Below are 56,079 nucleotides of genomic sequence, written 5' to 3' on the forward strand. Positions count from 1 at the left end.
GACGCCAGCAAGCACCTGGTGCTCAAATCCGTGCACCCGTCGCCGTTGTCGGCTTATCGCGGGTTCTTCGGTTGCGGGCATTTCAGCCGGGCCAATGGCTTCCTCGAGCAGCGCGGGATCGCGCCGATCGACTGGGCGGTGCCGGCACTCTGAAAGAACGCGCCGCCTTCTTCGCGGTTTTACGAGCTGGCGTTCCAGCGCCTGAAAAACGGCTCGGCCAGAAACAGCACGAACAACAAGCGCATCACCTGCAGCGCGGTCACCAGCGGTACCGACAGTTGCAGGGTCTCGGCCGTCAGGCTCATCTCGGCAATACCGCCGGGCATCATGCCCAGGGTCAGCGAACGCAGGTCCAGGTGGCTGAGCAGGCTCAGCGCCCAGGCCGCTGCTGCGGCAATCAGCATGCACAGCGCGGTGGCCAGCAGGGTGCGGCCGAGAAACGACGGCGCGCGGCGGAAGAACGCACGGTTGAAGTGGCAGGCCAGGCCGCTGCCGATCAGCCACTGGCCGATCTGGCTGGCGCCGTTGGGCAGGCCGATCTGCAGGTTTCCGGCCAGGCTGATGGTCGCTGCTACCAGCAGCGGGCCGAACAGCCAGGGGTTGGGTTGACGCAAACGCTGCCACAGCAGCGCCACCGCCACGCCCAGCGGGGCGATCAGCGCCAGCCAGCCCCAGCTCACGCTGCCGGCATGGTTCAGCGGCACGCCATCACCCAGCAGCAGCTTGAACAGCGCCGGCACGCACAGCACCACCGCCAGTACCCGCAGGCTTTGCGCGGCCGCCACCTGGCTGAGCACCGCGCCATTGCGCGCGCCCAGGTTGACCATCTCGCCCGAGCCGCCCGGCATGCTGGCGAAGAACGCCGTGGCGCGGTCCTCACCGGTGCGCCGCAGCAGCCACACGCTGATCACGCTGGAAAGCGTGGTGAACAGTGCGCCGAAGAAAATCAGCGCGAAGTGGCTGGCCACCTGCTCGATCACCGCCGGGGTGAAGTGCAGGCCGATGCCGATGCCGATGATCCACTGCCCGCACTTGCGGCCATGGGGGATTTCACTGAGCTGCCAGGGCGTGAGGCAGCGCACCAGGATGATCGCCAGCAGCGAGCCGACCATCCATGGCAAAGGCCAGCCGACCTGGCTGGCGGCAAAACCGCCGGCCAGGCCGACCAGCCCGGTGGCCCAGAACAGGGGCAACGACCGGTCAGGCATCGGCCAGGGCCCGGCGCTGCTGGGCACGTTTGCGCCAGATGCGCAGCAGCGGCAGGGCCAGCATGCACACCACCAGTACCCACACACCCATGCTGATCGGGCTCGACCAGAGGATGCCCAGCTCGCCGTTGGAGATCGACAGCGCGCGGCGCAGGTTCTGCTCCATCAGCCCGCCGAGGATGAAGCCCAGCAGGATCGGCGACAGCGGGAAGTCCAGCTTGCGCAGGATGTAGCCCATGATGCCGATGCCGACCATCAGGAACAGGTCGAAGGTGGTGGCATGCACGGCGTACACGCCGATCGCGGTGATGATGGCGATCACCGGCACCAGCGCCCAGTTCGGCACGGCGAGAATGCGGGTGAAGATGCGGATCATCGGGATGTTCAGGATCACCAGCATGATGTTGGCGATGAACAGCGAGGCGATCAGGCCCCAGACGATGTCCGGTTGCTGTTCGAACAGCAGCGGGCCTGGGGTGATGTTGTACAGGGTCAGTGCGCCGATCATCACGGCGGTGGTGCCCGAGCCGGGTACGCCGAGGGTCAGCATCGGCACCAGGGCGCCGCAGCAGGAGGCGCCGATGGCGGTTTCAGGCGCGGCCAGGCCACGGGCATCGCCCTTGCCGAACTTGCCCTTTTCGCCAGCCATGCGTTTTTCGGTCATGTAGGCCACGGCGCTGGCCAGGGTTGCACCGGCGCCTGGCAGTACGCCCATGATGAAGCCCAGCAGGCCGCAGCGGATGTTCACCGCGAACACCGAGGCCGCTTCCTTGAAGTTGAACAGCATGCGCCCGGTGGCCTTGACCGCGATATGGCCATGGTGAGTCTTTTCCAGCAGCAGGAGGATCTCGCTGATGGAGAACAGGCCCAGCACCAGCACCACGAACTGGATGCCGTCGGCCAGATGCACGCTGTCACCGGTGAAGCGGTACACGCCGCTGTTGGCGTCAATACCGACCGCCGACAGGAACAGCCCGATCAACGCGGCAATGAAGGTTTTCAGCGGCTTGTCGCCGGCCATGCCGCCGAGGGCGACGATGGCGAACACCATCAACACGAAGTATTCCGCCGGGCCGAAGGCAATCGCCCATTTTGCCAGCAGCGGGGCGAACAGCACCATGCCGCAGGTGGCGATGAAGGCGCCGATGAACGAACTCCACGCCGACAGTGACAGGGCAACGCCCGCCAGGCCCTGGCGGGCCATGGGGTAGCCGTCGAGGGTGGTCATCACGGTGGAGGCCTCACCGGGGATGTTCAGCAGGATCGAGCTGATTCGCCCGCCGTATTCGCAGCCCAGGTAGACCGCCGCCAGCAGGATCAGCGCCGACTCCGGCGGCAGGCCCAGGGCAAAGGCGATGGGGATCAGCAGGGCCACGCCGTTGATCGGGCCAAGGCCCGGCAGCAGGCCGACCACGGTGCCGATCAGGGTGCCGCACAGGGCGGTGACCAGGTTGTAGGGGCTCAGGGCGACGCCGAAGCCCTGGCCGAGGTAGCTAAAGGTATCCATGTGTCAATTCTCCAGTACGCTCAGCAGGCCAAGGGGCAGGGGCACGTCCATTACGCGGTCGAACAGCCAGTAGAGGAAGATGCTCATGCCCACCACCACGATGGCGCCGGGCAACCAGCGCCCGCCGTACAGGCGTGCCATGGGCAGGCCGACGAGGATCGCGCTGAGGATGAAGCCCAGCGCTTCGAAGGTGGCGGCGAAGACGACCAACAGGCCCACGCAGGCGGCGATCTTGATCAGGGTTTCGCGGTCCAGTTCCGGCTCATCGTCCTTGCGCACGATGGGCGTTGGGCGGATGGCCAGGTACAAAAGGCCCAGGCCCATCAGCCCGAGCATCAGCAACGGGTAGGCGCGCGGGCCCACCGGTTCATAGGAAAACGCGGCCTGGTAAGGCCAGGCCATCACCGCCAGGGCGGCGCAGACGGCCAGCAGCACGAGGGCGAAGATACGTTGCAGGATCATTGAAGAAATCCTCGGTGAGTTACGAAGCGGCGCGCTCCCTGTAGGAGCAGGCTTGCCTGCGATGGCGCCAGTCGCAGCAATGCAGTTGCCTGATCCGACGCCATCGCAGGCAAGCCTGCTCCTACAGGGGATGTGCCTGGCAGGTATTACTGAATCAACCCGAATTCCCGAGCCAGGGCCTTGTAGTCAGCCACCTGCTTTTTCACGTAGCCGTCCAGCTCTTCGCCGGTCATGGCGAACGGGAACAGCTCGCGCTGGTCACGCAGCTTGGCGAAGTCTTCCGAGGCCAGCATCTTGTCGAACGAGGCCTTCCACCAGGCGTAGTCCTCGTCGCTGACCTTCGGCCCCAGGTAGAAGCCGCGCACCACCGGCCAGACGATGTCGTAGCCCTGCTCCTTGGCGGTGGGGATGTCTTTCATCTCTGGCTCGTCCAGGCGCTTTTCCGAGAACACCGCGAGGATGCGCATGTTGCCGCTCTGGATGTGCGGCATGGAGTCGGAAATGTCGGTAGAACCGACCTGGATGTGACCGCCCAGCAGTGCGGTTGCGATTTCGCCGCCGCCTTCCAGGGCCACGTAGCGCAGGTCGCGCGGGTTGATGCCGGCGGCCTTGGCAATCAGCGCGGTCTGCATCCAGTCCTGGCTGCCGACGGTGCCGCCAGAGCCGATCACCACCTTGCTCGGGTCTTTTTTCAGCGCCGCGACCAGGTCGTCGAGGGTCTTGTAGGGCGAGTCGCTTTTCACCGCAATGGCGCCGTAGCTGGTGCCGACCGCAGCCAGCCACTTCACTGCGTTTTCGTCGAAGCGGCCGAACTTGCCCTGGGCCAGGTTCAGCAGCGAGCCGCTGGACCAGGCTACCAGGGTGCCGGCATCACCCGGGCGCTGGGCGACCACGGCGTTGTAGGCCACCGCACCCACGCCACCCGGCATGTAGGTGACGCGCATCGGCTTGCTGAGGATCTTTTCCTGCACCAGGGCGCTTTGCACCAGCTTGCAGGTCAGGTCGAAACCGCCGCCGGGCGAGGCCGGGGCGATGCATTCAGGGCGTTTGGGTTCGGCGGCCAGGGCGTTGCCGGCCAGCAGCAGGCAGCCGGTGGCGAGGGCGAGGCGGCGCAGTGAAAAGGTCATTGTCAGTCTCCGTGAGCATTGTTGTTATGGGGGCGCGCGTGGCTTACCAGAGGGCCACGCTGTAGCTGACCAACAGCCGCACTTCGTCGGCGTCGCGGGCGAAGTTGGAGCGGAAGGTGGCGTTGCGCAGTCGCACGGCGACGTTTTTCAACGGGCCGCTTTGTACCACGTACTTCAGTTCGGTGTTGCGTTCCCACTCCTTGCCCTCGCCACCGGCGGCGCGGCTGACGTTGTCGCCGTTGATGTAGCGGGTCATGAAGGTCAGGCCGGGCACGCCCAAGGCTGCGAAGTTGTAGTCGTAGCGCGCCTGCCAGGAGCGCTCGTCGGCGCCTGCGAAGTCGTTGATCTGGACGAAGTTGACCAGGTACGGGTCGGCGCCATCGACGTAAGGGAAGGCGCTGTCGCCGCTCAGTTGCTGCCAGCCGGCGCTGAGCTTGTGCCCGCCCAGGCCGTAGCTGAACATGCTGCTGAAGGTGGTGTTGTCGATGCGCCCGGCTTTTGCAGAGCCTGCCTCGTCGCTGATCGCCAGGCGCAGGTCGGCGCCGAAGGTGCCCGGGCCCCAGGGCTGGGTGGCGAGCATGCCGATGAAGTGCTGGCGGTAGATGTCATCGAGCTGGGCGAAGTGGTAGCTGCCGGTTATGCGGTCGGTGAACTTGTAGTCAAGGCCCGCCAGGCTCAGGTTGTCGGCGCTGAAACTGCCACCGAAGCGGCCGTTCTTGTTGTTCAGGGCCAGCTCTTCCCAGTTGGTGTCGTTGCGGTCCTTGGCGTGGTCCAGGCGCCCGCCGGTGAAGGTCAGGCCCTTGATTTCCTGGGAGGTGAGCAGGCCGCCTTCGAAGGTTTGCGGCAGGATGCGCCCGTCGTTGGGCTGCAGGGTCGGCAGTTCGGGGATCAGGGTGCCGATCTTCAGTTCGGTCCTGGAAATCTTCACCTTGCCGGTCAGCCCGAGCTTGGAGTACTCGTTGGCGGCCCGGCCATCGTCATGGGTGGGCAGCAGGCCGGTGTCGGTGCGGTCGGGGCTGGAGTCGAGCTTGATGCCCATCATGCCCAGCGCGTCCAGGCCAAAGCCCACGGTGCCGTCGGTGTAGCCGGACTCGAAGTTGAGCATGAAACCCTGGGCCCATTCGTCGCGCTTGGATTGCTGCGCGCTGGTGCCGTCGCGAAAGTCGCGGTTGAAGTACATGTTGCGGGTTTCGAAGGTGGCCGTGCTGTCTTCGAAGAAGGCGGCCTGGCTCAGCGGGGCGACGCCGGCAAGCGCGAGGGCGCCGGCAATGGCGGACGGGCGTGCGGACAGGGAACGGGTAGGCGCGAACGCCTGAGGCTGCGATGACAGCATCGGGATGACTCCGTTTATTGTTCTTATTCGTTGCACCTTGCTGGTGCTTTTTTCGGCGCGTGGAGCGACCGTGGTGCGATGCTAGGTAACGAACCTTTCGCTAACCTTTCAGCGCGAAAGGTTTGTTACAAGGGGCTTCACAGGCCGCCCGGCAGCGGTACACTCCGCGCCACCGCCCCACCCGAGCAGGAAGAATCCGATGCGTGTGCTGCTGGTCGAAGACCATCTGCAACTGGCCGAAAGCGTGGCCCAGGCCCTCAAGAGCCAAGGCCTGACCGTGGATGTTTTGCATGACGGCGTGGCCGCCGACCTGGCCTTGGCCAGCGAGGACTACGCCGTGGCCGTGCTTGACGTCGGCCTGCCGCGGCTGGACGGGTTCGAGGTGCTGGCGCGTTTGCGCGGGCGTGGCAAGACCCTGCCGGTGCTGATGCTGACCGCGCGCAGCGATGTGAAGGACCGGGTGCACGGGCTCAACCTCGGTGCCGACGACTACCTGGCCAAGCCGTTCGAGCTGAGCGAGCTGGAGGCGCGGGTCAAGGCGCTGCTGCGCCGCAGCGTGCTCGGCGGCGAGCGGCAGCAGCGCTGCGGGCCACTGGTTTACGACCTGGACACCCGGCGTTTCAGCCTGGGCGACGAACCGCTGACCCTGACCCAACGCGAACAAAGCGTGCTCGAGGCACTGATCGCCCGCCCGGGGCGGGTGATGAGCAAGGAGCAACTGGCCGCCCAGGTGTTCGGCCTGGATGAAGAGGCCAGCCCCGACGCCATCGAGATCTACATCCACCGCCTGCGCAAGAAGCTCGACGGCCACCCGGTAGGTATCGTCACCTTCCGCGGTCTGGGCTACCTGCTCGAGCATCGCGATGCGTGACGACGGCAGCCTGCGCGGGCGCCTGCTGGGCAACCTGGCGCTGCTGCTGGTGGTGCTGATGCTGGCCAGCGGCCTGAGCGCCTACTGGAACGGCCGCGAGGCCGCCGATACCGCCTACGACCGCACCCTGCTGGCCTCGGCGCGGACCATCGCCGCGGGCCTTTCGCAACGTGACGGGACCCTCAGCGCCGATGTGCCCTACGTGGCCCTGGACACCTTCGCCTACGACAGCGCCGGGCGCATCTACTACCAGGTGCTGGATATCAACCAGAAGCTGATTTCCGGCTACGAGCACCTGCCGCCACCGCCGCCGGGTACCCCGCGCACTGACGACTACCCGGCCCTGGCGCGGTTCTACAACGGCACCTACCTGGGCCAGGACGTGCGCGTGGTCAGCCTGCTCAAGGCAGTCAGCGAGCCGAACATGAACGGCATGGCCGAAATTCGTGTAGCCGAAACCGAAGAGGCCCGGGTGCGCATGGCCCGCAGCCTGATGGCCGATACCCTGTTGCGTTTGGGCATGCTGGCGCTCGGGGCGCTGGTGCTGGTGTGGTTTGCCGTAAGCGCTGCGTTGCGCCCGCTGGAGCGCCTGCGCAGCGCCGTGGAGGAACGCCAGCCCGACGACCTGCGGGCCTTGCCGGTGGTGCAGGTGCAGCGCGAGCTCGGGCCGCTGGTGCGTGCCCTGAACCACTTCACCGAGCGGCTGCGCGGGCAGTTCGAGCGCCAGGCGCAGTTCATCGCCGACGCCGCCCACGAGCTGCGCACACCGCTGGCGGCGCTCAAGGCGCGGGTCGAGCTGGGGCTGCGCTCGAAGGAGGCGGACGAATGGCGCCACACCCTTGAATCTGCCGCCCAGGGTACTGACCGCCTGACCCACCTGGCTAACCAGTTGCTGTCGCTGGCGCGGGTCGAGAACGGCGCCCGGGCCATCGCCGAGGGCGGCGCCCAGCGCCTGGACCTGAGCCAGTTGGCCCGCGAGCTGGGCATGGCCATGGCGCCGCTGGCCCATGCCCGGGGCGTGTCCCTGGCGCTGGAGGCCGAGGCGCCGGTGTGGCTCAAGGGTGAGCCGACCCTGCTTAACGAGCTGCTCAGCAACCTGGTGGACAACGCCCTGGCGCATACCCCCGCCGGGGGCGATGTGATCTTGCGTGTGCTGGCGCCGGCGGTGCTGGAGGTCGAGGATGATGGCCCCGGAATCCCCGAAGATGAACGCGAGCGGGTGTTCGAGCGGTTTTACCGGCGCAGCGTGCAGGGCAGTGGCCTGGGCTTGGCCATCGTTGGCGAGATCTGCCGGGCGCATCTGGCGCAGATCAGCCTGCATGATGGCGAGAAGGGCGGGTTGAAGGTACGGGTGAGTTTTATCGCGGATTAAGCCTGTATCCCTGTAGGAGACCATACAGCCCTCTAGGGCTGCGCTGTCGCGCAGAGAACTGGGCACGACCCCGCCGCTCCCACAGGTCCTTGCTAAATCAATGAGTTATGTGCAGTTCTATGAGAGCTGACTTGCCAGCGATGAGGCAGGCAGCCCTGGCACACATGTTTGTTTGCAGGCCCGGCCCTATCGTCGGCAAGCCGGCTACAGGTAAAGCGCGGGCATAGGCTCAGCGCAACATGTTGCGCGCTTCCAGCAACTCGCCGATCTCAAGCTCTGTGCCATACGGCAGCCCGAGGTGCCGATACGCCGGCAAAGCCGCCAATGGCCGGCTGCGGCCACGCTGGCTCACGCATTTGGCAATCTGCACCACATCGATGTAATCGACCTTGTCGGTGCGCCGGTCCAGGTCCTGCACCTGGCTCGGCAGCTTCACCAGTTGTTCGGGGAACTCCCACGACGACAGGATCTTGTCACCCAGCACCGGCTGGATCTGTTCGATCACGTAGTGCAGGCATACCGGGTCGGAGAGCAGCTCGTTGTGCTCTTCGGCGTAGATCAGTACCGGCAGCGCGCCGATCTGATGGACCAGCCCGCTCAGGGTGGCCTGGTCGGGCTTGAGTTCAGGGGTGTAGCGCCGGCACAGTTCATAGCTGATGCCGGCCACTTCCAGGCTGTTGGCCCAGATATCGCGTAATTTGTTTTCTACCGCCGGGGCCCGGGCATGGAAGATCTGCTCGATCACCAGGCCGATGGCCAGGTTGCAGCTGTAGTTGATGCCCAAACGGGTGATGGCGGTGTGCAGGTCGGTGACTTCCACGGCGGCGCGCAGCAGCGGGCTGTTGACCACCTTGATCAGGCGCGCCGAGAGGGCGGCGTCGCGGCCGATCACCTTGCTCAGGGCCGATACGCTGATCTCGCTGTCCTCGGCGGCCTCGCGAATGCTCAGCGCTACCTCTGGCAGGGTCGGCAGCACCAGGTCGTCGTTATCGATGGCTGCCAGCAATTGTGCTTGGACCATCTCGGCCAGCTTGTTCATGGACTTCTCTACCGCAAAGGTGGTGCAGCCCCGCTGTTGGCGGGGCGGGTTGGTCAGCGTTGGATTTCCCGGTCGCGGTCCAGTTCGTATGGCAGATCGAGCAGTGTCAGGCGCGGGCCTTCCAGGCTGCCCAGGTGCAGGTTGTCATCGGCCACGGCATCGGCGCTGAGCACTGCCAGCAGCTCGACGTTGTGGCCGGTGTTGGCGGCAATCACCACCTCGCCGACCGACGAGCCGTGGGTGGGCGAGAAGATCTCGGCTCCTGGCGCTGGCAGCTCGGCCTGTTCGAGCGCCAGGCGGTACTGGCGGCGCTTGAGCTTGCCCAGATACTGCATGCGCGCGACGATTTCCTGGCCGGTATAGCAACCCTTCTTGAAGCTCACGCCGTCGACCGCCTGCAGGTTGATCATCTGCGGGATGAACAGTTCGCGGGTGGGGCCCATGACTTGACCGATACCGGCGCGCACCTGGCCCAGCAGCCAGTCATTGAGCGTGCCTTCGGCCAGCGTGGCGGCGAGTTTTTCGCGCACGGCGTCAGCTTGCGCGGCAGGTGCCCACAGTTCGGCGCGGCCGACACTTGCGCGGATGGCGATCAGGCCTTCATGACGAACGGTCGCCCCGGCGGCATCCGGCAGTGCCAGGCCCAGGGCCTGGAGTGCGGCGTCGCCGTGCTGCAGGCCGAAGCGTACCCAGGCGGCGCTGTCGTCGCTGAGGGTGGCCTTGGAGAATACGGCGTACTTTTTGAGGTCGGCCAGTTGCGCCTCGAGCAGCTCGCCGGCCATGGCCAGCAGGTAGCCGTTGCCCTCGGGCAGTATGCGAAAGCTCGACTGCATGCGGCCCTTGACCATGCAGCGGGCACCCAGGCTCGCGTGGTCATCGCTGAGGTAGTTGATGTTGCAGGTCAGCTGGCCTTGCAGGAACTTGCCGGCATCGGAGCCGCGGACAGCGAGGACGCCCTCGTGGGTGAGCGTGCAGAAGAAAGCGGAATCGGCCATGGGTCATCGCGGTGGCTTAAAGACTGGCGGCCATCATAGAACGCCGGTAACAAAATAGGTAGGTGACTAGACCAACGCCCGGTGTCGCTTCGTTCGCTGCGCGGTATACTGCGCGACCATTCGAGGAGGGCCCCATGGTCGAACAAACTGAACTCAACCGGCTTTTCTGGCACAGCCGACGCGGCATGCTGGAACTCGACGTGCTGCTGGTGCCTTTCACCCAGGAGGTCTACCCGACCCTGAGCGAAGAGGACCGCGAGCTGTACCGTCGCCTGCTGACCTGCGAAGACCAGGACATGTTCGGCTGGTTCATGGAACGCAACGAATCGGAAGACGCCGAGCTGCAGCGCATGGTCCGCATCATCCTGGACCGTGTCCAGCCCAAGTGAGTGCTTCGAGTGCCGTTGGCAGGGTTCACGCCTGCTGCTGACGGCCTATGTCGCGAGTTGGGTGGCGGCAATCGTCACCCTGGCCGTCATCTCCATCCCTTTCTGGTTACGCCTGCTGTTGCTGGTGGTTTGCCTTGCGCACGCCTGTTGGGCCATCCCCCGTCGAATCCTGCTGACACACCCTGGTGCCATAACCGGGTTGCGCCGCGATGCGCGCGGCTGGCAGTTGTTCAGCCAGGCGCAGGGCTGGCAGCCGGTGCGCCTGTGCCGGGACAGTGTGGCGTTGCCGGGGCTGGTGGTGCTGAGGTTCGTGCGCCAGGGGCGCTGGTGGGCGCAAGGGCAGTGCGTGGCGCGGGATGCGCTGGAGCATGAGCAGCACAGGCGGCTGCGGGTGAGGTTGAAGTTCAGTCGGCGGCGCTGGGCAGAGGTAGTGCGTAGCTAGCCAGGCCGCTTCGCGAGGCAAGCCCGCTCCCACGATGGGCGTGGGAGCGGGCTTGCCCCGCGAAGCGGCCCGACACGGATATCAAAGCGGACTGAGAACGGTATCTACCGCCTCGGGCAGCATGCCCGGATAATCCAGGGTGTAGTGCAGCCCGCGGCTTTCTTTGCGCTGCATCGCCGAACGAATCATCAGCTCGGCCACTTGGGCGAGGTTGCGCAGCTCGATCAGGTCACGGCTGACTTTATAGTTGCTGTAGAACTCGTCGATCTCGTCCAGCAGCATGCGCACTCGGTGCTCGGCGCGTTGCAGGCGCTTGCTGGTGCGCACGATGCCCACGTAGTCCCACATGAAGCGGCGCAGCTCATCCCAGTTGTGCGCGATGATCACGTCCTCGTCCGAGTCGGTGACCTGGCTTGCATCCCAGCAGGGCAGGGTGCGGGGCATGCTGACCTGCTCCAGGTGAGCCTCTATGTCGGCTGCGGCGGCGCGGCCGTAGACGAAGCATTCGAGCAGCGAGTTGCTGGCCATGCGATTGGCGCCGTGCAGGCCGGTGCAGCTGGTTTCGCCGATGGCGTACAGGCCGGGCACGTCGGTATTGCCGCGGTCGTCGACCATCACCCCGCCGCAGGTGTAGTGGGCTGCCGGCACCACCGGGATGGGCTGGCGGGTGATGTCGATGCCAAAGCCCAGGCAGCGTTCGTACACCGTGGGGAAGTGGCTCTTGATGAAATCGGCCGGCTTGTGGGTGATGTCCAGGTACACGCAGTCCACGCCCAGGCGTTTCATCTCGTGGTCGATGGCGCGGGCGACGATGTCCCGCGGGGCCAGCTCTTCGCGCGGGTCGAAGCGCGGCATGAAGCGCTCGCCGTTGGGCAGGCGCAGCAGGGCGCCTTCGCCGCGCAGGGCCTCGGTGATCAGGAAGCTCTTGGCCTGCGGGTGGTACAGGCAGGTGGGGTGGAACTGGTTGAACTCAAGGTTGGCCACCCGGCAGCCGGCGCGCCAGGCCATGGCGATGCCGTCGCCGCAGGCGCCGTCGGGGTTGCTGGTATAAAGGTAGACCTTGGCTGCGCCGCCGGTCGCCAGCACGGTGAAGCGTGCGCCGAAGGTGTCGACTTCGCCGCTGTTGCGGTCCAGTACGTAGGCGCCCAGGCAGCGCTCGCCGACAAGGCCCAGACGGCGCTCGGTGATCAGGTCGACCGCCACGCGTTGTTCCAGCAGCTGGATGTTGGGGCGCTTGCGGGCTTGCCCCAGCAGGGTGGTGAAGATCGCCGCCCCTGTGGCGTCGGCGGCATGGATGATGCGCCGATGGCTGTGCCCGCCCTCGCGGGTGAGGTGGAACTCGAAGCCGCCGTCATCGACGCTGTAGTGCTCGTCACGGGTGAACGGCACGCCTTGCTCGATCAGCCATTGGATGGCTTCACGGCTGTGCTCGACGGTAAAACGCACGGCGTCTTCGTCGCACAGGCCGCCGCCGGCGTTGAGGGTATCCTCGACATGGGATTGTACGGTGTCGGTGTCGTCGAGCACCGCGGCAACACCGCCCTGAGCCCAGAAGGTCGAACCGTTGGCCAGGTCGCCCTTGCTCAGCACGGCGATGCGCAGGTTGCCGGGGAGGTTCAGTGCCAGGCTCAGGCCAGCGGCACCGCTGCCGATCACCAGGACATCATGTTGGAATTGTTGGCTCATGTCGGGGCACTAGTAATCTTTGGAAGGGGCGCGGCACAATAGTCGAGCGCAGATGGCATTGTGAAACTATCGTGAAATCGGGCCGGGGTGCCTTTATAGCAGCCATAGGTGCCTGATTTCCAATAGCGCTTGCGTGCCGCTGGCGATCTTCTTGGGAACTTTCCTACACTCGTGGAAATCCTAAGAAGGCTGCCCGCACGCCACATTTTGCCGCGGCGACGCAGGGCGGCAGCTCTATCTTGGGCTGGCACCTGTGTAACGAAACCTGATTATCGACGCAGCCGGCCGTGACCGCGCTGCGACTTTCGTGCGAGCCGACCAAGGGCCGCAGGAAACTTGCTTGGGAGGGGAGAACTTTTGCGCAAAGCCCGAGTCTATGGTTGCAAGCCTGAACGATGGCAATCGCAACGCTCCTTCGAGCTTACTGAGGAGTGTTCATGCTAACCCAGGAAGAGGATCAGCAGCTTGTCGAGCGCGTGCAGCGCGGCGACAGGCGAGCGTTCGATCTGTTGGTGCTGAAGTATCAGCACAAGATTCTCGGGTTGATCGTGCGTTTCGTACACGACACCCATGAGGCGCAGGACGTGGCGCAGGAAGCCTTCATCAAGGCTTACCGGGCGCTCGGGAATTTCCGTGGTGACAGTGCTTTTTATACCTGGCTGTACCGCATCGCCATCAACACGGCGAAGAACTATCTGGTGTCCCGTGGAAGACGGCCGCCAGACAGCGATGTGAGCTCCGAGGATGCGGAGTTTTACGACGGCGATCATGGTCTCAAGGATCTCGAGTCCCCAGAGCGCTCGTTGTTGCGGGATGAAATCGAAGGCACTGTCCATCGCACCATCCAGCAACTGCCGGAAGATTTGCGTACGGCCCTGACGCTGCGCGAGTTCGATGGTCTGAGTTACGAGGACATTGCCAGTGTCATGCAATGCCCGGTGGGTACCGTGCGCTCTCGAATCTTCCGCGCTCGGGAGGCCATAGATAAAGCCCTGCAACCTCTGTTGCAGGACACCTGAGACAGCGGCGACAGCCAAGAGAGGAACCGCCATGAGTCGTGAAGCTTTGCAGGAATCGCTGTCCGCGGTAATGGATAACGAAGCGGACGAACTGGAACTGCGTCGGGTATTGAATGCCGTCGACGATGCCGAAACCCGTGCCACCTGGTCGCGTTACCAGGTTGCACGTGCAGCCATGCACAAAGAACTGCTGCTGCCCAAGCTGGATATTGCTTCGGCAGTATCTGCGGCGCTGGCCGACGAGGCCGTGCCGGCCAAGGTCAAGCAGGGCCCGTGGCGCAGCATCGGCCGCCTGGCCGTGGCCGCTTCGGTGACCGTTGCCGTACTGGCGGGCGTACGTTTCTATAACCAGGACGAAATCACCGGTGCGGAACTTGCTGCCCAGCAGCCCGTACAGCAAGGCCTGAGCGTGCCACAGGCACAAGGTCCGGCTGTGCTGGCAGGCTACAGCGAAGGCAGCGAGCAGGCGCCCGGCCCGATGGCCAATGGTGTGCTGCAGAACCAGGCTGGTTGGGACAAACGCCTGCCGGACTACCTGCGCCAGCACGCTCAGGAATCCGCGCTCAAGGGCACTGAAACCGCATTGCCTTACGCTCGCGCCGCCAGCCTGGAAAACCGCTAGTAAGGAGGATCATGCGCGCGCTCCCTCTCCTGTCGCTGCTGCTTGGCAGCAGCCTGGCAGTGCAGGCCCTGGCCGCGAACTCCTCGCCCGAGGCGAGTGAGTGGCTGAACAAGCTGGCCCGGGCCGAACAAGCGCAGAGCTACCAGGGTTCGTTCGTTTACGAGCGCAATGGCAGCTTTTCCAGCCACGATATCTGGCATCGCGTCCAGGCCGGCAAGGTCAGCGAGCGGCTGTTGCAGCTCGACGGTGCGGCCCAGGAAATCGTGCGTGTGGATGGCAAGGTGCAATGCGTCAGCGGCGCCTTGGTCAGCGGAGTGGGCTCCCCGCCCGATTCGGCTGCGCGCGTGCTCGACCCCCTCAAGCTGATGAGCTGGTACGACCTGAGTGTCGCGGGCAAGTCCCGCGTCGCCGGGCGTGATGCGGTAATCGTCACCCTGCGCCCGCGCGATCAGCACCGCTACGCCTTCGAATTGCACCTGGATCGCCAGACCGGCCTGCCGCTGCGCTCGTTGATGCTCAACGACAAGGGGCAGCTGCTCGAGCGCTTCCAGATGACCCGCCTGGACACCGACGCCACCCTCACCGATGCCGATTTGGCCGGCAGCGCCGCGTGCAAGCCGGTCGAGCGGGTGGCGGCCACCACTGCTGAAGCCGTTGCCGGTTGGCGCTCCGACTGGCTGCCGCCGGGTTTCGAGCTGATCAACAGCAGCGTGCGCCGTGACCCCGAGCGCAAGAGCACGGTCAGCAGCCTGATGTACGACGATGGCCTGGCGCGTTTCTCGGTGTTCCTCGAGCCCGTCAGTGAAGGGGCGGGCGCCGATACCCGCGCCCAACTTGGCCCCACCGTCGCGGTTTCGCGCCACCTCACCACGCCCAAAGGCAAGGTGATGGTCACTGTGGTCGGCGAGATTCCACTGGGCACCGCCGAGCGCGTGGCGCTGTCGATGCGGGCCCAGGATGCCCAAGCCAGCCAATGACGGTGGCCTTCCTGACAGCTTCTGTTACACAGTGCTGACATGAAATTAACGCATTGTCATTTGCAATCCAGCCGCAAATTTTCTATAGGTCAGGCTTCTCGGAGTCTGGCCTTTCCTGCGTTTGCAGGGCCTTACTGCTAACTACGCTCGTTGTGACGGGAGCCGTATGTCAATACCACGCTTGAAAACCTACCTATCGATGTTCGCCGCCGTGCTGATGCTCGGCCAGGTGCTCACCGCCCAGGCCGAGGAGTCGCTGCCCGACTTCACCACCCTGGTCGAGCAGGCCTCGCCGGCCGTGGTCAACATCAGTACCAAGCAGAAGCTGCCGGACCGCCGCGTTGCCGCCGGGCAGATGCCTGACCTCGAAGGCCTGCCGCCGATGTTCCGCGAGTTCTTCGAGCGCAACATGCCGCAGCAGCCGCGTTCGCCCCGTGGTGATCGCCAGCGCGAGGCGCAGTCGCTGGGCTCGGGCTTCATCATTTCCAGCGATGGCTACGTGCTGACCAACAACCACGTGGTTGCCGATGCCGACGAGATCATCGTGCGCCTGTCCGACCGCAGCGAGCTGCAAGCCAAGCTGGTGGGCACCGACCCGCGCACCGACGTGGCCCTGCTCAAGGTCGAGGGCAAGAACCTGCCGACCGTCAAACTGGGTGATTCCGAGAAGCTCAAGGTGGGTGAATGGGTGCTGGCCATCGGTTCGCCGTTCGGCTTCGACCATTCGGTGACCAAAGGTATCGTCAGCGCCAAGGGCCGTACCCTGCCCAACGACACCTACGTGCCGTTCATCCAGACCGACGTGGCGATCAACCCGGGTAACTCCGGTGGCCCGCTGTTCAACATGAAGGGCGAAGTGGTGGGTATCAACTCGCAGATCTTCACCCGCTCCGGCGGCTTCATGGGCCTGTCCTTCGCCATTCCGATCGACGTGGCCATCGACGTCTCCAACCAGTTGAAAAAAGACGGCAAGGTCAGCCGTGGCTGGCTGGGCGTAGTCATCCAGGAGGTCAACAAGGACCTGGCCGAGTCCTTCGGCCTGGATAAACCGGCCGGTGCGCTGGTAGCCCAGGTGCTGGAGAACGGCCCGGCGGCCAAGGGTGGCCTGCAAGTGGGTGACGTGATCCTGAGCATGAACGGCCAGCCGATCGTCATGTCGGCCGACCTGCCGCATCTGGTCGGCAGCCTGAAGGACGGCGCGGTGGCCAAGCTTGAGATCATCCGCAACGGCAAGCGCCAGAACCTCGACGTGACCGTCGGCGCCCTGCCGGACGATGATGCCGACATCGGCACCGGTGGCGAAGGCAGCGCCGAGCGCAGCAGCAACCGCCTGGGCGTTTCCGTGGCTGACCTCAGCGCCGAGCAGAAGAAGTCGCTGGAGCTCAAGGGCGGCGTGGTTATCAAGGAAGTGCAGGATGGCCCGGCAGCGCTGATCGGCCTGCGCCCGGGTGATGTCATCAGCCACCTGAACAACCAGGCCATCGGCTCGGCCAAGGAATTCACCGAAATTGCCAAGGGCCTGCCGAAGAACCGTTCGGTGTCGATGCGCGTGCTGCGTCAGGGCCGTGCCAGCTTCATCACCTTCAAGTTGGCTGAATAAGCTGATAGTGAGGTAGGAAAAGGGCAGCTTCGGCTGCCCTTTTACGTAGCAGCCAATATTACAAAGCTCTACGTGGGAGCGGGCTTGCCCCGCGACGAGGCCTGATCAGGCCTCATCGCGGGGCAAGCCCGCTCCCACAAGGGATGTAGAGCAGCCGATAGAGGAATCTCCCATATCCCTGCGGCTTGAGGTACAATTCCCGGCTATTTTTCGGCGGGCGTCCGGCTCGCAGCCTTTTCGAGTGTTGACCCGTGAGTGATTTGAGTCATATCCGCAATTTCTCCATCATCGCCCACATCGACCATGGCAAGTCGACGCTGGCCGACCGTTTCATCCAGATGTGCGGTGGCCTGTCGGCGCGCGAAATGGAAGCCCAGGTCCTCGACTCCATGGACCTGGAGCGCGAGCGCGGGATCACCATCAAGGCCCACAGCGTCACCCTGCACTACAAGGCGCAGGACGGCAAAACCTACCAGCTGAACTTCATCGATACCCCCGGCCACGTCGACTTCACCTATGAAGTCTCGCGTTCGCTGGCGGCCTGCGAGGGTGCCTTGCTGGTGGTTGACGCAGGCCAGGGCGTCGAAGCCCAGTCGGTAGCCAACTGCTACACCGCCATCGAGCAGGGCCTGGAAGTCATGCCGGTGCTGAACAAGATGGACCTGCCCCAGGCCGACCCGGACCGCGTCAAGGACGAGATCGAGAAGATCATCGGCATCGACGCCACCGACGCCGTGGCCTGCAGCGCCAAGAGCGGCATGGGCGTGAACGAGGTGCTCGAGCGCCTGGTGCACACCATTCCCGCCCCTGAAGGCGAAATCGACGCGCCGTTGCAGGCGCTGATCATCGACTCCTGGTTCGACAACTACCTGGGCGTGGTCTCGCTGGTGCGTGTGCGCCATGGCCGCGTCAAGAAAGGCGACAAGATCCTGGTCAAGTCCACCGGCAAGGTGCACCTGGTCGACAGCGTCGGCGTGTTCACCCCGAAACACACGCAAACCGCCGACCTGAAAGCCGGTGAAGTGGGCTTCATCATCGCCAGCATCAAGGACATTCACGGCGCGCCGGTAGGTGACACCCTGACCCTGTCCTCGACCCCTGAAGTCGAAGTGCTGGCCGGCTTCAAGAAAATCCAGCCACAGGTCTACGCCGGCCTGTTCCCGGTCAGCTCCGACGACTTCGAAGACTTCCGCGACGCCCTGCAAAAGCTGACGCTCAACGACTCGTCGCTGCAGTACATGCCGGAAAGCTCCGATGCACTGGGCTTCGGCTTCCGTTGCGGCTTCCTCGGCATGCTGCACATGGAGATCATCCAGGAGCGCCTGGAGCGCGAATACGACCTGGACCTGATCACCACCGCACCAAGCGTGATCTACGAGCTGGAGCTGAAAACCGGCGAAACCATCGTCGTCGATAACCCGTCGAAGCTGCCGGACGTCTCGTCTGTCACTGATTTCCGCGAGCCGATCGTCACCGCCACCATCCTGGTTCCGCAGGAGCACCTGGGCAACGTCATCACCCTGTGTATCGAAAAACGCGGCGTGCAGCGCGACATGCAGTTCCTCGGCAGCCAGGTGCAAGTGCGCTATGACATGCCGATGAACGAAGTGGTGCTGGACTTCTTCGACCGCCTCAAGTCCACCAGCCGCGGCTACGCTTCGCTGGACTATCATTTCGATCGCTACCAGTCGGCCAACCTGGTGAAGCTGGACGTGCTGATCAACGGTGACAAGGTCGATGCCCTGGCACTGATCGTGCACCGTGACAACGCCGCCTACAAAGGCCGCGCGTTGACCGAGAAGATGAAGGAACTGATCCCTCGCCAGATGTTCGACGTGGCGATCCAGGCTGCCATCGGCGGCCAGATCATCGCGCGTACAACCGTCAAGGCGCTCAGAAAGAACGTACTGGCCAAATGCTACGGCGGCGACGTGAGCCGTAAGAAAAAGCTGCTCGAGAAGCAGAAGGCCGGTAAGAAACGCATGAAACAGGTGGGTAACGTGGAGATTCCACAGGAAGCCTTCCTCGCCGTGCTCAGGTTGGATAGCTAGGTCCTATGTCGCTAAATTTCCCGCTGTTGCTCGTCATTGCCGTAGCCGTCTGTGGCCTGTTGGGCCTGATCGACCTGCTGTTCCTGGCCCCGCGCCGGCGGGCGGCGATCGCCACCTACCAAGGCAGCGTCACCCAGCCAGAAATGGCCGTGGTGGAGCGGCTGAACAAGGAACCGTTGCTGGTGGAGTATGGCAAGTCGTTCTTCCCGGTACTGTTCATCGTGCTGGTGCTGCGTTCGTTCCTGGTCGAGCCGTTCCAGATCCCTTCGGGGTCGATGAAGCCGACCCTCGAAGTGGGCGACTTCATCCTGGTGAACAAGTTCTCCTACGGCATTCGCCTGCCGGTGATCGACAAGAAGGTCATCGAAGTGGGTGACCCGCAGCGCGGCGATGTGATGGTGTTCCGCTACCCAAGCGACCCGAACGTCAACTACATCAAGCGTGTGGTCGGCCTGCCGGGCGACCAGATCAGCTACACCAACGACAAGCGCCTGTTCGTCAACGGCCAGCCGGTCGCTGAACAGCTGGTCGGCAGCGAGCCGGGTACCTTGGGCAGCGCTCAGCTGTACAAGGAGAAACTGGGCGAGGCCGAGCACCTGATCCGCAAGGAAATGACCCGTTATCGCATGCCGCCGGACCAGCAATGGACCGTGCCGGCCGGGCATTACTTCATGATGGGCGACAACCGCGACAACTCCAACGACAGCCGCTACTGGGACGACCCCAACATCCCGAAAGAACTGCACGGCATGGTTCCGGACCGGAACATCGTCGGCAAGGCCTTCGCCGTGTGGATGAGCTGGCCGGAACCAAAGCTGAGCCACTTGCCGAACCTTTCGCGGGTCGGCCTGATCCACTGAGCATCGACGGCGCTGTCTGCGGACAGCGCCGATTGCATTTCTGACATAGGCTTGTGTTCTCAAGGACAGAGATCTCGCCGTTTGCGCGACGAGCACAGCCAAACCGTCTTTCAGGAAGTTGATTTGAATAACCCGTTGAACACCGCTGGAGTGGCCCGATGAGCGCCTCTCTCGACCGCCTGGAGCGCAAGCTCGGCTACACCTTCAAGAACCAGGACCTGATGCTGCTGGCCCTGACTCACCGCAGTTATGCCGGGCGCAACAACGAGCGCCTGGAATTCCTCGGTGACGCCATTCTCAACTTCGTGGTCGGCGAAGCGCTGTTCGAGCGCTTCCCGCAGGCCCGCGAAGGCCAGCTGTCGCGCCTGCGCGCACGCCTGGTCAAGGGCGAGACCCTGGCCCGCCTGGCCCGTGGCTTCGATTTGGGTGAGTACCTGCGCCTGGGTTCGGGCGAGCTCAAGAGCGGCGGTTTTCGCCGTGAGTCGATTCTCGCCGACGCCCTCGAGGGCCTGATTGGCGCGATCTACCAGGACGCCGACATGCAGACCGCCCGCGAGCGGATCCTGGCCTGGCTGACTGACGAGTTCGACGGCCTGACCCTGGTGGACACCAACAAGGACCCGAAAACCCGCCTGCAGGAGTTCCTGCAGTCCCGCGCCTGCGAACTGCCACGCTACGAAGTGGTGGACATCCAGGGCGAACCGCACTGCCGGACCTTCTTCGTCGAATGCGAAGTGGTGCTGCTGAACAACAAGAGCCGTGGCCAGGGCGTGAGCCGGCGTATCGCCGAGCAGGTCGCAGCTGCCGCTGCATTGATCGCCCTGGGCGTGGAGAATGGCAATGACTGAGAACACTTCGACCCGCTGCGGCTATGTAGCCATCGTCGGTCGCCCGAACGTGGGCAAGTCGACGCTGCTCAACCACATTCTCGGGCAAAAGCTCGCGATCACCTCGCGCAAGCCGCAGACCACCCGCCACAACATGCTCGGCATCAAGACCGAGGGCGACGTGCAGGCGATCTACGTCGACACCCCCGGCATGCACAAGGCCAACGACAAGGCCCTGAACCGCTACATGAACCGCAACGCCTCGGCGGCGCTCAAAGACGTCGATGTGGTGATCTTCGTGGTCGATCGCACCAAGTGGACCGACGAGGACCAACTGGTGCTGGAGCGCGTGCAGTACGTCACCGGCCCGCTGATCATCGCGGTCAACAAAACCGACCGCATGGAAGAGAAGGCCGAGTTGATCCCGCACCTGCAGTGGCTGCAGGTGCAACTGCCCAACGCCGAAGTGATGCCGATTTCCGCGCAGCAGGGGCATAACCTCGACGCGCTGGAAGCGCAGATCGCCAAGCATCTGCCGGAAAACGACCACTTCTTCCCCGAAGACCAGATCACCGACCGCAGCAGCCGCTTCCTGGCCGCAGAACTGGTGCGCGAGAAGATCATGCGCCAGCTGGGTGCGGAGCTGCCGTACCAGATCACCGTGGAAATCGAGGAGTTCAAGCAGCAGGGCCATGTGCTGCACATCCATGCGTTGATCCTGGTGGAACGCGACGGCCAGAAGAAGATCATCATTGGCGACAAGGGCGAGCGCATCAAGCGCATCGGCTCCGAGGCGCGCAAGGACATGGAAGTGCTGTTCGACTCCAAGGTCATGCTCAACCTGTGGGTCAAGGTCAAGGGCGGCTGGTCCGACGACGAACGTGCCCTGCGTTCGCTGGGTTACGGCGACCTGTAACAAGTCCCGAGCAATCGGCGAACCCTGTGGGAGCGGGCTTGCCCGCGAATGCGATGGTGAATTCACCGCCGCTTTCGCGGGCCAACCCGCTCCCACAGGCACATCTGGCCCCTAGAGACCGACATGGACCAACCCACCCCGCAACCCGCCTACGTGCTGCACAGCCGCGCCTACAAGGAAACCAGCGCGCTGGTGGACTTCCTCACCCCTCAGGGGCGAGTGCGCGCGGTGCTGCGCCGGGCCCGCGGCAAGGGTGGCAGCCTGGTGCGCCCGTTCGTGCCGCTGGAGGTGGAGCTGCGCGGGCGCGGCGAGCTGAAGAATGTCGGGCGCCTGGACAGCAGCGGCATCGCTGCCTGGCTGCATGGCGATGCGCTGTTCAGCGGGTTGTACCTCAACGAACTGCTGATGCGCCTGCTGCCCGCCGAAGCACCACACCCGGCACTGTTCGAACACTACACCCTCACGCTGCAGGCCCTGGCCGCCGGCCGGCCGCTGGAGCCTTTGCTGCGCTCGTTCGAATGGCGCCTGCTGGACGAGTTGGGCTACGCCTTCGCCCTGGATCACGACGCCAATGGCCTGCCGGTGGTCGAGGAGGGGCTTTACCGCTTGCAGGTGGACGCGGGCCTCGAGCGCGTCGAGCTGTTCCAGCCCGGCCTGTTCAAGGGCACCGAGTTGCTGGCCCTGGCCCAAGCCGAGTGGCAGGCGCCCGGCGCCTTGCTGGCTGCCAAGCGCCTGATGCGCCAGGCCCTGGCCGTGCACCTGGGGCCCAAGCCGCTGGTCAGCCGGGAACTGTTTCGCAAGCGTTGATCAGCACGTATGCTGTCGGCCTCAACCCTCAGGAGTGCCCCTTCGTGACTCACAGCAACCGCATGCTTCTTGGCGTCAACATCGACCACGTGGCGACCCTTCGCCAGGCCCGGGGCACGCGTTACCCAGACCCGGTCAAGGCCGCGCTGGACGCCGAGGAAGCGGGTGCCGACGGCATCACCGTGCACCTGCGCGAAGACCGCCGGCATATCCAGGAGCGTGACGTGGTGGTGCTCAAGGACGTGCTGCAGACCCGCATGAACTTCGAGATGGGCGTCACCGAAGAAATGATGGCGTTCGCCGAGAAGATCCGCCCGGCGCACATCTGCCTGGTGCCGGAAACCCGCCAGGAGCTGACCACCGAAGGTGGCCTGGATGTGGCCGGCCAGGAGGCACGCATCAAGGCCGCAGTGGAGCGCCTGGCGCGCACCGGCGCCGAGGTGTCGCTGTTCATCGACGCCGACGAGCGGCAGATCGAAGCCTCGCGCCGTGTCGGAGCCCCGGCCATCGAACTGCACACCGGCCGCTACGCCGATGCCGAAACGCCAACCGACGTGGCCGATGAGCTGCAGCGCATCAAGGATGGCGTGGCCTTTGGTGTCGGCCAGGGCCTGATCGTCAACGCAGGCCACGGCCTGCACTACCACAACGTCGAGGCGGTGGCGGCGATCAAGGGTATCAACGAGCTGAACATCGGCCACGCCCTGGTGGCCCATGCGCTGTTCGTCGGCTTCAAGGCCGCGGTGGCCGAAATGAAGGCGCTGATCGTCGCCGCTTCGCGCTGAAACCTGGGCTGTCTGTACCGACCTCTTCGCGGGTAAACCCGCTCCCACAGGGATCGCATGAGCTTCAGGCCTGCGATTTCCCTGCAGGAGCCGGTACCTCAGGCATGCGCAAAATCTGTGGGAGCGGGTTTACCCGCGAAGAGGCCAGAACAGGTAATCCTCACTCTGTTGCAAACACCAAGGTAAACCGCGTAGGCCCGCAAGCCGGGCTGCTCACCTCGACCCGCCCGCCATGCAATTGCATGATCGACTTCACGATCGCCAGCCCCAACCCCGTCCCGCCCTCCAGCCGTGAACGCCCGGCCCCTGCACGGTAGAAACGTTCGAACAGGTGCGGCAGGTGCACCTCACCGATACCCGGCCCGCTGTTCTGCACCCATATCGCGACCTCGTTCGCCAGGCGCTCGATCCCCACCGCCACCGGCTGCCCCGCCGGCCCATGGCGTATGGCATTGCTCAGCAGGTTCGACAGCGCCCGCTGGAACATCAGGCGGTCGGCCATGGCCGTGCCCCAACCCTGCATGTGCAGCGAAATATCCTTGAGCTCGGCACTGCAGGCGAACAGCTCGCTGACCCGCGCCACTTCATCGGCCAGCGCCACCGGCACCAGGTTCAATTGGCTGTGCGGCTGGCTCACCTGGGCCAAAAACAGCATGTCGTTGATGATGCGGCTGAGCCGGGTCAGCTCCTCGATGCTGTCTTCAAGCGCTTCGCGGTACTTGTCGCCATCACGCTCGCGGGCCAGGGTCACCTGGGCCTTGCCCATCAGGTTGCCGATGGGCGTGCGCAGTTCATGGGCCAGGTCATCGGAAAACTGCGACAGCTGGCTGACGCCCTGGTCCAGGCGGTCGAGCATGACGTTGATGGCCCTGGCCAACTCGGCAAGCTCTTCCGGCAGGCCGTCCTGCGGCAGGCGGTGGCCCAGGTCGTGGGCCGACACCTGCCCGGCAATGCGCCGGAAGTGGCGCAGCGGGCGCAGGCCGCGCTGCACCAGCTTCCAGGCGACCATGCCGATCAGCAGCAACAGCAGCGGCAGGGCCAGCAGGGTCGAGTGCAGGTAAGCCTGGAGCAACGCGTTGTCGTCGCCGCGCTCCAAAGACATCAGCACTTTCACCGGGGTGTCGTCGCGCAGGCGCATCAGGCGGCTGGCGGTAAGAATCTGCCGGCCATCGGCGTCGCGCCATTCGTGAAAGGCCAGCCGGTTTTCGGCTTCAAGCGCCAGCAGGTGCTGCGATTGCAGCGCCGGGCCCAGGCTCAGCAGGGCAGGATGACGGCCAGCTACGGCCAGCACGCTCAGGCTGAGGTTGTCGTGGCCCATTACCAGGTCGAGCAGCGGGTGGGCGCGGGCGCCGAGGTCGTCGCTACGCAGGTCTACCCGCAGGTTGTGTTCCACCTGTTGCATCTTGCGGGTCAAGTCCTTGCGCGCGCGGCTGTCCAGTTCGTGGTCCAGGGCGAACACCGCAAGGCACGCCAGCAGCAGCACCAGCGCCGCGCCCAGCAGGGTGACGGTGAGGCCCAGGCGCAGCGACAGGGTGTTGCGCTTCACACCCGTGCCTCGAGCACGTAGCCCACGCCGCGCAGTGTGTGGATCAGCTTGTCTTCGAACGGGTCGTCGATTTTTGCCCGCAGGCGGCGGATCGACACCTCCACCACGTTGGTGTCGCAATCGAAGTTCATGTCCCACACCAGCGAGATGATCTGGGTGCGCGACAGCACCTCACCGCTCTGGCGCATCAACAGGTGCAGCAGGGCGAACTCTTTGGCGGTCAGGTCGATGCGCTGGCCGCCACGAAAGGCCCGGTGCCGGCCAGGGTCGAGCTCCAGGTCGGCGACTTTCAGAGTGCTCGGTTGCAGGCGCTGGTCGTTGCGCCGCAGCAGGCTGCGGATACGCGCCAGCAGTTCGGGAAACTCGAACGGCTTGAGCAGGTAGTCGTCGGCGCCCAGGTCCAGGCCCTTGACCCGGTCGGCCAGGCGGCCGTGGGCGGTGAGCATCATGATCCGCGTGGCGGATTCTGCGCGCAGGCGCTGCAGTACGCTCCAGCCGTCCAGTTCGGGCAGGTTGACGTCGAGGATCACCAGGTCGTAGGGCTGTTGGCGGGCCAGGTGCAGGCCGTCGGTGCCAGTGTGGGCGCAGTCCACCACGTAGCCGTTTTCGCGCAGGCCTTGCTGCAGGTAGTCGGCGGTACGCGGTTCGTCCTCGATGATCAGTAGGCGCATGGTCGGGCTCGGTGGTGGAAAGGGTGGCGATTCTCGACCCTGTAGCGGGATCAGGGTCAAGCGCCGGGGATGTTACGGGATGCGAACGGGGAAGCGGCGGGGATAACGGATTTGTAATGTTCGGGTCATGTGCCGGACAGGCCTGGCCTTATCGCGGGGCAAGCCTTGCCTTGCAAGACTGTAATCCCCGCCTCACCTTGGCGTTAGCTGCCCCTTGCCAAGATGGCCCGGTCAAAACGGTTATCACGAGGCAAGCATGATGAACCCGAGCAAATACCTGCTGCTGGCGATCCTCGCCCTGGGCAGCACCAGCGTTTTCGCCGAGGGTGGCGCGGAGCGCTCGAAGCAGTTCTGGCAGGCGTTCCGCGAGGACCAGGTGCGCCTGCATGGTGATGACAATCAGCAAGTGCTGGCCGAGCGTGAGCGCAAGGCCGAGGAAAAGGCCCGCGAGGTGGCCAAGGACTGAGTGGCTGGTTAACAGGGGGTGCGTTGCGCCCCTTCGCGGGTAAACCCGCTCCCACAGGTACTGCGCCTGATCCAGACTCTGCGCGGTCCTGTGGGAGCGGGTTTACCCGCGAAGGGCTGATCAGCTTACTTGCGTGCCAGCAACGTCGCCCGGCGCGGCGCGGGCAGGCCTTCGACGGTTTTGCTGTGGTCGTCGGGGTCGAGGAAATCGGCCAGCGACTGGTAGCGCATCCATTCGGTGCTGCGCTGCTCCTCGACGCTGGTGACGCTGACGTCGACGCAGCGCACATCGCTGAAACCGGCCCGGCGCAGCCAGCGCTCCAGCGCCGGTACCGACGGCAGGTACCAGACGTTGCGCATCTGCGCGTAGCGGTCCTCGGGCACCAGCACCTGGTTTTCGTCACCTTCGATCACCAGGGTTTCCAGCACCAGCTCCCCGCCTTTCACCAGGCAGTCCTTGAGTGCCAGCAGGTGCTCGATGGGCGAGCGGCGATGGTAGAACACCCCCATCGAGAACACCGTGTCGAAGCCCTCCAGGCTGGCTGGCAGGTCTTCCAGGGCGAACGGCAGGTGCCAGGCCGCAAGCTCCGGCAGGTACTGCTGCACCGCCTGGAACTGGCAGAAGAACAGCCAGTTAGGGTCCACGCCGATGACCATGTCGGCGCCGGCACCGAGCATGCGCCACTGGTAGTAGCCGTTACCGCAGCCGACATCCAGTACGCGTTTGCCCTTGAGGTCCAGATGCGGGGCGACCCGCGACCATTTCCAGTCCGAGCGCCATTCGGTGTCGACATGCACGCCAAACAGATCGAACGGGCCCTTGCGCCAGGGCGAAAGCCCCATCAGCGCCTCGCGCACCTGAGCGCGGGTCGCGTCATCGCAAGCGCAGTCCAGGCGCAGGCCGTCGGCCAGGTCGACTTCGCTGGGCGCCAGCTTCGGCAAGGCGTCAAGCGCGCCGCGCCAGCGGTCGAGGTCGCCGTGGCCCTTGTCCATCTTGGCGTCGAGTTGTGCCTGCAGGCCTTGGGACCAGGTGGCAAGGGGCGTGCCCGCCAGACGGCGGACGAGGGGGGACAGATCGATCATGGCAGGGCTATCAGCGAGGCAAAATTCAGGCATTGGAACCACGGCACGACCTTGCTGAAACCAGCGGCCAGCAGGCGTTGTTCGTGGGTTTGCAGGGTGTCGGGCTTCATCACGTGTTCGATGGCGCTGCGTTTCTGGGCAATTTCCAGTTCGCTGTAGCCATTGGCCCGCTTGAAGTCCAGGTGCAGTTCGTTAAGCAACTGCTGCTGCTCTTCGTCCTCGAAGCGCAGCTTTTCCGAAAGAATCAGCGCACCGCCCGGCAGCAGGGCCTGGCGAATGCGCCCGAGCAGCTCCAGGCGCTGCTCGGGCGCGATGAACTGCAGGGTGAAGTTCATAGCCACCACCGAGGCTGGCTGCAGCGCCAAGGTCAGGATATCGGCTTCGATCACCTGTACCGGCAGCAACTCCTGGAACATCGAGTCCTGGGCGGTGAGGTACTGGCGGCAGCGCTCGACCATGGCCGCGGAGTTGTCCACCGCGATCACCTGGCAGCCGTCGGCACGCACATGCCGACGCAGCGCCTGGGTCACCGCGCCCAGCGAAGCGCCCAGGTCGTACAGCGCGGTATTGGGCTGGGCGAAGCGCGCAGCCAGCACGCCGAGGTTTTCGACGATGGTGGGGTAGCCGGGCACCGAGCGCTTGATCATGTCCGGGAACACTTGCACCACGGCCTCGTTGAAGACGAAGTCGGGCACCTGTTCCAGGGGTTGGGCGAATAGGCGGTCGGGTTCTTTGCTCACGGCAATCCAGGGTCGGGGGTGGAAGGCTGCGCATTCTAACGGATGTGGGTTTGATGTGCATGGGCCCCCGCCCTGCGGGCGGGGGGAGCGGTCATGGCGTGACCGTGATCGCGCAGTTGAAGGTTTTTTGAGGCGTATCGCCATGCAGGCGTGGTAGCAGTTGGACCAGCTTCAACTGACCGTCGCCTGCCGAGTGGGCAGTGAAGCTCCAGCGCAGTAGCGAATCCCCGCCAAGCTGAGCCACATGCTTGGGAGGAGGAATTTCGCCAGTGCGGGCTCCCTCTTGCACGGCTTCCTTTACCGGCGCGCCCTGTACTTCGGTGCTGAGCAGTTCGGGGGCGGCATGGGTGAGTTGCCATTTATAACCGATGGAGTGGTTGGTTATCAGCGTGACATGCAGTGGCTGGCCCTTTTTCAGGGTCAGCGGGCACTGGGTTGAACTGCCAATGTGTAGACCGGGGGTAGCCCAGGCAGGCGAGGCAAGCAGCGCCGTGGCGGCGAAGGCAAGCAGAGGCTTGGTGATCATGTGCAGTTTCTCTTTGATGAAGGGAAACTGCATGGTCGAAGGGCAGGGGACTGCCTGGCAGCGGGAAGCCTTTCGTACCGCCGGCTGGCAGAGTGGCGTATATGCAGCCCCTCACTTCACCCGCACGGCGCAATCGAAGGTCTGCACCGGGCGCACTTCCGGGGCCCAGGGCTGCTGGTAGACCAGCACCAGGTGGCCTTCACCGGCGGCCTTGGCCTCAAAACGCCAGGTGGAAATACCGGCGCTGCCGACGATACCGGTCTCTTCCGGGGCGCTGTACACCTCTGGGCCGAGGCTGCGCAGGATGTTCGACGCCGGGTTCTGTACCAGCCAGCGGTAGCCTGTGGTGGGGTTGCTGGGCAGGCTCAGGGTCAGCCCCTGGCCGACCTGCAGGCGTTGCGGGCATTCGCTTTCGGCGTCCAGTTCGACGTTGCGTTGGGGCTGTTGCGCGCAGGCGCCCAACAGCGCCAGGCCAAGCAGGAACAGTACACGGTAGTAGGGCATGGTGGCTCCGGGTCGGGGGCGAAATAGCAGCGGGGCAGGAACACCTGCCCGCTGCTGTCGGGGATGCTGGATGCCTTAGGTTGCTACTCCCGAGCCTGTTCAGGCTCGAATCAAGGGAGCAGGACCATGAATGCAAACAAGGCTGATTATGATCAGCTGCAACAGGACGCTGCAATCGTGCCGGGCAAGCTGGTGCAGGCCATGGCCGAGCGCGACGGTGAGGGCGAGGGCGGTTTGACCCTCAGCCGCGAGCACATCATCACCATCAACCGTTATGTCAACTTCGTCTTTGCCCTGCCCGCCACCCCCGACAACCTGCAGCGTTGGCTTGGCTACAAGGATGTCAACGAGCCAGAGCTCAAACCGGCTGCGTGGGGCAAGCTGTTCGCCGACCTGCGCATCCATGCGCGCAGTTGGGCGCCGCTCTCGGACAACAGCAAGCGCCTGTCCAGCCAGCTGGCGGCGACCGCCAATTCGATCGGTAGCGCAGGCGAGGCGATCGTCGAGCTGACCGCCGAGGTTCTCAAGCTGAACAAGCAGAGCGAATGGCGGGACGTCGCTTTGCGTGCCCCGCTGCCGTTGGGGGCCAGCGACCGCGAGTCGGTGTCGATGCTGGTCGAGTACATGCAGTTTCTCAACGAAGATGTACGCGCCTATGGCGCCCAGGTTGCTGCCGTGCAGAAGCAAACCGAGGTGTTTCGCGATACGGCCCGCTTCAAGTTGATTCCTGCGGTCAAGACCAAGGGCCAGGCTGTCGAGCGCAAACAGAGCGATGGTGAGGTCGAGCAGCTGCGCAGCCAGTTGGCAGAGTTGGACACCGAAATCGAAGCGCTGAACAAGGAGTACGACCAGTACGTCAAGATGGCGCTGAGCGGGCTGGCTGCCGGGGTGATAGGCGCAGTGATCACCGGGGGCATTTATGGCAGCAAGGCCGAGAAGGTGCGCAAGGAGCGCAAGGCGCGCCAGGCCGAGCGACGTGCGGTTGGCGAGCAACTGCGCGTGCGGGTCAACCTGGAGGGGCGCATGGAGGTGCTGTCCACCTTCATCAACGAACTCGATACCCGCCTTCAGGACGTGGTGACTTCGGCGTCCCACCTGCAAACAGCCTGGGGCATCGTTGGTGCCTACATCGACACTTCGATCTCACGCCTGGAACGTATCGACGACACCCAGCGGCTGGCGATTTTCGGCCTGCATTTCAAGCAGTTTCTCAGCCAGTGGGCCGCCATCGAGAAAACCACCCTGCAACTGACCCGCATCTTCGACGAAGCCGCCTCGGCGCAATAAAGGTGTACGAACATGAACGACAACGTCACTTACCTGCAGCCTTCCGATGTGCCGCAAATGCAGCGCATCCTTGCCGCGAACCAGGCATTCACCTCGGCCTGGCAGAAGGGCACGTTTAAATTTGCGCCACTGCTTCAAGAAGGCCTTGAGCGGCACATGAAGCTGTTCGACGGCTGCCGCCGGCAATTGGCGGCCAATGCCCAGCGCCTTGTGGCGGAACTTGCCAGTGATCCTCTGGCCGACATTCTCGATGCCCTCTGTGAGGACGATGATGCAGAACTGATCGGCCTTGCCGGAGAGACCCGTGACACTGTCGTGTCGCTGTTGGGCCGTCTGCTGGCCCACCTGGCGAGCGAGCGCCAGGCACTTGTCGCATTGCCGGTACTGGACGGGGAGTCGAACAAGCAGCAGCTACTGAAACAGCAAAAAGCAACTGCTGGCACCGAGCGCCAACTGGCCGAGGAGCACGGGCGCGAGGCCGCCAGGGCCGAAAGCGTGCTCAAGGCCATTGCCACCCTGGAAGCCAATGGCCTGGAAACGCGCTTCGGCGGTGTCGTGCCGTCGCTTGCCGACTTGCAGAAACTGGCGGCCCCCGGCGGTGAGGCGCAGCTGACGGCCGAAGCTATTACCCAGGCAGTGGAACAGCTCAAGGTTGTGCTGGGCGATCTGATCGAAGGCATGCGTTACCAGCAGCTGCAACGTGAGCGCCGTGCGCTGCAGGAGCGTGTCAACGGCCTGGCTCGACAACTGCGCGAGTTGGGTCGGGCGCAGGCCGAGCTGCAGGCTAACCTGGTGGCGCTGGACGACTTGCCACGGCTGCTTGCGCTGCGTGCAGAGTGGGACAGTGCGACCAATGCCCTGCGCCATTCGTTGCAAAGCCGGCAGACGCAGATCGTCAGCCATGCAATGGCCAGCGCCAGTGACATCGCCTCGTTGACGCAGGCGTTTGCGGCGCTGCTCGGCTTCCTTCGCAGCCTGCTCGAACAGGACCGTCGAGGGTTCTGAGTGCCAAGCACCGTCAGCCGGAGGCGTTGGCGGACGGTGCCTTTCATCTGGAGTATTCGAATGAACCCGAGACAATTGCACTACGACACCCTGCAAGCCAAGGCGATCGTGCTGCCTGGTGCGCTGATCGAGGCGATGTACGCACGCGAGGGCGCAGGCCAGGCGGGCCTGCTGCTCACCCGGCCGGCCTTGCAGGCACTCGATGCTTACCGCGCAAGTGTGCAGCGCATGCCGTCTGATGTTGCTAAAACCAAGGAGTGGCTGGGGTACGAGCAAATCAGCGAGCCTGAGCTGACGCCCCAGCGCATGCTGTTGTTGTTCCAGCAGTTGCGAGTACACGGTAACGCCTGGACGGTCTTGCGTGTGCAATGTCAGCAGGTTACCAGCGGGTTGCAACGGCACGCCGACAGCATCGAGGCGCAAGGGCGCAAAGTGCTGGCATTGGCCGCTCGCACCCGTGCCCTGGGCGCCAACAAGGGAAGTTGGGAAAGCCTGCAACTCGCGCCGCCTGCCGCGCTCGATACCCATGACCTGCAGCTGCTTGCTGCCATGGGCGGCGAACTGGTGCGATTGCACGGGCTTGTGGATGATTATGACCAGCAGGTCGACACCTTGCGCATTGGCCTGCAGACCTTTCGCGATACCGCCCGTGAGCGTTTGGTGCCTTCCATTGTCGAGAAATGCCGGGCGGCAAGGCGCTTTGCCAGCTCGCCGGAGGCTGACAACCTGAGCTGGGAGCTTGGGATGCTCAATGAGGATATCAAAGCGGCGCGGCGCGACTATCAGCGTTACTCGAAGCAGTCATCCAGCGGCTGGGTTGGTGGCCCGTTCGGGTTTCTGATCAGCAGTTCGATTTATGGCCGCAAGGCCAAGGAGGCGCGTGCCGAGCAGAGGAGGCTGGAGCAACGTCACCAGCAGCTCAGCCAGCGCCTGGCGCAGCACCGGCGGGTCGAGGGCCGGGTCAACCAGCTCGACAGCGAGATGCAACTACTTGAAACCGAACTGTGGGACGTGGTGCTCGCCAGCGGCCACTTGCACACCGCCTGGCAGACCATCGAAGCCTATCTGGAGAGTGCCATGGAACGCCTGCAACGCATGAGTACCCGCCAGCAGCTCGCGACGTTCATGTTCCACTTCAGGCAGTTCCTCAGCCAGTGGGTGGCCATCGGTGAGCATGCCAGGGGCATGAACAAGGTGTTTGAATAGGGCGGGCCATGCCGGCCCGCCTGTGCTGCTGTTTCAGCTGAACAGTACCTTCGCCACATCCGCATAGCGTTTGGCGAAGTGCACGGTCAGGCCTTCCTTCAGGTACGCCGGCAATTCGGCGAAATCGCCACGGTTGGGTTCCGGCAGGATCAGCTCGAAGATTTTCTGCCGGCGCGCGGCGATGACCTTCTCGCGCACCCCGCCAATCGGCAGCACCTGCCCGGTAAGTGTCAGCTCGCCGGTCATGGCCACGCCCTTTTTCGGGGCCTGGTCACGGGCCAGCGACAGCAGGGCGCTGGCCATGGTCACGCCGGCGCTGGGGCCGTCCTTGGGCGTGGCGCCTTCGGGTACGTGCAGGTGGATGAAAGCCTCGTTGAAATAGCCCGCTTCGCCACCGAAGGTTTTCAAGTTCGAGCTGATGTAGCTGTAGGCGATTTCGGCGGACTCTTTCATTACATCACCCAACTGGCCGGTGAGTTTCAAGCCGCGGTTGAGGGTGTGAATGCGCGTGGCCTCGATCGGCAGGGTGGCGCCGCCCATGCTGGTCCAGGCAAGGCCGGTGATCACGCCCTTGCCGGCCAGCACCTGCTCGCTGCGGAACACCGGCATGCCGAGGGCGGCCTCCAGGTCCTTGTTGGCGATCTTCAGTTTTGCATCCGGCTCGTCCAGCAGCTTGACCACGGCCTTGCGCACCAGTTTGCCCAGCTGTTTTTCCAGCTGGCGCACGCCGGCCTCGCGGGCGTAGCCCTCGATTACCGTGCGCAGGGTGCTGTCGCTGATGCTCAGGCTGCTTTTCGACACGCCGGCCTTGTCCAGCTGTTTGGGCCAAAGGTGGCGCTTGGCGATGGCCAGCTTCTCTTCGGTGATGTAGCCGGACAGGCGGATCACTTCCATACGGTCGAGCAGGGGGCCGGGGATCGAGTCCAGGGTGTTGGCGGTACACACGAACAACACCTTGGACAGGTCCAGGCGCAGGTCCAGGTAATGGTCGAGGAAGTCGACGTTCTGCTCGGGGTCGAGGGTTTCGAGCAGCGCCGAGGCCGGGTCGCCCTGGTAGCTCTGGCCCATCTTGTCGATCTCGTCGAGCATGATCACCGGGTTCATCACCTCGACATCTTTCAGCGCCTGCACCAGCTTGCCGGGCTGGGCGCCGATGTAGGTGCGCCGGTGGCCCTTGATCTCGGCCTCGTCGCGCATGCCGCCGACGCTGAAGCGGTAGAACGGCCGGCCGAGCGATTCGGCGATGGACTTGCCGATGCTGGTCTTGCCCACCCCGGGCGGGCCCACCAGCAGCACGATGGAGCCGCTGATCTCGCCCTTCCAGGCGCCCACGGCGAGGAATTCGAGGATGCGCTCCTTGATGTCGTCGAGCCCGGCATGGTGGCGGTCGAGCACCTTGCGCGCGTGCGCAAGGTCAAGCTTGTCGGCGCCATACACGCCCCAGGGCAGGGCGGTGGCCCATTCCAGGTAATTGCGGGTGACGGCGTATTCGGGCGAGCCGGTTTCGAGGATGCCCAGCTTGCCCATTTCTTCGTCGATGCGTTTTTTTGCCTGCTCGGGCAGGGTCTTGCCTTCCAGGCGCTGCTGGAACTGTTCCAGGTCGGCGCTGCGGTCGTCCTTGGTCAGGCCCAGCTCCTGCTGGATCACCTTGAGCTGTTCCTTGAGGAAGAACTCGCGCTGATGCTCGCCGATCTGCCGGTTCACTTCGGCGGAGATTTCGTTCTGCAGGCGGGCGACCTCGACCTCCTTGCGCAGCATCGGCAGCACCTTTTCCATGCGCTTGAGCATGGGCACGCAGTCGAGTACTTCCTGCAACTGGTTGCCGGTGGCGGAGGTCAGGGCGGCGGCGAAGTCGGTCAGCGGCGACGGGTCGTTGGGGCTGAAGCGGTTGAGGTAGTTCTTCAGCTCTTCGCTGTACAGCGGGTTGAGCGGCAGCAGCTCCTTGATCGCGTTGATCAGGGCCATGCCGTAGGCCTTGACCTCGTCGGTGGGCTCGGCCGGCTGGCGCGGGTACTCCACCTCCACCAGGTAGGGCGGGCGGTGGTGCTTGAGCCAGGTGCGGATGCGTACCCGGCTCAGGCCCTGGGCGACGAACTGTAGCTTGCCGCCTTCGCGGCTGGCATGGTGCACCTTCACCAGGGTGCCGTACTCGGGCAGTGCCTTGGTGTCGAAGTGGCGGTGGTCTTCCGGCGGAGTATCCATGAAGAACAGCGCCAGGCTGTGGTGCTCGGACTTGGCCACCAGGTCCAGGGTTTCGGCCCAGGGTTCCTCGTTGACGATCACCGGCAGCACCTGCGCGGGGAAGAACGGGCGGTTGTGGATCGGGATCACGTAGACCTTGTCCGGCAGTTGCTGGCCGGGCAGGGCGAGGTGGTGGCCGGTGCTGGCCGCTTTATCGAGGTGTTCGACTTCGCTGTGTTCGTCGGGATGTTCCGGGAAATCCTGCTGGTCGCTCATGGGGCACCTGCTTGAATGGCTATGGGTGCTTAGATGGGGAGCAGCGCTGCAGGTTTCAATGGCCGGCGGATGAACGATCTGTCACTGTCGTGGTGGCGAAGTTGTGCTCCACCCAACCGGATACGAGGCTGCCGATGGCGACGTTGCAAAGGATTCGAAAAGAGCTGGAACTGATGGTCAAAGACCCGCCGGATGGGTGTTCGGCAGGACCGTTCGCAGATGGCGACGTGTTCGTGTGGAAGGCATCGATCATGGGGCCGTCGGGGACGCCCTACGAGCAAGGGGTGTTCTTTCTGGAACTGGTGTTCCCGCAGGATTACCCGCTTTCGGCGTTGCAGGTGAAGTTCCAGACGCGTATCTACCACCCGAATGTTGGCAGCGCCGGGGAGGTGGGGCTGGATGTTCTCGGTGACAACTGGTCACCGGCGCTGACCGTGGGCAAGGTGCTGTCGAGCATCATGTCGCTGTTGCGCGACCCCAACCCGGAGCCTGCGTTGCAGCCGCAGATTGCCGAGCAGTGGTTACGCGAGCGCAAGGCGTTTGACGATACCGCCAGGCAGTGGACCCGGCAGTACGCCATGTGAGGGGGGCTGCTCATCGCGGGGTAAGTCGCATCAGTGCACCGCTGCTCCCACGTGGGAGCAACGGTGTTGTACTGCCTGTACTGGCCCCATCGCCGGCAAGCCGGCCCCTACAGGGGCGTGCAACGCCCGGAACGAACGCGGTCCCTGTGGGGCTTTAGCCGCGAAGCAGGCGGCGCGATGCAGCTGCTTACTCGCCCAGCTTGTAGGCGATGATGTAGTCACCCATCTTGGTGCCCAGCGAGCCGTGCCCGCCGGCGACGATCAGCACGTATTGCTTGCCGTCCTTGCCGGTGTAGGTCATTGGTGTGGCTTGGCCGCCAGCCGGCAGGCGGGCGCTCCACAGCTGCTTGCCGTTGCTCACGTCATAGGCGCGCAGGTACTGGTCGAGGGTGCCGCTGAGGAAGCCCACGCCACCGGCCGTGACGATCGAGCCGCCCATGCTCGGCACACCGACCGGCAGGCCGATCGGCACCGGGGTGCTGTCGCGGGTGGTGCCGTTCTTGTACTTCCACACCACCTTGTTGGTGAACAGGTCGATGGCCGCCACATAGCCCCAGGCCGGTGCCTGGCAAGGCACGCCCAGCGGCGACATGAACGGGTGCATGGTTACCGCGTAAGGTGCGCCGGTGTTCGGCTGCACGCCGCTGGTTTCGCTTTCGCGCTTGCTGCCCTCGGCCACTTGCTCGCGCGGCACCATCTTCGACACGAAGGCCATGTAGTTGGGCGAGGTGAACAGCAGCTGGCGCACCGGGTCGACCGACACGCTGCCCCAGTTGAACACACCGACGTTGCCCGGGTAGACCAGCGTGCCCTGCTCGGACGGCGGGGTGTACTGGCCTTCGTAGCGCAGTTCGCGGAACTGGATGCGGCAGAGCATCTGGTCGAACGGTGTAGCGCCCCACATGGCCTGTTCGGTCAGTTCCGGGCCAAGCAGGTTGAGGTCGGAGCGGGCCTGGGTCGGTGCGGTACGGTCACCCTTGACCGCGCCCTGCGGTACCGGGATTTCGCGAATCGGCACGATCGGCGTGCCGTCGCGGCGGTCGAGCACGTACAGGCTGCCCTGCTTGGTCGGCACGATCACCGCAGGTTTTACCCCGTCGTCGGTCTTCAGGTGCACCAGAGTCGGCTGGCTGCCGACGTCCATGTCCCACAGGTCGTGGTGGGTGAACTGATAGTTCCAGCGCGCCTTGCCGGTGGCCAGGTCCAGGGCGACGATGCCGGCGCTGTACTTCTCGGCGCCCGGGGTGCGGTCAGCGCCCCACTGGTCGGGGGTCTGGTTGCCCAGTGGCAGGTAGACCATGCCCAGCTCTTCGTCGACGCTGGCCAGCGACCACATGTTGGCCGAGTTGCGGCTGTAGAACTTGCCGTCGGCCAGGGGTTTGGTGTCGTCGGGGTTGTTGCTGTCCCAGTTCCACACCAGGCGGCCATCGTGCACGTCATAGGCGCGGATCACCCCGGACGGCTCGTTGGTCGACTCGTTATCGGTGACGTGGCCGCCGATGATCACCAGCTCGCGAGTGATCGCCGCCGGCGAGGTGGAGTAGTAGCCACCGGCAGTGAACGGGCCGATGCCGCGGGTCAGGTCGATCTGGCCCTGGTTGGCGAAGCCTTCGCAAACCTTGCCGTTGTCGGCGTTGATGGCGATCAGGCGGGCGTCGGCGGTGGGCAGGTAGAGGCGGCGCGGGCAAGCCTGGGCCACGGCCTGGCCTGCGTCACTGATTTTCGGTGCCGGGCTGCCGTCACGGCTGACGTAGCTGTTCTCGTCGTAGTACGAGACGCCGCGGCAGGTCATGTGGGCAAAACCCTTGAAGGTCTTGGTGGGGCTGGTGATCTGCGGGTCGTAGCGCCAGATCTCGGCGCCGCTGTCCGGGTCCAGGGCCAGCACCCGGCCGTGGGGCGTGCAGGCATAGAGCATGCCGTTGGCCTTGAGCGGGGTGTTTTCGTTGGTCAGCTCCACCGGGTCGTTGTCGGTGGGCAGGTCGCCGGTGCGGATGCGCCAGGCTTCGGTGAGCTGGTAGGCGTTCTGCGGGGTGATCTGGCGCAGCGGCGAGTAGCGGTCGCCGTGCTCGCTGCGCCCGTATGCCTGCCAATCGCCGTCGGGCATGGCCGGTGCGGCGCTGGCCATCTCGCTGCTGTCACGGGTGAAGTGGCCGCGGATCTCGCCCGGGTGGGTGAACTGGCTGGCCACGGCGGTGGCGCCGGAGGCCACCACGGCAACGCTCAGCAGCGCGGTGTTGAGCCTGGCGGCCGGGCCGAACAGCGGGCGGCGCGCCCAGGGCAGCAGCAGAACCACGCCGATGGCGAACCAGATGGCCAGGCGCGGCACCAGTTGCCACCAGTCCAGGCCGACTTCAAGCAGGGCCCAGACGGTGCTGGCCAGCAGCACCACGGCGTACAGGCCCAAGGCAATGCGGCGCATGGCCAGCAGCAGGATGCCCGACAGGGCGAAGCCGATACCGGCGATCAGGTAGTAGAGCGAGCCACCCAGCTGGCTCAGCTTGATGCCGCCGGCCACCAGGGCCAGGCCCATCAGCAACAGCAGCACGCCCATCAGGCGGGGTAGCCAGCGGGTTCCAGTCTTGGCACTTTCGGTGCTCATCAAAGGTTCTCCGTATGTGTGAAAAGTCAGGTCAGAAACTGCTTTGGATCTTCAGGCCGCCGATCAGCGCGTCATCGACCCGCGACACCCCGCCCGGGTGGCGGATGTACTGCAGGTTCGGGCGCACGGTGAGCCAGTCGGCCAGATGGATGCCGTAATAAAGTTCGGCGCTGTACTCGGTGTCCTGCACGGGCAGGTAGCCGGGGTTGTCGTAGTCGTCCAGGCCGGCGGCCTGGTTGATGAGGCGGGCGTTCTTGCGGTAGCCGGGGTTGACGTGCACGCGTGCCAGGGCGAAACCGATGTCGTCCTTGGCGCGGGCATCGAAGGGGCCCTTGTAAAGCAAACCTGCCTGCACATAGTTGTCGATGGCATTGGTCTTCTTGTCGTGAACCGTGGCGTTGGCGAACAGGCTCAGGCCGCGGGACTGGTCGGACGCCTGCGCAGTCACCTGCTGCTGGGCACCGAGCCACAGGCCATGCTTGCTCGAACTGCTGCGATAAGCTGCGCCGCTGATGGCGGCAGGCTGGCCGTTGCGGTCCTTGAGCACATCCTGAGCCTTGGCATTACTGTAGTAGTAGCCGGCGCGATATTCCCCTTTCAGGCCAATTACCTGCGGGCTCCACACCAGTTCCACCGGCACGACCGCGCCCTGGGTGCCGCTCCCGCTGAGCTTGAAGCCGTTGCCCGATTCAAGGTTGGAGGGGTTCTGCTCGAATACGCCGACCTGGGCGTAGAGCTGCTCGCTAATGTTGTAACGCACCCGCAGCGCCCATTGGCTGACCGGCCAGTTGTACCAGATGCCGCCCACCCAGTTGCCCACCTGCGAGCCGCAGAAGGCCAGGTTCTGGAAGTCGCAGGGGAAGCTGTTGAAGTCCTCGCCTTCGCCGAAGCGGCCGACTTTCACATCCAGCGCGCCGTCGAAGTACTTCTGCTTGACCCACATTTGCGTCAGCCGCCAGGTTTCGCCGCGGCCCCAGACTTCCTGGGCCGAGGTGAAGCCACCGACCCGCGGGTCGTTGATGCGGTCGTTGCTGATGTTGTCGCCGTGGCGCTCGGTGACGGTGAGTTGGAACTCGGTGGCCTGCCAGCCGAGGATCTTTTCAAGGTCCATGTGCGCGCCCAGGGTGAACTGATCGCTGTAGCGCGCGGCGCGGTCGTGGCTGTAGCCGCCGTGCAGGTTGCTGCCCATTTCGCCGGTGTAGCCGAGGGTGAAGTCGTAGCCCTTCTCGAGCAATTCGCTGCGGGTGCCGCCCCAGTCGCCGAGCATCCAGGGTGAGTCCTTGGCGAACATCTCGCTGGCGCTGGTGGTGAGGGGTAGGGGGCCGAGCAGGGCGGCGAGGGCTAGGTGACGAACGACGACGGACATGAGATAGCGCTATCTTTTGATTATTGAGAAAACGGCAAACGCATCGAAGCCTGGGGGGCTTCGAGGAAAATGGCGGTCAAGGTGTAAAGATGAAGCGTTTCAGCTTGCGGCGGGGAGGATATAGGGGAATTTGTAAGAAAAAAAGACAAATTGTCGCAGGGGATTGTTGCTGAGCAGGTAATAGTCGAGTTGCTTACAGCGAACCGAGGTCGAGGAGCGGGAGCAACTGTCTTGCCCAATTTTTAAAAGTTGGCGCGATTCCTGTGGGAGCGGGTCCACCCGCGAACACCGGCAAAGCCGGTGCCATCCACCGCGGTGCCTGCTTCGCGGGCAAGCCCGCTCCCACAGGTACGGTGCAGGAGCGGGTTTTGCACAGTCCTGCGGGAGCGTCAGCTTTCAGACATTGCGCAAGGCAGGCTTGCGCTCAATGAATCAGAACGTGGTGCGCAACCCCACCTCGACACTACGCCCCGGCGCCGGCGCAATATCCCGCAGGATGGAGCTTGCATAGCGCACGGTCTGGTCGGTCAGGTTCTCGCCACGCACGAACGCCAGCCACTCGCTTTTGCCGATATCGAAGCGATAACCCACGCTCGCACCCAGGGTGGTGTAGCCGTCGGTGCTGGTCTCGTTGCTCGGCTTGCGGTGCTGCGAGGATGCATGTTGCACATCCACCCGCGCCTGCCAGCGGTCCAGTTCCCACACCAGCCCGCTGTTCAGGCGCAGCGGGGCGATGCGCGGCAGCGGCTCGCCGCTGTCGAGGTTCTTGGCCCGGGTGTAGTCGCCCGACAGCTCCAGGGCGAAACTGCCGTACTGGTTTTTCAGCAGTTGCCAGCGGTCCTGGGCCTCGACCCCGTAGAAGCGCGCCCGCACGCCCTGGTAGAGCAGCTCGGGAAATTCGTCGCCCTCGTCGGTAAGGCGCGTGTTGCCGCTGTCGATCAGGCCGATGTAGTTGCGAAAGTGGCTGTAGAACACTCCCACGCTGCCTTTGTGGGTGCCGTTGTCGAAGCGCAGGGCCAGGTCGGCGGAAATCGCCTTTTCCTTGTTCAGGCTGGCATCACCCACCTCGTAGGCGCCGGTGGCGATGTGGGCGCCGTTGGCGTACAGCTCGTAGAAGGTCGGTGCGCGTTCGGTGTAGCCCAGGCTGGCAGCCAGTGCCCACACCGGATCCAGCTGGTAGACCGCGCCCGAGTTCAGGCTGAAGGCGTTGAAGTTGCTGGTGCTGTCGGCGGCGGCGAAGGTGTCGTTGCCTTTGGCATCCGGCTCGATGCGGGTGTGCTCCAGGCGTGCGCCCAGGCTCAGGTTCAGGCGCTCGGTAGCTTGCCATTGCTCGAGCATGAACAGCGCCAGGCTGTCGGTGTCGCTTTGCGGTACGAAGGCTTCTTCGCCCAGGGCGGAGAACTCGTTGCGGTTGAGCTGCACGCCAACCACCCCCTCCACCGGGCCGAGCGGCTGGTGGCGGGCTTCGATGCGCGCTTCGTAGCCTTTGTTCTTGAAGGTGGTGCCCACCTCGCCGTCTTCGATTTCGCGGTGTTCGTAGTCGGTGTAGCCGGCATCGAGCTTGACCGAGGTGAACGGCCCGTCGAGGTCGCGCAGCTCGGAGGCGAAGGCGTAGTGGTCCTGCTTCATGTCCAGGCGTACGCCGCTTTCGGCCACCGAGCCGTAGTTGCTGTCGTAGCGGCTGTAGGACAGGCCGGCATAGCCGTGATCCCAGTGGTACGAACCGCCGATGGCGCCGCCGTCCTGGCGCCCGTCACTGTTTTCCAGGCGGTGCTTGCTGCCGGGCTCGTCGGCGTCGCGCACCTTCGAGCTGCGGGCATAGCCCGGGATGCGCAGGTCGTTGAACGAGCGGCTGCTGGCGTCCAGGTGCAGGGCGAATTCGCCGTTGCCGGCTTCGAGCTTGCCGGCGCTGCTGCGGGTGGTGTCGGCGCCGCCGTAGCGCAGCTCGCCGGCACCATGGATGCCGTCGATGGGCGAGTCGGGGATGCGGTTGTCGAAGGTGTTGACCACCCCGCCAATGGCGTTGCCGCCATACAGCAGCGCGGCCGGGCCGCGGACGATCTCGACCCGGTCGACGTTGATCGGGTCCAGCGGCACGGCGTGGTCGTAGGACAGCGACGAAGCGTCCAGGGCACCGACGCCGTTACGCAGGATGCGAATACGGTCCCCATCCAGGCCGCGGATCACCGGGCGGCTGGCGCCGGGGCCGAACCAGGTGGAGGCGACGCCAGGTTGCTTGTTGAGGGTTTCACCCAGGCTGCCGTGCTGCTGCAGCAGCAAATCGTCGCCTTCGAGTACGCTGCTCGGGGCAGCCAGTTGGGCGTTGCCCAGCGGGTTGGCGGTGATCACCTGGGGTTGCAGTTCCACGGCCTGGCTGGGGGATGAGGCCAGCCACAGGGCGGCGGCGAGGGGCGTGAGGCGCAGGGGGATGTGACGCATAGGGGCGTGGCGTTCCTTGGCAGACATTATTTATTGTTACAATATAACATCTCTATTTCAGCACAGGGGCCTCATCCCCGGCAAGCCGACGATTGCGGCTACCACAGGCCGCAGATCCCAACACCGCTCTACACTCGTGTAATGTGCGCACCTTCCCGAACCTGGAGCACTGGCATGAGCACGGCCCAACATAACGCGCTGCACGGCAAGACCCTCGAGCAGATCCTCACCGAGCTGGTGGCGCACTACCAATGGCAGGGCCTGGCCGAGCGTGTCGATATCCGCTGCTTCAAGAGCGACCCGACCATCAAGTCGAGCCTGACCTTCCTGCGCAAGACGCCATGGGCCCGGGAGAAGGTCGAGCAGCTGTACGTGAAGCTGCAGCGCAAAGGCTGATGCCGCACCGCCCCTGGCTGACCCTGGCCGCCGTGCTCGGTTGGGCGGGGCTGGCGGTGCAGCTGTACCTGGTGCTGCTGGCGCGCTGGCAGGAGCAGGCCAGCCTGATCGGCGGGCTGGTCAACCTGTTCTGCTATTTCACCGTGCTCAGCAACACCCTGGTGGCCACGGTGCTCAGCCACGCCGCGTTCGGGCGTGAGTCGGCGGCGCGGCGCTGGTTCTTGTCTGCACCGGTCAGCAGCTGCATCTGCGCCAGTATCGTGTTGGTGGGGCTGTGCTACAGCGTGCTGCTGCGTCATCTGTGGCAGCCCGAGGGCTGGCAGTGGCTGGCGGACGAGCTGCTGCATGATGTGATGCCGGTGCTGTTCGCCCTGTACTGGTGGTTCGAGGTGCCCAAGGGGCGCCTTCGCCCGTGGCACCTGGCGGCCTGGGCGTTGTACCCGGCGCTGTACTTTGCCTTTGTGTTGCTGCGCGGGCATGAGATCGGGGTGTACCCATACCCGTTCGTGGATGTGGCGCAGTTGGGGTATGGGCAGGCGATGCTCAATGCCCTGGGGGTGCTGGCGGGGTTCTGGGGGATCGGGCTGGTGTTGCTGGGGTTGGATCGGTGGCCGGGGCGTACGAGCTAGGTTGAGTATGGGAGCAACTGCCTTGCTCCATTTCTGAAAGCTGGGGCTCTCCTTGTGGGAAGCGGCCTTGTGTCGCGACGGGCTGCGCAGCAGCCCCGGCGATTTCACATGAGGTCGAGATCCTGGGGCTGCTGCGCAGCCCATCGCGACACAAGGCCGCTCCCACAGGGGCATCTGCGGGGCTGAAATTTATTCGTCGTCGGCAGTACCATCCGCGCGCCAGTAAGCGGCGGCTTTCAAGGCCTCTTCCTGTACGCCCTTTTCCAGCAGCAACGTCTTGGCCTGGCGGGTCAGTGACTTTTCCAGCGCCACCCAGCTGTACAGCCGGCCCTCGGGCAGGGCCAGGCGCTGCACGACACCCAGCAGGTCCTGCGCATGCCGGCGTACCCAGATCACCTCGACCTGCGCCTGGCTCGCCAGCGCCTGGCGCTCTTGCTCATCTTCTACCTGGATCACCGCCAGTACCTTGCGGCCCGCTGGCAATTCTTCAAGGCGCCGGGCGATGGCCGGGATTGCCGTTTCGTCACCGATCAGCAAGTAGCTGTCGAAGATGTCCGGCACCACCATCGAGGCCCGCGGGCCTGCGATGTTCAAGGCCTGCCCTGGCGCTGCCTGGGCTGCCCAGGTAGAGGCGGGGCCGTCGCCGTGCAGGACGAAGTCGATGTCCAGCTCCAGGTTGACCAGGTCGATGCGCCGCGGCGTGTACTCGCGCATGGTCGGCCGGGCGCCGCCGTCACGGCCCAGGTTACGGGTATCGATGGCGTGTTGCTGCTCTGGTGTGGTGGCGAACAGCAGCTTGATGTGGTCGTCCGTGCCCAGGCTGGTGAAGCCGGCAAGCTCGGCGCCGCCGAGGGTGATGCGGCGCATGCGAGGGGTCAGGTCGGTGACCTTCAGCACCACCAGGCGGCGCTGGCGGATCTCGTGGTTGACGCGATGAATGGAGTCGCTCATGGGGTGTTCTCCGTGGTGGCCGGCCCTGCGGCAATGGCCTTGGCGGTGTCGTTGAGCAGGGTGCGTACCCGCTCGATCTCGTCGGGCGTCCAGCGGCCGCTGTGCATGTGCAGGGCATGGCGCAGGTTGCCGACGGCTTCGTGAATCTCTGGCGGGCGGTCGTGGCCGCGCAGGGCGCGCTTGCTCACCTCGATGCGCATGCGCACGCCGTCCAGCGCCACGGCCTGTTCGGCCAGGGCCGTGCGGCCGGCATCGGTGATGGCGTACAGGCGTTTGCTGCCCTGCACCTGGCCGCCGATCAGCTCGGCTTCTTCGAGGTAGTTGAGGGTCGGGTAGATCACCCCGGGGCTGGGACTGTAGCTGCCATCGAAGAGGTTTTCGATCTGGCGGATCAGGTCATAGCCGTGGCCGGGCTGGCCGGCCAGCATCGACAAGATCAGCAATTTGAGGTCGCCCGGGGCGAATACCCGCGGGCCGCGCTCGCCCCGGCCGGGGCGGCGTTCGAAAGGGTCGTGGTCGCGCATGGCGCAGGGCTCCGTCGGTTTCGATATATCGCAAGATATTACTCAAGATATATCTAAAGACAAGCCTTCAAATGCAGATGATTATCATCTAATTAACTGATAAGTCATGCCCGCCCACCGGCACCATGGCCATTTCCGGTGCCTTGCAGGCGTTGGGGTTGCCCGGCTCCAGGTACGGCATGAGGATCGGCGCCATGCCCTTGAGCACCTGCACCGGCAAGGCCGAGGTGAAAGTGAAGGCCTCGGCCGAACGCCCGGAGACGAACGCGGTGAGGGTGCCGAAGTGGTTGTCGCCCAGGTAGAACACGAAGGTGGCGGTGCGGTTCAGCGAGCGCGAGCCGATCAGCCGGCCACCGGCGCCGAAGCTTTCGATACGGTTGTCGCCGGTGCCGGTCTTGCCGCCCATCACCAGCGGCGTGCCGTCTTGCAGTTTGAAGCTGCCCGAGATGCGCCGCGCAGTACCTGCGTCGACCACCTGCGACATGGCGCCCTTGAGCGCCCGCGCCACTTCCACCGGAAGGATGCGCTGGCCGCGGTCCGGGTCGCTGATCAGTTGCGTCTCGAACGGCGTGCCCTGGGCGAAGTGCAGGGTGTCGATGCGCAGGGTGGGCAGGCGCACGCCGTCGTTCTGGATGATCCCCACCAGCTCGGACAGCGCCGCCGGGCGGTCACCCGAGCTGCCGATGGCGGTTGCCAGCGACGGCACCAGGTGGTCGAACGGGTAGCCCACGCGCTTCCAGCGCGCATGGATGTCGGTGAACGCCTCGATCTCGACCATGGTGCGGATGCGGCTGTCGCGGGCGCCCTGGTGGCGGCTCTTGAACAGCCAGCCGTACACCTCCTGGCGCTCGAAGCGGCTGGCGTTGAGGGTGTCTTTCAGCGAGGCCCCGGGGTTTTTCAGCAGGTAGCCGAGCATCCACAAATCCAGCGGGTGCACCTTGGCGATGAAGCCCTGGTCGGGCAGGTCGAACTTGCCCGGGCCGTAGGCCTCGTACATTTCCACCAGGCGGCTGTCGCTGAGCTTGGCCATGGCCTGCTTGTCGCCCTTGCTGTGGGCACGCACGAAGCTGTTGAAGGTTTCTTGCCCTGCTTCGGGGAACAGGTAGCGGTGCACCGCGGCCAGGCGCTGCGGGGTTACCCGCAGGCTGTCGAGGAAGGTGTCCAGGCGCTGCTGCGAGGTCTTGCGCTGGTACTTCTTCCAGAAGCGCATCATGTAGTTGGTGCCTTCGCGGTCGGCGAAGCGCGCCAGGTATTCCTGGCGGCGCGGGTCGGCGTCGTCGCGCAGCAGCGGCTCGCGGTTGTACGGCTGCTGGTAGGTGACGTAACGCACGATGTCGCGCATCAGGCGGATGAACGGCAGGTTGATCGACTCGCGCAGGGCGTCCTTGAGCGTGGGGTTGCGGCTGTTGTCTTCCTTGCGGAAGTTGTTGAACACATGCATGCCGCCACCGGTGAAGAACGCCTCGCCGGTATTGGCCGAGTACTTGCGCTCAAGGGCCGCGTCGAGCATGGCGTCCAGGCTTTGGTTCTTGCTGTTTTGCATCAGCCATTCCAGCGACCACTGGCTGATGCGGTCGAGCTCGGCCACTGGCACCTTTTTAAGCTCAGCAGCCGGCTTGCCAGCGTACTTGTCGTGCAGCTCGGCGATGATCTCAAGGTAGGTGGTGAGCACCCGCAGCTTGGCGGTGGAGCCCAGCTCCAGCTTGCTGCCCTCGTTGATGTCGAATGGCTGGTCGGTGCTGTCGGTCTGCACCCGCACCCGCGAGCCGTCGGCGGTGCGCTCGAACAGGGTGAAGCTGTAGCTCACCTGGTCGGTGGTCTTGCTGGTCAGAAGGCGCTCGCCGATCAACCCCAGCTGCGCGGCGAAGGCCGGGTCGGCGAGGTTTTTCAGGTATTGGCTGACCTGCACCTGCAGGTCGGCCTGCAGGGTGCTGGTGGCCGACAGGTCGAGGCGGTCGAGGTCGTACAGCGGGCGGTTGAGCATCGCTGCCAGGCGGTTGCGGGCCAGGCTGATGCCCTTGTTGGTGATGATCGGCACGATGGTCGGCTGGGCCACCCAGTCACGGTACACCGCCTTGCTGGCCAGGGCTGCGTTGGCCAGTGGCTGGTCGATGATGGCGTTCGCGGCCAGCACGCGGATGTGCGAGTCGGTGAGGTCGGCAAGCTCCAGGCGCCCCTTGGACAGGTAATGCGAAGGCCGGCGCTGGGCGATCATCAGCGACAGCACCTGACGCAGCGCCAGGCCGCGCTCGGCCAGGCTCTTGTCGTCGGTGGCGGTGGAGTTGAGCGCCTGGTTGACCTGGTCGAAGTCGGCGCCGTACCACACCCGCAGGCCCTCGGCCATGCCGTGCACCTCGCCGTGGCCCGGCACCGCCGACAGCGGCACGCTGTTGAGGTAGTCGCGCACGATGCGCTCACGGGCTTCGGTGGTGTCCGGGCCGCCCTGGTAGGCGCGCACGCTGGCCGAGATCATCTGGCGGATCTTCTCGGCGCCAGACACCGTCAGCCCGTCCGGCGAGTGGCGGTATTTCTCGAGCTGGGTGGCCAGGGTGCTGCCGCCGGCCGACTGGCCGGGCAGGGCCAGGTACTTGGCTACCTGGCTGTAAGCCGCCTTGGCAAAGCGCGGCCAGTCCACCGCCGGGTTGTTCTGCGGGTCCTTCGGGTCGAGCAGTTCGCGGTTTTCGATGAACAGCAGGCTGTTGACCATCACCGGCGGAATGGCCGCGAAGTTGGGGTACAGGTGCTGCGGGTAGTTGTACTGGTACAGGGTGTCGCCACGGCAGTCGGTAATCGACAGCCCGGCCTGGATCTTCTCGACGTAGGGCACGAACAGGCCGTGGTCGACGTAGTTCATCAACGCCGGCGAGAAGCGCACCTGCTGGTTGATCAGGTAGTCGCGCTTGAGCAGGCGCGGCAGGAATTCGCCCAGGGCGCTGTAGCCCAGGCGCTTGTCGAACGGGCCGGCGCCCGGGTAGACGATGGCATCGCTCGGGCCGGGTTGCAGGCTGTAGGTGAGGGTGCTGGCCAGGCGGCTGAACTCGCGCGATTGCAGGCGCGAGGTCTGGATTTCCTGCCAGGCGGCGTAGCCCACGGCGACGATAACCAGCAACAGCACCAGCAGGATCAGCCGCCACCACAGGCGGCGCTGGCGGGGAGTCTTTGGCGTGGGGTCTTCAGCCTGGGGTGCTTTGGGTGCTTCCGTTCTGGTTGGTTCCGATTGCCACAGTGCGCCCATAGTCTTGAGTCCGGCCAGGTACTTTTCGTCTTGCTTGCCTGAAGCTTAGACGGTGGCAGGATTCGGTGAAAAAATTGTGGGAAACGTCCAAAAATGACAGCCCCCCTGTAGGAGCCAGCCGTCAGGCCGCCGCTTCGCTGTGCGGCTCGAAGCTGTCGGCCCGGGCCAGTTGCCACATGCGCGAGTAGAACTGCCCGTTGACCTCGCCGGTGAGCAACTCGCCGGGCTTGAGGAACACGTGCATCTGCGAGAACAGTTTGATCTCGGTGGCCGAGATGCGCCGCACCAGGTGCTTGGCCTCCAGCTGTGCCGGGTGCTCCAGCCCAGCGGCGGCGAGCATTTCGGCCAGCGCCTTGAGGGTGTTGTGGTGGAAGTTGAGCACCCGCTGGGCCTTGTCCGGCACCACCAGCGCGCGCTGGCGCAGGGCGTCCTGGGTAGCAACGCCGGTAGGGCACTTGTTGGTGTGGCAGCTCTGCGACTGGATGCAGCCGATGGCGAACATGAAACCGCGCGCCGAGTTGGCCCAGTCGGCGCCGATGGCCAGCACGCTGGCGATGTCGAAGGCGCTGACGATCTTGCCGCTGGCGCCGAGCTTGATCTTGTCGCGCAGGTTCAGGCCCACCAGCGTGTTGTGCACGAACAGCAAGCCTTCACGCAGCGGCACGCCAATGTGGTCGGTGAACTCCACAGGCGCCGCCCCGGTGCCGCCCTCCTTGCCGTCGACCACGATGAAGTCCGGCAGAATGCCGGTTTCCAGCATGGCCTTGGCAATGCCCATGAACTCCCACGGGTGGCCCAGGCAGAATTTGAAGCCCACCGGCTTGCCGCCGGACAACTCCCGCAGCTGGGCAATGAACTGCATCAACTCGAGCGGGGTGGAGAAGGCGCTGTGGCGCGACGGCGAGATGCAGTCCTCGCCCATCAGGATGCCGCGGGTCTCGGCGATTTCCTGGGTCACCTTGTGCTTGGGCAGGATGCCGCCATGGCCTGGCTTGGCGCCCTGGCTCATCTTGATCTCGATCATGCGCACCTGCGGGTTCTGCGCCTGGGCGGCGAAGCGCTCGGGGTCGAAGCGCCCGTCGGGGGTGCGGCAACCGAAGTAGCCACTGCCCAGTTCCCAGGTGAGGTCGCCGCCGTGCTCGCGGTGGTAGGGGCTGATGCTGCCTTCGCCGGTGTCGTGGGCGAAGTTGCCCAGCTTGGCACCCTGGTTGAGGGCGCGGATGGCGTTGGCGCTGAGCGAGCCGAAGCTCATGGCCGAAATGTTGAAGATCGACGCCGAATACGGCTGGCGGCATTGCGGCCCGCCAACCACGATGCGGAAGCTGGCCGGGTCGGCCAGCGGCGCCGGGCGCATGGAGTGGCCGATGAACTCGAAGCCTGACTGGTATACGTCGATCAGGGTGCCGAAGGGTTTGTCCGAGGCTTCGTTCTTGGCCCGGGCGTACACCAGCGAACGCTGCGCGCGGGAGAACGGCAGGGCGTCGCTGTCGGACTCGAGCAGGTACTGGCGGATCTCCGGGCGAATGCCCTCCACCAGGTAGCGGATGTTGCCCAGGATCGGGTAGTTGCGGCGCACCGCGTGGCGTTGCTGCAGCAAGTCGAACAGGCCGATCAGGCTGAGCACACCGGTGGTCAGGGTGAAGGGCCACAGCCACTCGTGGTGCAGGAACGGCAGGCTGGCCAGGGTGAACAGCACGCAGGCGGCGAAGAAGGCATAGCGACTGAGAAGTGACAGGCTCATACGGGGTCCTTGCGAATGGCTCGGTCAGGCTCAGGGCCTGGAACAAACCCCGACCATAGCCCGGTTGGCCGGCATTTCGCCAGCTTGGTGCGCAAGCGAAAAAATGAAAGTTCACGTATCGAAAATCATTCTCGATTATTTATGTTATAAAGTAACGCAAACAACCCCCGAGGAGACCTTCGACATGAAAGCTGGTATTCACCCCGCCTACCGTACCGTGCTGTTTCACGACACTGCCGCTGATGCGTATTTTCTGATCGGCTCGACCGTGGACACTGACCGCACCCAGGTGCACAGCGACGGCCAGACCTACCCCTACGTGGCGCTGGATGTATCCAGTGCCTCACACCCGGTTTACACCGGGCAGCAGCGCAAGACCACCGTGGAAGGGCGGGTGGCAGGCTTCAACAAGCGCTTTGCCGGGTTTACCGGCAAGTAGGTGAAGACTTTCGCGGGGCAAGCCCGCTCCCGCGCCGGTCGATCTGCTGTGTGCGAGCGGGCTTGTCGGGTATCCTGCAGCCCTTTGAAAAACGCGAGCCCCTCATGCCCAAGACCATCCGTATCGCCGCCGCCCTGCTGATCGACGCGCAAGGCCGTACGCTGCTGGTGCGCAAGCGCGGTACCCAGGCCTTCATGCAGCCCGGCGGCAAGATCGACGCCGGGGAAACCCCGGCCCAGGCTCTGGTGCGCGAGCTGCACGAAGAACTTGGCCTGCACCTGGACCCCGCACAGGCCACTCACCTGGGCCGCTTCAGCGCCCCGGCCGCCAATGAGCCGGGCTTTGAGGTGCAGGCCGAGCTGTTTCGGGTCGACTGCGACCAGGCCGTGGCCCCGGCCGCAGAAATCGAAGAAGTGCTATGGCTGGCGGCAGACGAAACCCCGGGCCTGGAGCTGGCGCCGCTGACCCGCGATCTGATCCTGCCGCTGTGGCGCGAAAGCCTCAACGCACCGCGCTGACGCCATCGAGGGTGGCGAACGAAGTGTCCTTGGCGGTCAGCAAGAAATCGCGCATGTACGGCGCATCGAGCATGTCGGTGCGTACCGCCGCATAAAGCGTGGCGAACAGCCCCTTCTCGCCCAGGCGCTTGCCCTTCACATAGCCGCGCGAGCTGTACTCGTGCAGCGCCCAGTGCGGCATGCCGCACACACCGCGCCCGCTGGCCACCAGTTGCATCATCATCACCGTCAGCTCCGAGGTGCGCACCGCCGCCGGCTCGATGTCGGCCGGCTCCAGGAAGCGGGTGAAGATATCCAGGCGGTCGCGCTCCACCGGGTAGGTGATCAAGGTCTGGTCGAGCAGGTCCTGGGGCACCATGTATGGCTTGCTGGCCAGCGGGTGCTGGTTGGCCACCGCCAGCATGGCCTCGTAGGTGAACAGCGGCACGTAGGTGATGCCGGCCAGGTCCAGCGGGTCGGAGGTCACCACCAGGTCGAGGTCGCCGCGGGCCAGCGCCGGCAGCGGGGCAAAGGCGAAGCCCGAGGCGAGGTCCAGCTCTACCTCCGGCCAGGCGTCGCGGAACTGGTCGATGGTCGGCATCAGCCACTGGAAGCAGCTGTGGCATTCGATAGCCATGTGCAGGCGCCCGGCGGTACCACCGGCCAGGCGCGCGATGTCGCGTTCTGCGCCGCGCAGCAGCGGCAGGGTGGCGTCGGCCAGTTGCAACAGGCGCAGGCCGGCACTGGTGAAGCGGATGGGTTTGGTCTTGCGCACGAACAGCGGCAGGCCCAGGCGTTCTTCCAGCTCCTTGAACTGGTGCGACAGCGCCGACTGGGTCAGGTGCAGGCGTTCGGCGGCCTCCACCAGGCTGTCGGCCTCGCGCAGGGCATGAAGGGTTTTCAGATGGCGGATTTCCAGCACAGCGGCTCCGTGAGCAATATTTGACTAAAAGCAGGGTGGCATTGAGTTTCGCTCATGTTGCCCCGGCTTGTCGATGGTGTGCTGGCGATGACCACTCGGCAAGGTTCATGAAACTGTCACGGTTTTGTGGCAGCGCGCCCGAATGTTTTTCATCAGACTCGCGCTCTACTGGGGATCTGCATTCTGGTGTTTCTTTTCATGCGGGCTTTACTACTTTTCTTCTTTCTTCTGGTCAGCGCGCCGGCTGCCTTAGCCGATGACCGCTGTAACCCTCACGTGCCGGTGCAACGTGCCGAGCTGGGTGAACTGAGCCTGGTCTACCAGAGCGTGGGCGCCCCGCGCGACCCTGCGTTGCTGCTGGTGATGGGGCTGGGCGGGCAGTTGATCCACTGGCCGGACGACGTGGTCGAGGCGCTGTGCCGCCAGGGCTTTCGGGTGATCCGCTATGACAACCGCGATGTCGGCCTGTCGCGCTGGAACCAACTGCCGACCAGCGCCAACCTCACCGTCGAGCTGGTGCGCTACAAGCTTGGCCTGCCGGTGTCCGCGCCTTATACCTTGACCGACATGGCCAACGACGGCGTGCGGCTTATGGATGCGTTGCAGATTCGCCAGTTCCACCTGTTGGGGGTGAGCATGGGCGGGATGATCGCCCAGCACATCGCGGCCATGGAACCAGAGCGGGTGCGCAGCCTGACGCTGGTGATGTCCAGTTCGGGGGCTGCCGGGCTGCCGGCACCCAACCCTGCACTGGTGCAGTTGCTGGCCCGGCGCAGCGCGCCGAGTCGCGAGGTGGCCATCGAGCAGCAGGCCGACCTGTTGGCAGCTTTGGGCAGCCCGCAGGTGAAGGACGATCGCGCGGTGCTGTTGCAGCAGGCGGCGTTGGCCTATGACCGGGCATTCAACCCCGAGGGGGTGAAACGCCAGATCATGGCGATACTGGCCGAGCCCAGCCGGGTGGAGTTGCTCAACCAGCTGCGGGTGCCGACGTTGGTGGTGCATGGCACTGCCGACCCGCTGCTGCCAGTGATGCACGGGGTGCACCTGGCAGCGCATATCCAGGGCAGCCAGTTGCGCTTGATACCAGGGCTGGCGCACCGCTTCCAGGAGCCGTTCAAGCAGCCGCTACTGGGGGCGGTGCTGCCCTACCTGCAGGCGCACCGCCAGGATGTGACGCATATCGCCGGGCTTTGAACCCACCGCGGGGCAAGCCCGCTCCCACGTTGCATGCCTCTACGTGAAGCGTGGGAGCGGGCTTGCCCCGCGATGGGTTCAGTGCAACCGCACCCACAAGGTCACCAGCACCGTTGCGGCCATCAGCCAGGCCACCGTCGCCAGGGCCAGCGAGGCTTCCAGGCGCATGCGGTCGACCAGCACATACAGCGTGGCCAGGTACACGAAGTACGGAATGATCGACCACATGCCAAACAGGATGGTGGTCTTCAGGTCCGCCAGCGAGCGGCCCTTGCCGACGATGTAATGGGCGATCAGGGCAAAGGTCGGGAACAGCGGCACCAGCCCTGCGATGTAGTAGTTGCGGGTCTTCGACAGGATCGCCAGAAGCACCACCACGCCGGCGCCCAGCGCCGCTTTGAATACCAGGTCCACGTTGTATTTCCAGGTTGGGGTCGGGTCAGCCGAGGCCGTATTTCTTCACTTTGTCGAACAGGGTGGTCTTGGCCATGCCCAGCTCCTGGCTAGCCTGGCTGAGGTTGCCGCCGGTGCGCTGCAGGGCGTCGCTGAGCAGGTTACGTTCGAAGGCTTCCACCGCCTCGGCAAAGCCCAGGCCCTGGCTGGCACCGCCGCTGGGGCCCTTCTTGAACGCCGGCAGGCCCAGGGCGTAGCGCTCGGCGACGTTGCGCAGTTCGCGCACGTTGCCGGGCCAGTCGTGGGCCAGCAGGCGCGATAGGGTCTGGCTGTCGAGCTCGGGCGTTTCGCGGTCAAAGCGCAGCGCCGACTGCTGCAGGAAATGCTCGAACAACTGGCGCACGTCTTCGCGGCGTTCGCGCAGCGGCGGCAGCTCCAGGGTGACCACGTTCAGCCGGTAGTACAGGTCGCTGCGAAACTGCCCGCTCTGGCCCAGTGCGTCGAGGTCGGACTTGGTGGCGGCGATCACCCGGCAGTCCACCGGGATGCTCTGGTTGGACCCCAGGCGTTCCAGGGTGCGCTCCTGCAGCACGCGCAGCAGCTTGATCTGCAGGTTGATCGGCATGCTCTCGACCTCGTCGAGGAACAGCGTGCCGCCATTGGCGTGCTCGATCTTGCCGATGCGGCGCTTGCCGGCGCCGGTGAAGGCATTGGCCTCGTGGCCGAAAATCTCGCTCTCGAACAGGTTCTCCGGCAGGCCGCCGCAGTTCAGTGCCACGAACGGCTGGCCCTGGCGCCGGCTGAAGTCATGCAGGCAGCGGGCGACCAGCTCCTTGCCGGTACCGGTCTCGCCTTCGATCAGCACGTTGGCCGAGGTGTCGGCGACGTTGGCGATCAGCTCGCGCAACTGCTCCATGGCCGCAGAGCGGCCGATGATGCGGCTTTGCAGGTTGCTTTGCCCGGCCAGTTGGCGGCGCAGGGCCACCACCTCGCGGGACAGCCCGCGCTGCTCCAGCGCGCGGCGCACCACATCCACCAGGCGCTCCGGTGAAAAGGGCTTTTCCATGAAGTCGTAGGCGCCATTGCGCATGGCCCCCACTGCCATGTCGATGTCGCCGTGGCCGGTGATCAACACCACCGGCAGGCTGCGGTCGCGGGCCTTGAGCCGGTTGAGCAGCTCCAGGCCGTCGATGCCGGGCAGGCGGATATCGCTGACCACGATACCGGCAAAATCATCGCCGATACGCTCGAGGGCCTGCTCGGCGCTGCCGACGCCCTCGCAGGCGATGTCTTCCAGGGCCAGCGCCTGCTGGCAGCCGAGCAGCACATGCGGGTCGTCTTCTACGATCAGGACGGTAAGGGGCGCTTGGGTCATGGGTGCTCTGCCGTTTCGCTGGGGGGAGTGGCCAGGGGCAGGGCGAGGACGAACGCGGTACCGCCACCGGCGGGGTGTTCGACGCTCAGGGTGCCCTTGGCAGCGGTGGCCAGGCTGGCCGACAAGGTCAGGCCCAGGCCCAGGCCGTGCTCGCCCGGTTTGGTGGTGAAGAAGGGTTCGAACAGGTGCTTGCGCGCTTCGGGGTCAATGCCGTGGCCGTTGTCGCGCACCCGCAGGCGGTATTTGTCGCCCTGTACCTCGCCTTCGAGCCACAGCTGAGGCTGCGGCTGGCTGGCCATGGCGTCCAGGGCATTGCCGATCAGGTTGACCAGGATCTGCTCCAGGCGGGTCTGGTCGATGGCCAGTTGCTGGTCGTCGAACTGGCGGTGCAGGTGGCAGGCGCCGATGCGTTCGTTGAGCACTTGCAGGGTGGCATCGACGGCCTTGTCCAGCGAGGCCTGGCCGCTGTCGTCGCCGCGCCGGGCGAACGAGCGCAGGCTGGCGGTGATGCGGCCCATGCGATCGATCAGCTCGTTCATGGTGCGCAGGTTGGTGCTGGCGGTGTCCAGCGCGCCGCGCTCGAGAAAACGCACGGTATTGCCCGACAGGGTGCGCAGCGCCGCAAGTGGCTGGTTGAGCTCGTGGGCGATGCTGGTGGACATCTGCCCGATGGCGGCCAGCTTGCCGGCCTGTACCAGCTCGTCCTGGGCGTGGCGCAGGGTCTGTTCGGCGTGGCGGCGTTCGCGAATCTGCCCCTTGAGGCGTTCGTTGCTGGCGCGCAGGTCGGTGGTGCGCTCGGTGATGCGCCGTTCCAGCTGGCTGTTGGCTTCTTCCAGTGCTTCGCGGGCGGCCAGGCGGGTGGCGATCACCTTGCGCCGTTCGTTCCAGGCAATGCCGAGGATCGCCAGCAGGGCAAAAGCCACGCCCACCAGAATGCCCTGCACCATGGACTCGCGGCGCAGGTCCTGCAGCGGGGTCAGCAGGGTGAAGTGCCAGGGGGTGTCGACCAGGCGCCGGGTCTGGGCCAGGTAGGCCACCTCGCGCTGCTTGCCCTTGTCGGTCTCGCTGTTGGCCGGGAAGGTGAGCTTTTCGACGCCATCGGCCAGGGTCTCGCGGGCCAGGGGTTGCAGCTCGTTCAGCGGCCACCAGTAGTACTGCAGGCTGCGCGCCAGGCGTTCCTTGATTTGCGGGGTCAGCGGGCGTACCGACTTGAGCCGCCGCGCCGGGTCGCTGGAAAGGATGATGATGCCGTTCTCGTCGCTGACGAAGGCTTCCAGGCGGGCGCGCTGCCAGCGCTCTTCCAGCGTATCCAGGCGCACCTTGATCACCGCCACGCCGATGATCTTGCCGTGCTCTTCAAGCCCGTGGGCCAGGTAGTAGCCGGCTTCACCGGTGGTGCTGCCGATGCCGTAGAAACGCCCGGGCTCGCCGCGCACGGCGTCCTGGAAGTAGGCACGAAAAGCCAGGTCTTCACCCAGGAACGAGTCGGCGTCGCGCCAGTTGCTGGTGGCCTGTACCCGGCCGTTGGTGTCGAGCACGAAGATCGCCCGGCTGCGGCTGCGCCGGTTCAGGCCTTCGAGGTATTCGTTGACGGCCTGGCGGTTGCCGCCGTCGGGGTCGGTGAGCAGCAGAGACACGCTGTCTTCCAGCTCGAGCAGGCTGGGCAGGTAGGTGTACTTGCTGATTTCGCTCTCGACCGTGCGCGCGTGCAGCTCGAGGGCGCGCTCGCCGTTCTCGCTCAGGGTACGGATGCCGTTGTTCTCGCTGATCATGAAGCCGGCAAAACCCAGCCCGACCATCAGCAGGATGACCAGGGGCGGCAGCAGCAATTGGCGGATCAGGCGGGATTTCACGGCGGGCTGGGCAGGGCGAAGGAGCGAAGGGTCGCATTTCATCACAGTGGCCTTGTCACGACCAGCATCCGCTGCCCGGGCGGGCAGCGGAGCCGGGCCCTGTTTAGTGCTGCAGGATCTTGCTGAGGAAGTGCTGGGTGCGCTCGTGGCGGCCTTCGGGGTTGCCGAAGAAGTCTTCCTTCTGGCAGTCCTCGATGATGTTGCCCTTGTCCATGAAGATCACCCGGTTGGCGACCTTGCGGGCAAAGCCCATCTCGTGGGTCACGCACATCATGGTCATGCCCTCGTGGGCCAGTTCGACCATCACGTCCAGTACTTCGTTGACCATTTCAGGGTCCAGCGCCGAGGTCGGTTCGTCGAACAGCATGACGATCGGGTCCATCGACAGCGCACGGGCGATGGCCACGCGCTGCTGCTGGCCGCCGGACAACTGGCCGGGATGCTTCTTGGCGTGGGCGCCAAGGCCGACGCGGTCGAGCAGGGCCAGGCCCTTCTTGGTGGCTTCGGCTTCACTGCGGCCGAGCACCTTGCGCTGGGCGATGGTGAGGTTTTCGGTG

General features: G+C 64.9%; 52 protein-coding genes (2 of these 52 only partly in view). 25 read left to right on the plus strand and 27 right to left on the minus strand.

Annotation, left to right across the window (positions count from 1 at the left end):
- Positions 1-153, plus strand: the 3' portion of a protein-coding gene (ung, locus tag KSS93_RS08760; protein WP_217887946.1) for a uracil-DNA glycosylase. Its footprint begins 540 nt before the window's first position; 153 of the gene's 693 nt are visible here — the last part of the coding sequence; its start codon lies off the left edge, out of view; it ends in the stop codon at positions 151-153.
- 26 nt (positions 154-179) lie between these two features.
- Here ung and KSS93_RS08765 read toward each other — a convergent pair whose 3' ends face one another.
- The 5 genes from KSS93_RS08765 to KSS93_RS08785 form a co-directional block, all read right to left on the minus strand.
- Complete coding sequence (locus tag KSS93_RS08765) at positions 180-1,208, minus strand: AbrB family transcriptional regulator (protein WP_217887947.1); 1,029 nt, start codon at positions 1,206-1,208, stop codon at positions 180-182.
- Positions 1,201-2,715: a tripartite tricarboxylate transporter permease gene (locus KSS93_RS08770; protein ID WP_217887948.1), complete on the minus strand. Its 1,515-nt coding sequence runs from the start codon at positions 2,713-2,715 to the stop codon at positions 1,201-1,203. The genes KSS93_RS08765 and KSS93_RS08770 overlap by 8 nt, the downstream gene beginning before the upstream one ends.
- Positions 2,716-2,718: 3 nt before the next feature.
- On the minus strand, positions 2,719-3,177 hold the full coding sequence (locus KSS93_RS08775) for a tripartite tricarboxylate transporter TctB family protein (protein WP_217887949.1): 459 nt from the start codon (positions 3,175-3,177) through the stop codon (positions 2,719-2,721).
- Between the two features lie 146 nt (positions 3,178-3,323).
- Positions 3,324-4,304: a Bug family tripartite tricarboxylate transporter substrate binding protein gene (locus KSS93_RS08780; protein WP_217842036.1), complete on the minus strand. Its 981-nt coding sequence runs from the start codon at positions 4,302-4,304 to the stop codon at positions 3,324-3,326.
- 43 nt (positions 4,305-4,347) lie between these two features.
- Positions 4,348-5,637 carry an OprD family porin gene (locus tag KSS93_RS08785; RefSeq protein WP_217887950.1) on the minus strand — a complete coding sequence of 430 codons (1,290 nt, stop codon included), beginning with the start codon at positions 5,635-5,637 and terminating at the stop codon, positions 4,348-4,350.
- Between the two features lie 199 nt (positions 5,638-5,836).
- Between KSS93_RS08785 and KSS93_RS08790 the strand changes: the two genes are divergently transcribed.
- A complete protein-coding gene (locus KSS93_RS08790) occupies positions 5,837-6,508 on the plus strand; it encodes a response regulator (protein ID WP_217842038.1) in 672 nt (223 codons plus the stop codon).
- Positions 6,501-7,880, plus strand: coding sequence for a sensor histidine kinase (locus tag KSS93_RS08795; protein ID WP_217887951.1), 1,380 nt, complete (start codon positions 6,501-6,503; stop codon positions 7,878-7,880). The genes KSS93_RS08790 and KSS93_RS08795 overlap by 8 nt, the downstream gene beginning before the upstream one ends.
- 229 nt (positions 7,881-8,109) lie before the next feature.
- On the opposite strand, the gene KSS93_RS08800 is transcribed toward KSS93_RS08795, so the two are convergent.
- Both KSS93_RS08800 and ygfZ read right to left on the minus strand, forming a co-directional pair.
- Positions 8,110-8,919: an HDOD domain-containing protein gene (locus KSS93_RS08800; protein ID WP_217887952.1), complete on the minus strand. Its 810-nt coding sequence runs from the start codon at positions 8,917-8,919 to the stop codon at positions 8,110-8,112.
- 53 nt (positions 8,920-8,972) lie between these two features.
- Positions 8,973-9,914, minus strand: a complete 942-nt coding sequence (ygfZ, locus tag KSS93_RS08805) for a CAF17-like 4Fe-4S cluster assembly/insertion protein YgfZ (protein WP_217887953.1) — start codon at positions 9,912-9,914, stop codon at positions 8,973-8,975.
- A 134-nt stretch (positions 9,915-10,048) separates the two neighbouring features.
- Between ygfZ and KSS93_RS08810 the strand changes: the two genes are divergently transcribed.
- Together KSS93_RS08810 and KSS93_RS08815 are read left to right on the plus strand one after the other, a co-directional pair.
- Positions 10,049-10,303 (plus strand): FAD assembly factor SdhE, encoded by a 255-nt coding sequence (locus KSS93_RS08810; RefSeq protein ID WP_217842042.1) that lies wholly within the window; start codon positions 10,049-10,051, stop codon positions 10,301-10,303.
- Positions 10,287-10,745 carry a protein YgfX gene (locus KSS93_RS08815; RefSeq protein ID WP_217887954.1) on the plus strand — a complete coding sequence of 153 codons (459 nt, stop codon included), beginning with the start codon at positions 10,287-10,289 and terminating at the stop codon, positions 10,743-10,745. The genes KSS93_RS08810 and KSS93_RS08815 overlap by 17 nt, the downstream gene beginning before the upstream one ends.
- Before the next feature lie 81 nt (positions 10,746-10,826).
- On the opposite strand, the gene nadB is transcribed toward KSS93_RS08815, so the two are convergent.
- Positions 10,827-12,431: an L-aspartate oxidase gene (nadB, locus tag KSS93_RS08820; protein WP_217887955.1), complete on the minus strand. Its 1,605-nt coding sequence runs from the start codon at positions 12,429-12,431 to the stop codon at positions 10,827-10,829.
- 437 nt (positions 12,432-12,868) lie between these two features.
- Here nadB and rpoE point away from each other — a divergent pair, with 437 nt between their 5' ends.
- The 10 genes from rpoE (at position 12,869) to pdxJ (ending at position 22,895) form a co-directional block, all read left to right on the plus strand.
- On the plus strand, positions 12,869-13,450 hold the full coding sequence (rpoE, locus tag KSS93_RS08825) for an RNA polymerase sigma factor RpoE/AlgU (protein ID WP_008094990.1): 582 nt from the start codon (positions 12,869-12,871) through the stop codon (positions 13,448-13,450).
- Positions 13,451-13,481: 31 nt separating this feature from the next.
- Positions 13,482-14,072, plus strand: coding sequence for a sigma-E factor negative regulatory protein (locus KSS93_RS08830; RefSeq protein WP_217887956.1), 591 nt, complete (start codon positions 13,482-13,484; stop codon positions 14,070-14,072).
- 11 nt (positions 14,073-14,083) lie between these two features.
- Complete coding sequence (locus KSS93_RS08835; protein WP_217887957.1) at positions 14,084-15,049, plus strand: MucB/RseB C-terminal domain-containing protein; 966 nt, start codon at positions 14,084-14,086, stop codon at positions 15,047-15,049.
- 199 nt (positions 15,050-15,248) lie between these two features.
- Positions 15,249-16,649: a DegQ family serine endoprotease gene (locus KSS93_RS08840; protein WP_369992123.1), complete on the plus strand. Its 1,401-nt coding sequence runs from the start codon at positions 15,249-15,251 to the stop codon at positions 16,647-16,649.
- A gap of 251 nt (positions 16,650-16,900) precedes the next feature.
- Positions 16,901-18,700 (plus strand): translation elongation factor 4, encoded by a 1,800-nt coding sequence (lepA, locus tag KSS93_RS08845; protein ID WP_217887959.1) that lies wholly within the window; start codon positions 16,901-16,903, stop codon positions 18,698-18,700.
- A 5-nt stretch (positions 18,701-18,705) separates the two neighbouring features.
- Positions 18,706-19,560 (plus strand): signal peptidase I, encoded by an 855-nt coding sequence (gene lepB / locus KSS93_RS08850; protein ID WP_217842048.1) that lies wholly within the window; start codon positions 18,706-18,708, stop codon positions 19,558-19,560.
- Positions 19,561-19,718: 158 nt separating this feature from the next.
- Positions 19,719-20,408: a ribonuclease III gene (rnc, locus tag KSS93_RS08855; protein WP_217887960.1), complete on the plus strand. Its 690-nt coding sequence runs from the start codon at positions 19,719-19,721 to the stop codon at positions 20,406-20,408.
- Positions 20,401-21,303, plus strand: a complete 903-nt coding sequence (gene era, locus KSS93_RS08860) for a GTPase Era (RefSeq protein ID WP_217887961.1) — start codon at positions 20,401-20,403, stop codon at positions 21,301-21,303. Before rnc ends, era begins: the two co-directional genes overlap by 8 nt.
- 123 nt (positions 21,304-21,426) lie before the next feature.
- A complete protein-coding gene (gene recO, locus KSS93_RS08865; RefSeq protein WP_217887962.1) occupies positions 21,427-22,110 on the plus strand; it encodes a DNA repair protein RecO in 684 nt (227 codons plus the stop codon).
- A gap of 62 nt (positions 22,111-22,172) precedes the next feature.
- Entirely contained in the window at positions 22,173-22,895 is a 723-nt protein-coding gene (gene pdxJ, locus KSS93_RS08870; RefSeq protein ID WP_369992124.1) for a pyridoxine 5'-phosphate synthase, read from the plus strand.
- A 160-nt stretch (positions 22,896-23,055) separates the two neighbouring features.
- Here the strand turns inward: pdxJ and KSS93_RS08875 are convergent, their stop codons facing one another.
- Entirely contained in the window at positions 23,056-24,441 is a 1,386-nt protein-coding gene (locus KSS93_RS08875; RefSeq protein WP_217887964.1) for a heavy metal sensor histidine kinase, read from the minus strand.
- Complete coding sequence (locus tag KSS93_RS08880; protein WP_217887965.1) at positions 24,438-25,112, minus strand: heavy metal response regulator transcription factor; 675 nt, start codon at positions 25,110-25,112, stop codon at positions 24,438-24,440. The genes KSS93_RS08875 and KSS93_RS08880 overlap by 4 nt, the downstream gene beginning before the upstream one ends.
- Before the next feature lie 259 nt (positions 25,113-25,371).
- On the opposite strand from KSS93_RS08880, the gene KSS93_RS08885 reads away from it, so the two are divergent.
- Positions 25,372-25,578 (plus strand): hypothetical protein, encoded by a 207-nt coding sequence (locus tag KSS93_RS08885; RefSeq protein ID WP_217843530.1) that lies wholly within the window; start codon positions 25,372-25,374, stop codon positions 25,576-25,578.
- Positions 25,579-25,703: 125 nt separating this feature from the next.
- On the opposite strand, the gene cmoB is transcribed toward KSS93_RS08885, so the two are convergent.
- The 4 genes from cmoB to KSS93_RS08905 all read right to left on the minus strand — a co-directional run bounded on the left by cmoB (position 25,704) and on the right by KSS93_RS08905 (position 28,430).
- Positions 25,704-26,660 carry a tRNA 5-methoxyuridine(34)/uridine 5-oxyacetic acid(34) synthase CmoB gene (gene cmoB / locus KSS93_RS08890; protein ID WP_217887966.1) on the minus strand — a complete coding sequence of 319 codons (957 nt, stop codon included), beginning with the start codon at positions 26,658-26,660 and terminating at the stop codon, positions 25,704-25,706.
- Entirely contained in the window at positions 26,657-27,400 is a 744-nt protein-coding gene (gene cmoA, locus KSS93_RS08895; RefSeq protein ID WP_217887967.1) for a carboxy-S-adenosyl-L-methionine synthase CmoA, read from the minus strand. The genes cmoB and cmoA overlap by 4 nt, the downstream gene beginning before the upstream one ends.
- Positions 27,401-27,491: 91 nt before the next feature.
- A complete protein-coding gene (locus KSS93_RS08900) occupies positions 27,492-27,926 on the minus strand; it encodes a protease inhibitor I42 family protein (protein ID WP_217887968.1) in 435 nt (144 codons plus the stop codon).
- A gap of 111 nt (positions 27,927-28,037) precedes the next feature.
- Positions 28,038-28,430, minus strand: coding sequence for a protease inhibitor I42 family protein (locus KSS93_RS08905; RefSeq protein ID WP_217887969.1), 393 nt, complete (start codon positions 28,428-28,430; stop codon positions 28,038-28,040).
- 126 nt (positions 28,431-28,556) lie between these two features.
- Here KSS93_RS08905 and KSS93_RS08910 point away from each other — a divergent pair, with 126 nt between their 5' ends.
- From KSS93_RS08910 to KSS93_RS08920, 3 genes are read left to right on the plus strand one after another with little or no spacing between them, the layout of a single operon-like run.
- Positions 28,557-29,717 carry an alpha-xenorhabdolysin family binary toxin subunit A gene (locus KSS93_RS08910; RefSeq protein WP_217887970.1) on the plus strand — a complete coding sequence of 387 codons (1,161 nt, stop codon included), beginning with the start codon at positions 28,557-28,559 and terminating at the stop codon, positions 29,715-29,717.
- 12 nt (positions 29,718-29,729) lie between these two features.
- Positions 29,730-30,722: an alpha-xenorhabdolysin family binary toxin subunit B gene (locus tag KSS93_RS08915; protein ID WP_217887971.1), complete on the plus strand. Its 993-nt coding sequence runs from the start codon at positions 29,730-29,732 to the stop codon at positions 30,720-30,722.
- Positions 30,723-30,782: 60 nt separating this feature from the next.
- Positions 30,783-31,928 (plus strand): alpha-xenorhabdolysin family binary toxin subunit A, encoded by a 1,146-nt coding sequence (locus KSS93_RS08920; protein ID WP_217887972.1) that lies wholly within the window; start codon positions 30,783-30,785, stop codon positions 31,926-31,928.
- A gap of 33 nt (positions 31,929-31,961) precedes the next feature.
- On the opposite strand, the gene lon is transcribed toward KSS93_RS08920, so the two are convergent.
- The gene (gene lon / locus KSS93_RS08925; RefSeq protein WP_217887973.1) at positions 31,962-34,385 is read right to left on the minus strand and encodes an endopeptidase La; all 2,424 of its coding nucleotides are present in this window, start codon (positions 34,383-34,385) and stop codon (positions 31,962-31,964) included.
- A 134-nt stretch (positions 34,386-34,519) separates the two neighbouring features.
- Here lon and KSS93_RS08930 point away from each other — a divergent pair, with 134 nt between their 5' ends.
- Positions 34,520-34,969: a ubiquitin-conjugating enzyme E2 gene (locus tag KSS93_RS08930; RefSeq protein WP_217887974.1), complete on the plus strand. Its 450-nt coding sequence runs from the start codon at positions 34,520-34,522 to the stop codon at positions 34,967-34,969.
- A gap of 187 nt (positions 34,970-35,156) precedes the next feature.
- On the opposite strand, the gene KSS93_RS08935 is transcribed toward KSS93_RS08930, so the two are convergent.
- The 3 genes from KSS93_RS08935 to KSS93_RS08945 form a co-directional block, all read right to left on the minus strand.
- Positions 35,157-37,568 carry a glucose/quinate/shikimate family membrane-bound PQQ-dependent dehydrogenase gene (locus KSS93_RS08935; protein WP_217887975.1) on the minus strand — a complete coding sequence of 804 codons (2,412 nt, stop codon included), beginning with the start codon at positions 37,566-37,568 and terminating at the stop codon, positions 35,157-35,159.
- Between the two features lie 31 nt (positions 37,569-37,599).
- A complete protein-coding gene (locus KSS93_RS08940; protein WP_217887976.1) occupies positions 37,600-38,934 on the minus strand; it encodes a carbohydrate porin in 1,335 nt (444 codons plus the stop codon).
- Positions 38,935-39,366: 432 nt separating this feature from the next.
- A complete protein-coding gene (locus tag KSS93_RS08945) occupies positions 39,367-41,373 on the minus strand; it encodes a TonB-dependent receptor (protein WP_217887977.1) in 2,007 nt (668 codons plus the stop codon).
- Between the two features lie 174 nt (positions 41,374-41,547).
- Here KSS93_RS08945 and KSS93_RS08950 point away from each other — a divergent pair, with 174 nt between their 5' ends.
- Positions 41,548-41,769: a VF530 family protein gene (locus KSS93_RS08950; RefSeq protein WP_217887978.1), complete on the plus strand. Its 222-nt coding sequence runs from the start codon at positions 41,548-41,550 to the stop codon at positions 41,767-41,769.
- The gene (locus KSS93_RS08955) at positions 41,769-42,398 is read left to right on the plus strand and encodes a Pr6Pr family membrane protein (RefSeq protein ID WP_217887979.1); all 630 of its coding nucleotides are present in this window, start codon (positions 41,769-41,771) and stop codon (positions 42,396-42,398) included. Before KSS93_RS08950 ends, KSS93_RS08955 begins: the two co-directional genes overlap by 1 nt.
- Before the next feature lie 189 nt (positions 42,399-42,587).
- Here the strand turns inward: KSS93_RS08955 and KSS93_RS08960 are convergent, their stop codons facing one another.
- From KSS93_RS08960 to KSS93_RS08975, 4 genes are all read right to left on the minus strand, one after another.
- On the minus strand, positions 42,588-43,349 hold the full coding sequence (locus tag KSS93_RS08960) for a siderophore-interacting protein (protein ID WP_217887980.1): 762 nt from the start codon (positions 43,347-43,349) through the stop codon (positions 42,588-42,590).
- Positions 43,346-43,873 carry a PadR family transcriptional regulator gene (locus tag KSS93_RS08965; RefSeq protein ID WP_217887981.1) on the minus strand — a complete coding sequence of 176 codons (528 nt, stop codon included), beginning with the start codon at positions 43,871-43,873 and terminating at the stop codon, positions 43,346-43,348. The genes KSS93_RS08960 and KSS93_RS08965 overlap by 4 nt, the downstream gene beginning before the upstream one ends.
- A gap of 88 nt (positions 43,874-43,961) precedes the next feature.
- On the minus strand, positions 43,962-47,108 hold the full coding sequence (locus tag KSS93_RS08970; protein ID WP_217887982.1) for a transglycosylase domain-containing protein: 3,147 nt from the start codon (positions 47,106-47,108) through the stop codon (positions 43,962-43,964).
- Between the two features lie 121 nt (positions 47,109-47,229).
- Positions 47,230-48,849 carry an FMN-binding glutamate synthase family protein gene (locus tag KSS93_RS08975; RefSeq protein ID WP_217887983.1) on the minus strand — a complete coding sequence of 540 codons (1,620 nt, stop codon included), beginning with the start codon at positions 48,847-48,849 and terminating at the stop codon, positions 47,230-47,232.
- A 184-nt stretch (positions 48,850-49,033) separates the two neighbouring features.
- Between KSS93_RS08975 and KSS93_RS08980 the strand changes: the two genes are divergently transcribed.
- Positions 49,034-49,288, plus strand: coding sequence for a type B 50S ribosomal protein L31 (locus KSS93_RS08980; RefSeq protein ID WP_217842071.1), 255 nt, complete (start codon positions 49,034-49,036; stop codon positions 49,286-49,288).
- A 104-nt stretch (positions 49,289-49,392) separates the two neighbouring features.
- Positions 49,393-49,806 carry an NUDIX hydrolase gene (locus KSS93_RS08985; protein WP_217887984.1) on the plus strand — a complete coding sequence of 138 codons (414 nt, stop codon included), beginning with the start codon at positions 49,393-49,395 and terminating at the stop codon, positions 49,804-49,806.
- Here the strand turns inward: KSS93_RS08985 and metR are convergent.
- A complete protein-coding gene (metR, locus tag KSS93_RS08990) occupies positions 49,790-50,707 on the minus strand; it encodes a transcriptional regulator MetR (RefSeq protein ID WP_060512723.1) in 918 nt (305 codons plus the stop codon). The genes KSS93_RS08985 and metR overlap by 17 nt on opposite strands.
- 198 nt (positions 50,708-50,905) lie before the next feature.
- Here metR and KSS93_RS08995 point away from each other — a divergent pair, with 198 nt between their 5' ends.
- On the plus strand, positions 50,906-51,901 hold the full coding sequence (locus tag KSS93_RS08995; protein ID WP_217887985.1) for an alpha/beta fold hydrolase: 996 nt from the start codon (positions 50,906-50,908) through the stop codon (positions 51,899-51,901).
- 78 nt (positions 51,902-51,979) lie between these two features.
- Here the strand turns inward: KSS93_RS08995 and KSS93_RS09000 are convergent, their stop codons facing one another.
- The 4 genes from KSS93_RS09000 to KSS93_RS09015 all read right to left on the minus strand — a co-directional run.
- Positions 51,980-52,315 (minus strand): GlpM family protein, encoded by a 336-nt coding sequence (locus KSS93_RS09000; protein WP_217887986.1) that lies wholly within the window; start codon positions 52,313-52,315, stop codon positions 51,980-51,982.
- A 25-nt stretch (positions 52,316-52,340) separates the two neighbouring features.
- Complete coding sequence (aauR, locus tag KSS93_RS09005; RefSeq protein ID WP_217887987.1) at positions 52,341-53,669, minus strand: two-component response regulator AauR; 1,329 nt, start codon at positions 53,667-53,669, stop codon at positions 52,341-52,343.
- Entirely contained in the window at positions 53,666-55,564 is a 1,899-nt protein-coding gene (aauS, locus tag KSS93_RS09010) for a two-component sensor histidine kinase AauS (RefSeq protein WP_217887988.1), read from the minus strand. The genes aauR and aauS overlap by 4 nt, the downstream gene beginning before the upstream one ends.
- A gap of 61 nt (positions 55,565-55,625) precedes the next feature.
- Positions 55,626-56,079: the 3' portion of an amino acid ABC transporter ATP-binding protein gene (locus KSS93_RS09015; protein ID WP_217842077.1), read on the minus strand. 281 nt of this gene lie beyond the right edge of the window; only the last 454 of its 735 coding nucleotides appear in the window; the start codon falls outside the window, past its right edge — the gene reads right to left on this strand; its stop codon occupies positions 55,626-55,628.

The organism is Pseudomonas xanthosomatis (assembly GCF_019139835.1).
GTDB lineage: Bacteria > Pseudomonadota > Gammaproteobacteria > Pseudomonadales > Pseudomonadaceae > Aquipseudomonas > Aquipseudomonas fakonensis.

Coding starts and splice junctions, on each gene's coding strand:
- KSS93_RS08765 (WP_217887947.1), bottom strand. CDS start 1,208: ATGCCTGACCGGTCGTTGCCCCTGTTCTGGGCCACCGGGCTGGTCGGC.
- KSS93_RS08770 (WP_217887948.1), bottom strand. CDS start 2,715: ATGGATACCTTTAGCTACCTCGGCCAGGGCTTCGGCGTCGCCCTGAGC.
- KSS93_RS08775 (WP_217887949.1), bottom strand. CDS start 3,177: ATGATCCTGCAACGTATCTTCGCCCTCGTGCTGCTGGCCGTCTGCGCC.
- KSS93_RS08780 (WP_217842036.1), bottom strand. CDS start 4,304: ATGACCTTTTCACTGCGCCGCCTCGCCCTCGCCACCGGCTGCCTGCTG.
- KSS93_RS08785 (WP_217887950.1), bottom strand. CDS start 5,637: ATGCTGTCATCGCAGCCTCAGGCGTTCGCGCCTACCCGTTCCCTGTCC.
- KSS93_RS08790 (WP_217842038.1), top strand. CDS start 5,837: ATGCGTGTGCTGCTGGTCGAAGACCATCTGCAACTGGCCGAAAGCGTG.
- KSS93_RS08795 (WP_217887951.1), top strand. CDS start 6,501: ATGCGTGACGACGGCAGCCTGCGCGGGCGCCTGCTGGGCAACCTGGCG.
- KSS93_RS08800 (WP_217887952.1), bottom strand. CDS start 8,919: ATGAACAAGCTGGCCGAGATGGTCCAAGCACAATTGCTGGCAGCCATC.
- ygfZ (WP_217887953.1), bottom strand. CDS start 9,914: ATGGCCGATTCCGCTTTCTTCTGCACGCTCACCCACGAGGGCGTCCTC.
- KSS93_RS08810 (WP_217842042.1), top strand. CDS start 10,049: ATGGTCGAACAAACTGAACTCAACCGGCTTTTCTGGCACAGCCGACGC.
- nadB (WP_217887955.1), bottom strand. CDS start 12,431: ATGAGCCAACAATTCCAACATGATGTCCTGGTGATCGGCAGCGGTGCC.
- rpoE (WP_008094990.1), top strand. CDS start 12,869: ATGCTAACCCAGGAAGAGGATCAGCAGCTTGTCGAGCGCGTGCAGCGC.
- KSS93_RS08830 (WP_217887956.1), top strand. CDS start 13,482: ATGAGTCGTGAAGCTTTGCAGGAATCGCTGTCCGCGGTAATGGATAAC.
- KSS93_RS08835 (WP_217887957.1), top strand. CDS start 14,084: ATGCGCGCGCTCCCTCTCCTGTCGCTGCTGCTTGGCAGCAGCCTGGCA.
- KSS93_RS08840 (WP_369992123.1), top strand. CDS start 15,249: ATGTTCGCCGCCGTGCTGATGCTCGGCCAGGTGCTCACCGCCCAGGCC.
- lepB (WP_217842048.1), top strand. CDS start 18,706: ATGTCGCTAAATTTCCCGCTGTTGCTCGTCATTGCCGTAGCCGTCTGT.
- rnc (WP_217887960.1), top strand. CDS start 19,719: ATGAGCGCCTCTCTCGACCGCCTGGAGCGCAAGCTCGGCTACACCTTC.
- era (WP_217887961.1), top strand. CDS start 20,401: ATGACTGAGAACACTTCGACCCGCTGCGGCTATGTAGCCATCGTCGGT.
- recO (WP_217887962.1), top strand. CDS start 21,427: ATGGACCAACCCACCCCGCAACCCGCCTACGTGCTGCACAGCCGCGCC.
- pdxJ (WP_369992124.1), top strand. CDS start 22,173: ATGCTTCTTGGCGTCAACATCGACCACGTGGCGACCCTTCGCCAGGCC.
- KSS93_RS08880 (WP_217887965.1), bottom strand. CDS start 25,112: ATGCGCCTACTGATCATCGAGGACGAACCGCGTACCGCCGACTACCTG.
- KSS93_RS08885 (WP_217843530.1), top strand. CDS start 25,372: ATGAACCCGAGCAAATACCTGCTGCTGGCGATCCTCGCCCTGGGCAGC.
- cmoB (WP_217887966.1), bottom strand. CDS start 26,660: ATGATCGATCTGTCCCCCCTCGTCCGCCGTCTGGCGGGCACGCCCCTT.
- KSS93_RS08900 (WP_217887968.1), bottom strand. CDS start 27,926: ATGATCACCAAGCCTCTGCTTGCCTTCGCCGCCACGGCGCTGCTTGCC.
- KSS93_RS08905 (WP_217887969.1), bottom strand. CDS start 28,430: ATGCCCTACTACCGTGTACTGTTCCTGCTTGGCCTGGCGCTGTTGGGC.
- KSS93_RS08910 (WP_217887970.1), top strand. CDS start 28,557: ATGAATGCAAACAAGGCTGATTATGATCAGCTGCAACAGGACGCTGCA.
- KSS93_RS08915 (WP_217887971.1), top strand. CDS start 29,730: ATGAACGACAACGTCACTTACCTGCAGCCTTCCGATGTGCCGCAAATG.
- KSS93_RS08920 (WP_217887972.1), top strand. CDS start 30,783: ATGAACCCGAGACAATTGCACTACGACACCCTGCAAGCCAAGGCGATC.
- lon (WP_217887973.1), bottom strand. CDS start 34,385: ATGAGCGACCAGCAGGATTTCCCGGAACATCCCGACGAACACAGCGAA.
- KSS93_RS08930 (WP_217887974.1), top strand. CDS start 34,520: ATGGCGACGTTGCAAAGGATTCGAAAAGAGCTGGAACTGATGGTCAAA.
- KSS93_RS08935 (WP_217887975.1), bottom strand. CDS start 37,568: ATGAGCACCGAAAGTGCCAAGACTGGAACCCGCTGGCTACCCCGCCTG.
- KSS93_RS08940 (WP_217887976.1), bottom strand. CDS start 38,934: ATGTCCGTCGTCGTTCGTCACCTAGCCCTCGCCGCCCTGCTCGGCCCC.
- KSS93_RS08945 (WP_217887977.1), bottom strand. CDS start 41,373: ATGCGTCACATCCCCCTGCGCCTCACGCCCCTCGCCGCCGCCCTGTGG.
- KSS93_RS08950 (WP_217887978.1), top strand. CDS start 41,548: ATGAGCACGGCCCAACATAACGCGCTGCACGGCAAGACCCTCGAGCAG.
- KSS93_RS08955 (WP_217887979.1), top strand. CDS start 41,769: ATGCCGCACCGCCCCTGGCTGACCCTGGCCGCCGTGCTCGGTTGGGCG.
- KSS93_RS08960 (WP_217887980.1), bottom strand. CDS start 43,349: ATGAGCGACTCCATTCATCGCGTCAACCACGAGATCCGCCAGCGCCGC.
- KSS93_RS08965 (WP_217887981.1), bottom strand. CDS start 43,873: ATGCGCGACCACGACCCTTTCGAACGCCGCCCCGGCCGGGGCGAGCGC.
- KSS93_RS08970 (WP_217887982.1), bottom strand. CDS start 47,108: ATGGGCGCACTGTGGCAATCGGAACCAACCAGAACGGAAGCACCCAAA.
- KSS93_RS08975 (WP_217887983.1), bottom strand. CDS start 48,849: ATGAGCCTGTCACTTCTCAGTCGCTATGCCTTCTTCGCCGCCTGCGTG.
- KSS93_RS08980 (WP_217842071.1), top strand. CDS start 49,034: ATGAAAGCTGGTATTCACCCCGCCTACCGTACCGTGCTGTTTCACGAC.
- KSS93_RS08985 (WP_217887984.1), top strand. CDS start 49,393: ATGCCCAAGACCATCCGTATCGCCGCCGCCCTGCTGATCGACGCGCAA.
- KSS93_RS08995 (WP_217887985.1), top strand. CDS start 50,906: ATGCGGGCTTTACTACTTTTCTTCTTTCTTCTGGTCAGCGCGCCGGCT.
- aauR (WP_217887987.1), bottom strand. CDS start 53,669: ATGACCCAAGCGCCCCTTACCGTCCTGATCGTAGAAGACGACCCGCAT.
- aauS (WP_217887988.1), bottom strand. CDS start 55,564: ATGAAATGCGACCCTTCGCTCCTTCGCCCTGCCCAGCCCGCCGTGAAA.